The organism is Winogradskyella sp., from assembly GCF_028289625.1.
GTDB lineage: Bacteria > Bacteroidota > Bacteroidia > Flavobacteriales > Flavobacteriaceae > Winogradskyella.
This window is the reverse complement of sequence record NZ_JANQOM010000084.1, coordinates 1-57,671: the sequence shown is the minus strand read 5'-3', so window position 1 is coordinate 57,671 and position 57,671 is coordinate 1. Positions and strand designations below refer to the sequence as shown.

Sequence of the window (57,671 nt, the reverse complement as noted above, 5' to 3'; positions counted from 1 at the left end):
CATTTTTTGGCATTTTCGTGTTTAAATAAAACTGAAGCAGCTATAACATCATGTCCATCTACGATGACATGGGCATCAACATTAACAATTTCATTTACAATACGTTTTATGAAAAACTCGCCGCAGTTGATTTGAGGTTTCACTGCATCTATAACTACTCGCCTTTGGTTATGCATAGTTTTGGTTGATTGTTTTGTTATTTATGCCACGAAAGTACTATACATTATTGACATATAAAAGACATTATGAATAGAGTAAGCACTATAACGTTTGAATGTTGACTAATATAATTTATTAGGGTATACTAGCTTTTAAGACAATACATCTTTCACCTTTTCATTCTTTGTGATCTTAGAAAGATTGATTGCTGTTTCAATAAGTGCAAGGTGCGAATAGGCTTGTGGAAAATTACCTAATAATCGCTTCGTTTCAAAATCCAAATCTTCACTAAACAGCCCTAAATGGTTACTATATGATAAAAGCTTTTCAAAGTGCTGAACCGCGTTCTTTTCCTCTCCAATTTTGTACAAGCTATTGATATACCAAAACGTACATATAGTAAATGAAGATGAAGGCAATCCAAAATCATCTTTGTTTTTATAACGATATAACAACCCATTATGGGACAAATCCCGCCCAATAGCTTTAACAGTGCTAACGTATTTAGGATGTTTGGCATCTATAAAGCCATAGGACTCCATTAAAAGAACAGAAGCATCTAAATCATCTGAGTCATAGGCTTGTGTAAAAGCTTTAGCCTTATCACTCCAAGCATTTACCATAATATCCTCCCTTATGGCTTCTTCTAATAATTGCCAACGTGCTAACTTTGAAGTTTTCCCTAACAACTTAGCGACTTTAATGGCCTTATCTACAGCTGTCCAGCATAATACTTTTGAGAAGGTAAAGTGTTGATCTTCCGACCTAAATTCCCAAATCCCTTTATCAGGTTCTTGCCAGTGTTTATTCACTACCCAAACTATACCCTTTGTAATGTTCCATAAGGCCTCTCCATCTTCAATGTCATTACTAAAATTCAATAGCAATTGATAAATCATGTCCATTAAGATACCGTAAATATCATTCTGTTTTTGTTTATAGGCCGCATTTCCTATCCTTACAGGACTTGAATTTTCATAACCTGATAAATGCTCCAAGAATTTTTCAGTTAATTTTTTTTCACCATTGATACCATACATAATTTGAAGTTTCTCATCCTTGTCTGGCATTAAATTGATAATAAACTTCAAATAACGCTTTGCTATATTTTTATGCCCTAAAGATGACATAACTTTAATCACCATTGAAGCATCACGAATCCAGCAAAAGCGGTAATCCCAATTTCTCACTTCACGTATGGTTTCTGGTAAGGACGTAGTCGCAGCCGCTAGGATAGCTCCCGTTTTGTCATAACTGAGCAGCTTTAAGGTCATAGCACTTCGGGCTATGTATGAGCTGTACTGTTTATAGGATGTTGTACGTTCCATCCAATTCAACCAATAAACTTTAGTACGTTCATATTCTAAAAATGCCATTTTTAGCGTAGGCACAAATAACTTTTCATGATAGCCTACCAAAAAGAAATAATCTGATGTAATCTCAAGTTCTTCGCTATTAATGAGCTTTTCTTTATTAACATCTGTGTATAGGAATAAGGTATCATAAGCTTCATTGTCGGTTAAGCTTACCACGAAGTCTTGTTTAATATAGGTTTTGGTCTCACCCTTGGCATATTCTAACTTGGGATTGTAATTAACTTTTAGCGTAGGTTTTCCAGACAAGTGTTTTACGTATCGTATAAACTCTGGCGGAGAATGATATGTGCCATTTTCCTTGTAATATCTCGGCATGAAATCCCTAATTTCAAAAGCATCCAGTCCATTACTAAATCTGGTCACCAAGACAACTGTATTCTCAATGTAGTGTTGATCAATACGGTAACTATCATCTACCTCAAAACCAAAAGACCCACCGATATTGCTGTCTAATAGCTTTCCAAAAACCGATGGCGAATCAAACTGCGGTAAACAGCACCAATCCACAGACCCTGTTTTGGAAACCAGAGCCGCGCTTCTGCAGTTGCCAATAATGCCATAATCTAAATTTTGCATATATCACTTTCTTTTTAGAGCAAAAAGCTTTTATTTTCTTAAATTAACGAAATACTATCATTTGGCGCAAATTATCTTTATGAATAAAACTATTATTGTTTCAAATCGTTTACCACTTCAAGTTGCTATAGATGAGAATTCATTGACTATCACTCCTAGTGTTGGTGGCTTGGCAACAGGAATGAAATCTGTACATGCAGAAGGAAATGGTATTTGGGTGGGTTGGTCTGGCATACCAGAAGATGAGATTGATTCAGCACTTTCCATAGAGGTAGATACTAAGATTAGAAATGCAAAATGCGTTTCTGTTCCCCTCAGTAGTGAAGATATTGAAGATTACTACGAAGGGTTTAGCAATAGAGCGCTTTGGCCGTTGTTCCATTACTTTATGGAATATACCTATTTTGAGCAACATGAATGGGAAGCCTATAAACGCGCCAACGAAAAGTTTGCTGAAGTCGTTATTGATAACTTGGAGGATGGTGATACAGTTTGGGTTCATGACTATCAACTATTACTGCTACCACAACTTATCAAAGATAAAAAACCGAATACAACCATAGGTTTCTTTTTACACATTCCCTTCCCTTCATATGAAATCTTTAGAACCTTTCCGTGGCGTGCCGAAATTTTAACAGGTATGCTAGGTGCAGACCTATTGGGTTTTCACACCTATGATTATGAACGCCATTTTTTGAGTTCCGTAAAACGTATCCTTCGATTAGATGTTAATTTCAATGAAATAAATTATCATGATCGAATTATAAAGGTTGACTCTTTCCCTATGGGCATTGACTATGATAAGTTTTACAATACGGCTCTAAAACATCATAGTGAAACTATTAAAAAGTCTGACCTTCGAAAACGTTTAGAAGAACATCTTACTGAAGATAAAAAATTGATTCTGTCTATCGACCGCATGGACTATACCAAGGGGATTCCCAATAGAATAAAGGCTTTTGAATATTTTCTCGACACATATCCTGAGTATAAAGAAAAAGTTCGATTGGTTATGTTGGCTGTACCATCACGTTCTAATGTTCCACAGTATCAAAAATTAAAACGTGAAACTGACGAGTTGGTAGGTAGGATAAACGGTAAGTTTGCCACAGTCAGTTGGACACCTATTTGGTATTATTACAGGTCATTACCTTTTGAAGACTTGATTGACCTCTATATCTCTTCGGATATTGCTTTGATTACTCCCATAAGAGATGGGATGAATTTAGTAGCCAAGGAATATGTGGCAACAAGAATCAAAGGCGATGGTGTCTTAATCTTAAGTGAAATGGCCGGCGCCTCCAAGGAAATGAACGAAGCATTACTAATTAACCCTAATAATTTTCAGAATTTTGCATGGAATCTTAAACGCGCATTAACCATGCCATTAGAAGAACAAAAAACCCGTATTAAGTTTTTACAAAAACGCTTAAAACGTTATGATGTAGAGAAATGGGCTAAAGAGTTTCTCAAATCTTTAGAAGCGACAAAACAAATAAAGAATGCTATAATTACAAAAAAACTATCAGGTGACTATGAGAATCATCTAATTGAAGACTTTAAAAATAAGAAGAAAAAACTTGTACTCTTGGATTATGACGGTACTTTGGTTGGTTTTAAGGATAATCCACAAGATGCGCAACCAGACGAAGCTTTGTTTAAACTACTAGACCAATTACAAGAACAGTCGACATTAGTTTTAATTAGTGGGCGCGATAAAGACACCTTTCAACGTTGGTTTGGTCATAAGCCGTATAATCTAGTAACAGATCACGGTGTGTGGCTATATGAGAAGAAAGAATGGGTTCAATTAGAACGCTTAAAAACTGACTGGATGCAAAGCATACGACCTATATTGGAAACCTTTAGGGATAGCACACCAAGCACATTTATCGAAACCAAAAACTACTCACTCGCTTGGCATTATCGGACTGCAGATCCTGAACTTGCTAAAATCCGGACCATGGAACTCAATACCGTACTTACAAGTATGGTTGCCAACAATGGCTTATCAATTCTGCAAGGAAATAAGGTCATTGAAATTAAGAGTAGTAACGTTAATAAAGGCAGGGTTGTAAGTCGTTTACTTACGCAAAATGACTATGATTTTATCATGGTTTTGGGCGATGATTGGACCGATGAATACATGTTTGAAGAAGCACCAGAATCCGCCTATACTATCAAAGTAGGTTTTACAAAAACCAAGGCAAAGTATCAAATAAAAGACCCAAATCAGGTACGACAATTACTTCAAAAATTGATTTGAAACAATATAAAAGTAAGTATGACCTTAATTAGGTCAAAAACACTAGCCGTGTCAGTTGAAACTCCTTTTACGGTAATAAATAAAAACTATCAAATAATTGTGCCTGGCAATATTACAGCGTCTTTCTTAACGACCACAATGCCATCCTTAATGACATATTTGTCGGTTTCAGTATCTTCGAGATGCGGTCCACCATTAATCTTCACATCATCCCCAATTCGGCAATTTTTATCTATTATGGTATTTTTAATAAAACAGCGCTCTCCTATTCCTATTAATACATCTATTTTTTTATTTTCAATATCCTCTAAAGATTCATAGGTGTCACTACCCATCATATACGTATTGATAACTATAGACTCCTTACCTATTCTAGAACGAATACCAATTACGGATTTTTCAATAGTAGCAGCATGTATTAGACACCCTTCCGCGATAACAGCTTTATTTAGTGTGGTACCCGAAATCTTTGACGTAGGTAAAATTCGAGCATTGGTGTAAATACGATTATCCAAATCGTAAAGATTGAATTTTGGAATTTCGTCAGTCAGCCCGAGGTTAGCCTCAAAGAATGAGTCTATGTTTCCAATATCAGTCCAATAACCTTCAAACGGAAAGCTCATAACCTTATGTTTATCGATATTTTGAGGAATAATCTCCTTCCCAAAATCAACGGTACTTTCATCATTCATTAATTCAATTAACAAATCCTTATTGAATACGTATATACCCGTAGAGCCCAAATACTCCCGTCCTTGTTGTCGCATCTCATCACTTACATCAGATTTCCAATCGACTATGGCGTCGATTGAAGGCTTCTCAACAAACGATGTGATTTGGTTGTTTTCATCGGTTTTTAAAATACCAAAAGCGGTTCCGTCCTTTGCAGTCACTGGATAGGTGCCCACAGAAATATCTGCCCCAGATGCAATATGTGCATCAATCATATCATTATAATCCATTTGATAAAGCTGGTCACCAGATAATATAAGCGCGTATTCAAAGTCGTGTTGTAGAAAATGATGCATCCCTTGCCTCACAGCATCCGCCGTACCTTGAAACCACTTATCACTTTTAATAGTTTGTTCGGCAGCAAGTACATCTACAAATGCCGAGCTAAAAAAGCTAAAATGATACGTGTTTTTTATATGTCTATTCAGTGATGCAGAATTAAATTGCGTTAAGACATACATACGTTTAATACTGGAGTTTATACAATTAGAGATCGGAATGTCTACCAATCGGTATTTACCCGCAATAGGAACAGCAGGTTTTGATCTTTGTTCCGTCAATGGGTATAAGCGAGACCCCTGGCCACCTCCTAATATTATGGATAAGACTTTATCGTTTATCATCGGTTTTTTATTAATGATTTGTAAATTGATTCTGTTTGTTTTGCTATGGCTTTCCAATCGAAAAAATCCTCTACTCGTTTTCTTCCATTCTTTGCCATTTTTATTCTTAATTCATTATCAGCGGTAAGTGTATTAATTCCACTTGCTAAATCTTTTGAGAACTGGTCTGGATTTACTGGTTCAAAAGGAGCAGCGTCTTGTTGCTCTAGATCAATCAATAAGCCTGTTTCACCTTCAACCACAACTTCTTTAATACCACCAACTGCACTTGCAACTACTGCAGTTTCACAAGCCATAGCCTCTATGTTAATAATACCAAAAGGCTCATAAATGGATGGGCAACAAAATACGTCGGCATGAGAATACAACTGAATGACATCCTTCTTATCTAGCATCTTATCAATCCAAAAGATATTGTCTCTGTTTTTAGAGGCTTCGGCTACAGCATCTTCCATTTCCCTAGCAATTTCATTGGTATCTGGTGCACCAGCACATAAGACAATTTGCGTGTCGGCATCAATATACTTTATGGCATTAACGAGATGGATAATCCCTTTCTGCCGTGTTATTCGTCCAACGAAGAGTACATAAGGTTTAGATTTATCTATACCATAAGCATCAAGGACGTCGGATTCTTCAACAACTACGTATTGGTCTAAATCTATACCATTATAGACAACTTGAACTTTATTTTCATCAACATCAAAATGTTTTAAGACATCATCTTTAGTCTCTTCAGAAACAGCAATCAAACAATCTGCCATTTCGATAGCTGTTTTTTCTATCCAGGATGAAGCATCATAACCTCTACCAAGCTGCTCGCGTTTCCAAGGTCTTAAAGGTTCTAACGAATGTGTCGTTACCACCAAAGGTAAACCATAGCAGAGTTTAGCCATAATACCTGCAAAATGCGAATACCAAGTATGGCAATGCACAATATCTGCATCAATAATATCAGCATTCATATGCAACCCTGTACCTAAGGTCTTGAAAACGGCTTTTAGTTTCTCATCACTATTAGCGAATAAGCCATCCTTAAATGGATATCCCTTTACACTTAAGCTATTGCCACTTATATCTTGGTCACCAAAAGCTCTGACTTCGACCTCAATAAGATCTGCTAATTCCTTAGCTAAGTACTCGACATGCACACCAGCACCTCCATAAACATAAGGTGGAAATTCTCTTGTAAGAAACAATGCTTTCATCAGTTTTTATAGAGTAGTAAATTACTTAAACAAATTATAATGTAAAATAACGAAATAATGTCATTCTACCTATCCTTCAAGTAAATTACTTAACAAAAACATAAACTTTAACCAATTAGTAATTTTGAACTATTGTTTTCGACAAAACTTACAATCAAAATTTTGTAATTTTATATCATGAAAAAGATTTTATTATTCGCTTTTGCCGGACTTCTTTTTAGCTGTAATAGTTCTGCCCAAAAGAAAGAAACCCAAGAAAAAGAAACCTTTCCAATTACCAAAACTGAAGCCGAATGGAAAGAACAACTTACTGAAAAACAGTATTACGTTTTACGCAAGGCTGGTACCGAACGACCTTTTTCAAGTCCTTTAAATAAAAATTATGAGAAAGGTGTGTATCATTGTGCGGCTTGCGATACGCCGTTATTTAAAAGTGAGCACAAATTTGATTCCGGTACTGGTTGGCCTAGCTTTGATAGAGAAATCGAAGGTAACATAGCGTTTTCTACAGATTACAACATTGGTTATGCGCGTACTGAAGAGCACTGCGCCACCTGCGGTGGACATCTTGGTCATGTGTTTAATGATGGGCCAAGGGAAACCACTGGTAAGCGTCATTGTATTAATGGTGTAGCATTAAAATTTGTCCCTGAAGACACTTCAGAAAAGAATGACTAGCTATCTCGAGAGCACCATAAAGCAGTTTAAATATTATAGGAGTCTGGGAGACAAAACTATATCTCAATTATCGTTTGAAGACTTAAAAAAGGAATTTGCTGAAGACTCCAATTCCGTTTCTATAATTGTTAAACACATGGTAGGAAATATGCTCAGCCGATGGACCAACTTTTTAACCGAGGATGGTGAAAAAGAATGGAGACACCGTGACGATGAATTTATAGATACTTATAATTCAAAAGATGATATCATTAACGCTTGGAATAAGGGATGGAATTGTTTGTTCCACGCCATTGAGCCGCTTTCTGAAAATGACTTAAAGAGAATTATATACATCAGAAACCAAGGCCATACAGTTACTGAAGCTATTAACAGACAAATGATGCACTATGCCTATCATACAGGACAAATTGTGTTTTTGGGTAAGCTCATAAAAGGAAAAAACTGGCAATCGTTATCAATAGCTAAGGGGAAATCAAAAGACTATAACTCGGAAAAGTTTTCTAAAGATAAAGGCAAAAGGCATTTTACAGATGACCTGTAGCGCAAGTTTTATGAAAACTTTATCTAAATAGGTACTTCTCCTATGTTTAGATTTCAATAGCGCCTTTTAAAATTCTGTTCGGAATTTGTTACTTTTGTATTCTCAAAATTTCAACTAAAAAATTACTCATGAGTAAATACGATATTATAGTATTGGGAAGCGGTCCTGGTGGTTATGTTACTGCGATTAGAGCCTCTCAATTAGGATTCAAAACTGCTATTGTAGAAAAAGAAAGCCTCGGTGGCGTTTGTTTAAATTGGGGCTGTATTCCAACAAAAGCGCTTTTAAAATCCGCTCAAGTTTTTGAATATCTCAAGCATGCAGAAGATTATGGCCTAAAAGTTAAAGACGCCGAACATGATTTTGATGCCGTTGTAAAACGAAGTCGTGGAGTTGCCGACGGTATGAGTAATGGTGTGAAGTTCTTAATGAAGAAGAATAAAATTGACGTTATTGAGGGCCATGGAAAGGTAAAGCCAGGAAAGAAAGTTGATGTCGACGGTAAGGAATATACTGCAGACCATATTATAATTGCTACTGGAGCGCGTTCTCGCGAATTGCCAAGTTTACCACAAGATGGTAAAAAAGTGATTGGTTACAGACAAGCGATGACCTTAAACAAACAACCTAAAAAAATGATTGTTGTTGGTTCAGGTGCCATAGGTGTTGAGTTTGCTTATTTCTATAATTCAATGGGAACTGAAGTTACTATTGTTGAATTTATGCCAAAAATTGTTCCAGTGGAAGATGATGAAGTGTCCAAGCAATTAGAGCGTAGCTTTAAAAAATCTGGTATAAAAATTATGACCTCTTCTGAGGTGACCTCTGTTGATACTTCTGGAAAAGGTGTTAAGGCCACCGTAAAAACCAAAAAAGGCGAAGAAGTCTTAGAAGCTGATATTTTATTATCTGCTGTAGGCATAAAATCTAACACAGAGAATATAGGTCTTGAGGATGTAGGTATTGCTGTAGACAGAGATAAAATCTTGGTCAACGATTATTACCAAACCAATATCCCGGGTTACTATGCCATAGGTGATGTTACTCCTGGTCAGGCATTGGCACATGTCGCTTCAGCAGAAGGGATTTTATGTGTTGAAAAAATCGCAGGCCACCATGTTGAGGCTTTAGATTATGGCAATATTCCTGGATGTACTTATTGTTCACCTGAAGTAGCCAGTGTTGGACTAACTGAAGCTCAAGCTAAAGAACAAGGTTACGATATTAAGGTTGGTAAATTTCCGTTTTCAGCTTCTGGTAAAGCAAGTGCTGGTGGAAATAAAGAAGGTTTTGTAAAAGTTATTTTTGACGCCAAATATGGCGAATGGTTAGGTTGCCACATGATTGGTGCTGGAGTGACCGACATGATTGCTGAAGCTGTTTTAGGAAGAAAATTAGAAACCACAGGACATGAAGTTTTAAAAGCTGTTCATCCGCATCCAACAATGAGCGAAGCCGTTATGGAAGCTGTTGCTGATGCTTATGATGAGGTGATTCACCTATAGGTAGTTGGCAGAAAAACAATAAATCCCAGATTTTTCAGTAAGAATTTGGGATTTATTAGATAGTTTAAAAGATAGTTAGATTTTAGAATTAGTATTATTACAACTTATATCCAATAGAAAGAAGATAAACACTTGAGTTTACAAATCTATCCTCGTTTTCTTTATTTTCTTTTAAAACATTATTAATGCTTCCATTAATACGAAGTGAAATAAACCAGCGGTTATATTCTCGCATTAGTCCAAACGTAATTCCGGTTTCAACAGAATTGTAAATATCAGATGCATCTTGCAAATCTCCCAAAGATTCTTCTTTTCTAGCGAGCGCAAAACTGACATATGGGCCAGCTTCAAGATACCATCCATAGTCAAGATAATATTTTGCTACTAAAGGAATATTCAAATAATTTAGTTTGACTTTAACATCATTTCTTGTGTCGGTTAATATAGTTCCTTGTTCAGAATAAATTATTTCTGGCTGAATACTAAAATCTTCAAAAAGTTCAATTTGCATAAAAGCGCCTATATGAAATGAATTTCTAAACTCGTTATCTTCGATATCACGTCCAAATGTTGCTAAATTAAGTCCACCTTTTATTCCAAAATCAGTTTGTGAAACTAACAATGAGGTGAAACTAATAGCAATAAAAAGAGCCCATATTTTCTTCATATTATACTTTAACAACTAAAGATTTCTTTCTCTATAATCTATAACCCAATCCAAGAAAGAGCACATTGGGTGACAGTTCTTCAAAGCCAATAGTATACTTCATGTGGATATCGAGCTTGGGAGAAAAATTATAAGCTAAACTAAGATCCACCCTTACCTTGAATTTATTTGAAAAAAAATCAAAAAAATAATTAAGACTGGGACCCACTAGAATATGAAAGTCTTTATTGATATCGTACTCCAAATAAATAGGAGCATTTAAAAATTGAAAATCCCTGATGTGAATATAAAGTAATTCTGGCTGAAGATGCAGCTTATCGTCTAACTCCATATTAAGAAAAATGCCGCCATAATAACCGATTTCTTCACTCGGATTAGTTCCAAAATCACCCTCAACCACTTTAAAAAAAGTAATATTAAGACCACCTTTTACTCCAAAATCAGTTTGCGCAACTAACATTGAGCTGAAACTAATGACTATAAAAAGAACAACTATTTTTTTCATACTAATCAATGAAGCTTTCTATAGCTAAATCATAACTCTTTAATCCAAAACCAAGAATGACTCCGTTTGCGTTTGGTGAAATAAAAGATTGATGTCTAAACTCCTCTCTGGAAAACGTATTAGAAATATGCACTTCTACAACGGATGTATCAATAGCTTTTACTGCATCACCAATACCTACTGAAGTATGCGTGTAAGCCGCTGCATTTAAAATAATCCCATCATAGGTAAAACCAACCTCTTGCAACTTATCTATAAGCTCACCTTCAACATTAGATTGATAGTAATCAATCTGTAAATCATTGTACTTTGATTTTAATTTTTGGAGATAATCTTCAAATGTTTCAGAACCATATATCGCAGGTTCACGCTTTCCTAACAAATTGAGATTCGGTCCATTTATAATGATTAAATGCTTCATAAAGTAAATATATAAAATATGCGTATAAAAAAACCGAAGCAATTGCTTCGGTTAAATATTTCAGGACGATTATTCTTTAAAATCTATAGCCCAGCCCTATTTGAAAATAATTAAATCGTGCTTTTACATCGAAATCTCCAATAACTGTGTCAAATTCACCTGCGCCTAAACCATTTAAAATCAACTCATCATCATTGATTCTGTTGGATAAAGCAAATGAGTACCTTGTATCTAAAATTATATTTTCAGTGATGTCATAAGATGCTCCTAAGGCGACACCTATTCCCAAACGATTTAAACCTATAGCATCCTCTTCATTTAATATATAGTCAAATTGTGGCCCAGCTTGCAAGTGAAACTTTTCATTAACTTTATATTCTGCTAAAACCGGCAAGATTAATACATCAGAATTTTCCCCGTCCTCACTGTAGCTAGCATAATGCAACTCTGGCTGAATTCCAAATTTATCAGAAATACCAAATTCTGAAAAGAACCCGACATAAAAACCAGAAACGTTTTCTGATGCAGAAGTCCCATCTAACGATACCCGGAGCGTAAGAGACGAGTAACCTGCCTTTATACCAAATTTTGGTTCTGTTGAAGTATTAGTATTTGAGTCATCTTGTGCAATTCCTTTTAGGGTAAAAAGCACCAGTGTAATAGCTAGTAAAAATGATTTTTTCATTTTAAATTATTGAATTTTTCAGTGTGCTAAAGTAAGTTTATAGTCACTTAAAATCTAATAAATAATGTTATTTTTTATTCTTTTTGAAAAACTTAGAATATAAAAAAAGAGGCTTTAAAGCCTCTTTTATAAATTTTAAACATTTTCTTTTCTTATAGGAAAAAATATCCTACAGATAAAGCTATTACTGAGTTCTTTGCGTCAACATCACTAATAACATCTGATAAACCTAAGCCGTAACGTGCTTGGAAAAATAATCCACTGTCCATTTTGTATTGAAGACCAGCTGCTAAACCAAAATCGACACCTTCAGCATCAAGATCACCAGCATCTTCTCCATCTACTTCAACACTGTCATTAATATTAAATGCCACTTGAGGACCAGCTTGAACGCTAAACCCCTCTGCTACTTCAAAACTAGCTAATATTGGTAAAGAGATATAATCTAATTTGCCAACAACATCTCCATCATTAGTTAGTCCTTGCGCAGAATAAAGTAATTCAGGTTGAACAGAAAATTTTTCTGAAATACCAATATTTGCTACAGCACCAAGGTGAAAACTTGTTCTCCCATCTGCATCTACATCATCTCCTGTAAGTGATGCGAAATTAACACCCGCTTTAGCACCAAAAGTAATGTCTTGTGCATTTACCGAAGCAAATGCGAATACTGCGAAAGCAGCTAAAAATAATTTTTTCATAATCTTTTAAGTTTTAAAATTGATTAGTACAAACTAAAGCCTTTTTTTTGACATAATAAAGTTTCTAGGCACAGTTATTAACAATTTTGTAAACATTTTTAATTAAAATTTTGATTTTCAGAATATTAAAAATATTGTTATTAACAATTATTTGTGAAAATACGATGAATTACGTAGTCTTATCAGTACATTTGGTACCAATACCGTCAGTTTAATTATGAATTGGTCTCAAGCAATAACGGATTACCAACATTATTTAAAAATCGAACGTGGATTGTCCAAAAACTCTATTGAGAACTACAGCTACGATATTAAAAAGCTTATCAATTATCTCGAAGAAAACAATATTAATTCTTCACCTGTTAGCATTAACAAAGAAGTTATTAAACAGTTTATATATTCCATTTCCAAAACCTTAAAACCTAGGTCCCAAGGACGCTTAATTTCTGGCTTGAGGAATTTCTTCGACTATCTTATCTTCGAGAATTACCGTGAAGCAAATCCCATGGATTTGATTGAATCACCTAAAATTGGTAGAAAACTTCCTGATACCTTATCCGTTAGTGATATTGATTTGTTAATACGTACCATAGATTTAAGCTATCAATATAATGGTGTAAACCTTGGAGAGCGTAATAGAGCTATTATAGAAACCTTATATAGTTGTGGATTGCGTGTCAGTGAACTGATAGAACTAAAATTGTCTGACTTGTTCTTTGACGAAGGTTTTATAAAAGTAACAGGAAAGGGTAACAAACAACGTTTTGTCCCTATTGGTGAAACCACGCAAAAGTTTATAAATATTTGGAGAGCTATAAGAAATCACATTGATGTAGCGCCTAGTTCAAAAGATGTCTTGTTCTTGAATTACAAAGGCGAAAAACTCACTAGAGCGATGATTTTCACCATTATAAAAAAACTTGTTGAAAAATCCGGTTTAAAAAAGACCGTTTCCCCTCACACATTTAGACATTCTTTTGCGACACATTTATTAGAAAATGGTGCAGATTTAAGAGCTATTCAAATGATGCTAGGTCATGAAAGTATTACTACTACAGAAGTTTATATGCATGTTGACCGATCTCATTTAAGCGATGTACTCAATAAATTCCACCCCAGAAAATAGATTAGTGATTAGTGATTAGTGATTAGTGATTAGTGAAGCTTAAACAAGCTCGTATACTGAAAAAACCTAAACTTATAGAATTATCAACAACCTAACACCTAACACCTAACACCTAACACCTAACACCTAACACCTAACACCTAACACCTAACAAAAATACTATTTAGCAATATTGACTGCTCTTGTTTCCCTAATTACAGTAACTTTTACTTGTCCTGGATAGGTCATATCTGTTTGGATTTTCTGCGAGATTTCGAAAGAAAGACTAGCCGCTTTGTCATCAGAAACTTTTTCACTTTCTACAATGACACGTAACTCTCTACCTGCTTGAATCGCGTAAGCCTTCTTTACACCATTAAATCCAAAGGCAACGTTCTCCAAGTCCTTCAATCGCTGTATGTAAGAATCCAGAACTTGACGCCTTGCTCCTGGTCGAGCACCGGATATGGCATCACAAACTTGTATAATTGGTGACAATAATGTCGTCATCTCTATCTCATCATGGTGTGCTCCTATTGCATTGCACACCTCAGGTTTTTCACCGTGCTTTTCTGCCCATTGCATTCCAAGAATTGCGTGTGGTGTTTCCACATCAGTTTCTGAAGATGGAACCTTACCTATATCATGCAATAATCCAGCACGTTTAGCTAGTTTTGGATTTAACCCAAGCTCTGCTGCCATCACGCCACAAAGCTTTGCTACCTCTCTAGAGTGTTGCAGTAGGTTTTGTCCATAAGATGAGCGGTATTTCATTCGCCCAACCATTTTAATCAATTCTGGATGTAAACCATGAATTCCCAAATCAATGACGGTACGCTTACCAACCTCAATAATCTCCTGTTCAATTTGTTTAGTAGTTTTTCTAACCACTTCCTCAATACGAGCAGGATGGATTCTTCCATCTGTGACTAATCTATGGAGTGACAAACGTGCTATTTCGCGTCTCACAGAATCAAAACAAGATAAAATAATAGCTTCTGGTGTATCATCAACAATAATTTCTACTCCCGTGGCAGCCTCAATGGCTCTGATATTCCGACCTTCCCTACCGATAATTCTTCCTTTAACATCATCGGATTCGATATTAAAAACCGACACACAATTATCAATGGCCTCTTCGGTTCCTATGCGCTGTATTGTATTTATTATGATTTTCTTGGCCTCTTGTTGAGCGGTTAATTTTGCTTCTTCTAACCGTTCTTGTACAAAAGCCATAGCATCAGTTTTCGCTTCTTCTTTAAGTGATTCTACCAATTGTTCCTTGGCTTCTTCTGCAGATAATTGGGATATTACCTCTAATTGTTTTATCTGACTTTTATGTGCTTTTTCTACTTCATCTTTTTTCTTTTCTAAAAATTCTAACCTGAAGTCATAATGTTTTACTTTGTCTTCTAAGGATTGATTTGCCTTTTTTGCTTTCGCAAGTTCATTGGAAACTTGAGATTCCTTATCTCTAATTCGTTTTTCGGCTTCAGCCATTTTCTTATCTCTCGATAAAATCACTTTTTCATGCTCAGCCTTAAGCTCAATAAACTTTTCCTTAGCTTGAAGAATTTTATCCTTTTTTAGTGATTCGGCATCTGTTTTTGCTTGTTTTAATATAGATTTCGACTCACTCTCAGCATTGGCAATAAGTTTGGATGCTTTTCCTTTCTCAAGAGATTTGGCAATAATATAACCTAATATTAATCCCAATACTAATCCGCCTATAATATATAAAATTGTATTAGTGTCCATTTTAGTTATTTAGTTTAGTATATAAAAAAAGCCTACATCAGTTTTGGATTCTGTATAAACTCCTTAAAAACAAGTTTAGGGCTAACAAACTGATCAAGGATCCATTCTAAGATGGCTTGCTTTTACAATTTCAACTCACCCTTTTTAAAGAATTAACGTTGAGTTTATCAAAAAATATAACTAATGTAGGCAGTAACCTTTTTGTATTTTAAAGAACGTACGAGTTAAATATGCTTGCTAAGAAGATCGTTCAAAGCTTCTAACTTCTGATGAACTTCTTCATTAACATATTGTTTATCTATTGACTTTTGCTCTACTTGAGCTGCAAACTGTAGGGCACACATCGCCAAAACATCTTGCTTATCCCTAACAGAATAATTTTGCTCAAATTGTCCAATCATATCCTCAATTTTCTTTGTGGCTTTACGCAATCCTTCTTCTTGCTTTGGGTTAATCGTCAAAGGATAAACCCTATTGGCAATGGAAAGCTTGATTTTTAATTGATTTGACATTTAGTCTAATTTACAACTTTATTCTGAGAGTTGACCTATACAGTGGTCAATATCTCTTATAAGTGCATTTATTTTGAGCTTAGTTTCTCGTTTATTTTCGTCACTACCAAGCATTGAATTTGCAATCTTGAGTGTTTCATATTTCTCGGCCCAAGAAGCAATTTCCTCCTGTTGCTCCAAAAGCTTTTTTTGTTGCTTTTCTAGTTGTTCGGAGAGCTTGGCATTGGTTTGCCTTAAGACCTCTTGCTTGTGTAAAACCTTACTGATTTTATTCTCTAGAGCATCAACAATGTCTTCTATTTTACTCATTAAAGTAATTCAATACTATCGAAACAAAGTTAATATACCAAATGAAAAAACACAATTCTTTTACAATTATTTTTGTTTAGCATAACATTAGAAGAATTAAAACGTTCAGAAAAATAATACAAATTTTAGGTTTGCAAATTTTAATCAAATTGATATTTTAGCTATCTAGTACTCAATATGAAAAAGTTCCTGATTCTTTTATTAATTACTTATTCTACATTTGCTCAATCTGAGTATCCGCAGGACTATTTTAAAAATCCATTAGATATTACTTTGGTACTATCCGGTACTTTTGGAGAACTACGTTCTTCACATTTTCATGCTGGTATAGACTTTAAAACGCAACAAAGACAAGGCCTTAAGGTATACGCATCAGCCGAAGGCTATATAAGCAGAATAAAGATATCCCATTATGGCTATGGAAAGGCTCTGTATATTACTCATCCTAATGGGTACACAACAGTGTATGGGCACCTTCAAAAATTTTCTGAACGATTAGAAAAGTACATTAAAGAATGCCAGTACGAAAAGGAAAGCTTCGAAGTAGAAGTTTTTCCTGGGTCGGAAGAACTTATGATTGCACCTAATGAGGTTATAGCCTATTCAGGAAATACAGGAAGTTCTGGTGGTCCACATTTACACTTTGAGATTAGAGATAATCAAGAGCGGCCTATGAATCCAATGATTTTTGGGATTAGAGCCAAAGACACTAAGCCACCCTTTGTGTCAGCAGTATATGCCTATCCTAAAGATAATGATGCTGTAATAAATGGTAAAAGTGAGAGAGTTCCGCTTCGATTAATTCCTCAAAAAAGTGGCAGTTATGAAGTTGAAAAAATTACAGCCTATGGTAATATAGGTTTCGGTATTACATCTTACGATAAGCAAGACTTGGCTCCAAATAACAATGGCGTAAGCAATATTCAAACATTTTTCAATGGAAATAAAAGTTTAGAAATAGACTTTAAAAGATTCAGTTTTGATGAATCCAAACATATTAAGCGATTAATCGATTATGGCTATTTCAAGGAAAATAAGTCCAGAATCCAAAAACTATTTATCGAAAAAAACAACCCTTTAAGTCTCTATAAAGATGCCTATGATAATGGTTACCTTAGAATAGAAGATAGTACATCATCAGTCTATAAAGTTAGAATACGCGACTACGAGGGCAATGAGACTTGGGTAAATATACCCATTACTGGAAAATACGAAAAGCTTAAAAAGGATATCGAAGACCATTCTGATAAGTCTGTTATCTACACTAATGAATCTTCAGAACTTAAGGCTGGAAATATAAAAGTGAATTTTTATGAAAATACCGTTTATGATGATGTATTAGTTGATTTTAAGGTTAACTCAGATACGCTTCATTTACATACGGACAATATTCCGCTTCAAAAAAATTTCTATATCAATTATGATTTAAGTAATTATAAGTCAGAGCACTTAGACAAGGTATTCATTGCCCGATTATATGGCTATTACAAAAAGCCAAGTTACGTCTCAACCAAACGTAAAGGACATATTCTAAGTGCGGGGAGCAAAACTCTTGGCACCTATACCCTAGCCATGGATACTATAGCGCCAACTATAAAACCTATTAATTTTCAGAACAAAAAATGGTTAAGTAAATACCGCTACTTAAAGGTAAAAATAGATGACGACCTCTCTGGAATTAGCAAATACAGGGCAACGGTAAATGGTAAATGGATTTTAATGGAGTACGATTATAAAACAAAAACACTTGTGCACGATTTTAATGATAATATCGTTAAAGACACAAAGAACGATTTAAAGATAATTGTTACCGATAATGTTGGAAATAGTTCTACATTTGAGGCAACATTTTTTAGAAAATAAAACTCAATTATTTGAAACGTTTATATTTTATGGTTCTGCTTTGCCTACTTCTAAGTGGGCTTTCCTTTTCACAATCTGCTAAAATCAGAGGTGTTATTTTAAATGAAAGCAATAACCCAATTGAAAATGTAAATATTAAAGCTAGTACTGGTGAAGGCACTGCAAGTAACGAGAATGGGTTTTACGAATTAAGAATTCCTTCCGATACTGAAGTCACCATAGAATTCACACATATTGGTCATATGCGTGTTGTAGTGAAATTTAATTTAAAGAATGGTCAGGAATTAGAATATAATCCGGTAATGCTCGTTGAAGTGGAGCAAATAGCCACCGTTGTTATTAACTCTAACACCAGACAATCAGTTGAGGGTGTAACATCTATTTCACCTCAAATGATTAGGACTATAAAAGGAGCACAACCAGGTGTGGAAAATATTCTTAAGACGCTACCAGGCGTAAATATCTCAAACGAATTGAGTACGCAATATTCGGTACGTGGAGGGAATTTTGATGAAAACTTGGTTTATGTTAACGAAATTGAAGTATACAGACCATTTTTAATACGTTCGGGAAATCAAGAAGGTTTAAGCTTCGTAAATACGGATTTGGTACAAAATGTTGATTTTTCGGCAGGTGGTTTTCAAGCAAAATTTGGAGATAAACTGTCATCGGTTTTAGACATCACCTACCGAAATCCTGTAAGCTTTGGCATTAGGACTGATCTAAGTTTATTAGGCGGAAGTATTGCTGCCGAAACAGTTTCAAAAAATGGAAAATTCTCTGGAATAGCTGGTGTGCGCTATAGAGACAACAGCTTAATATTAAATAACCTTGAAACTGAAGGTAATGTTGAACCGGTTTTTGCGGACGCACAGACTTATCTGACCTATCGCTTCTCAGATAAATTTCATTTAAATTTCCTTGGCAATATTTCATTAAACCAATATAACTTTCAACCAGAAAATCGACAGACCAATTTTGGCACACTTCAAGAGCCTGTTGCGCTTTTGGTATTTTATGAAGGGAATGAAGAAGATGAATATACCACCTATTTTGGAGCGTTTAAAGCCAACTACTTTGTTAACGATAATTTGACACTTAAGGTTATTGGCTCTGCCTATCACACCACCGAACAAGAATACTTCGATATTTTTGCCCAATACCGTTTGGGTGAAGTCAATACCAACATAGGAGATGAGAACTTGGGAGAGGTTGAATTTAGTGAAGGTATAGGTTCTCAGCTACTACATGCCAGAAATGATTTAGACGCCCTTATCGTTAATGCTGAACATCGTGGAGACTATAAAATTGATAAAGAGTCCACTGTAGAATGGTCGGTAAAGTACACCCACGAAGACATTAGGGACCGATTGGTAGAATACGAAATCATTGATTCCGCAGGATTCTCTATCCGTCCACCAAATTTCAGTCTTCCAAACGAACAACCTTACGAACCGTTTGAAGGTCCGCTTACAGCATTTCAAAATATTAGGGCACTTAATAAAGTAAAAATCGATCGCTTCCAAGCTTTTGCTCAATACAGTAAACGAACCGAATGGGGAAATAATGAAGTGTTTTATAATATTGGTGTTAGAGCACATAACTGGACCATTAGTGGTGAAACTATAGAAAGTAATACGCAAACGGTATTTAGTCCCAGAGCCCAGTTTGCCATTAAACCTGATTGGGACAAAGACATGCTCTTTAGAGTTGCTGGTGGACTTTACTATCAACCACCATTTTACAGAGAGCTTAGGGATTCATCTGGTGTGGTACAACCCAATGTTAAAGCACAGAAGTCATTCCATATTGTTCTGGGTAACGAATACAGTTTCGAAATTTGGGACAGACCTTTTAAATTAGTTACCGAAGCTTATTACAAAGGATTAACAGACGTTAATCCATATACCATTGAAAATGTAAGGATTCGCTACAGAGCCAGAAATAATGCCGAAGCTTATGCCTATGGATTGGATATGCGACTCAATGGCGAGTTTGTACCTGGCACAGAATCCTGGTTTAGTTTTGGGTATCTTAAGACCGAAGAGAATATTGATAACCGTGGTTATATTTCAAGACCAACAGATCAGCGTTTAAAGTTTGGTGCATTATTTCAGGATTATGTGCCCAATATGCCAGACTTAAAGATGTATCTCAACCTTGTTTACAATACAGGTGTCCCTGGTGGGTCGCCAAGTTATGCCGATCCTTATGATTTTCAGATACGGTTAAGGGATTACAGACGTGCTGACTTAGGGATTTCCTTAGAGCTTGTAAACCCAAATAAGACCTATAAATCGAAATGGAAGAAAGCTTTTGAGGAACTATCCATTGGCTTTGAGATTTACAACATGTTCAATAACCAAAATACAATTACCAACACCTGGGTAAGAGATGTGTATACGCAACGTCAGTTTGCTATACCAAACTTTTTAACGCCACGTGTTTTTAATGTAAGGTTATCTGCTAAATTTTAGTTTTTACCGAACACTATAAAAAAGTGAGTTTTTAGTGTAACAACCTAAATCCTCGTTGTATGACCTTTTAGCATTCAATAAAATTTCTAAATTTGTAATTGTCTAATTCACTTTAGGTTACCCCGCTTAAGCTATAGTTATAAATTTATAAAGCATGAAATACTCCCTCATCACATGCCTATTGCTATCTTTCAGTCTAGCTTTCGCACAATCTGATTTATTTGTAAGTAGTGGTAGTTATATTTATGTTGACGGTACGGGTTTTACACCAGGACCAAATGTGGCACCACTATTTGTTACAGATGATATTAACCTAGACACCAATAGCCATATTTATTTACGTAATGAAGCGCAATTATTACAAGGTTCTGGTACTACAGGAAATTCGGGAGAAGGTCGGTTAAGTATATATCAAACAGGCAATGTAAATCAGTGGAGTTATAATTATTGGTGTTCGCCAGTAGGAAACAATTCGGCTACTAATGGTAATGAGGATAGTAGAGTTGAATTATTGAATGACGTGACAGATCCTATAACCTCAGTTCCAGCATTATTTACAAGTGCTTTCGATGGAATTGCGAGTCCTTTAACAATATCCGATCGTTGGTTATGGACATATCAAACCTCTTCTTCTTATGCAGATTGGGTTTATGTTGGATCTACTGGTGCAATTTCCCCAGGTTTAGGATTTACTATGAAAGGTAATGGTACAGGTACCACTGGTAGTCAGTTATACGACTTTAGAGGTAAACCAAACAATGGCACCATTACCAACCCAGTATCCGATGGAGATTTTACACTGATTGGCAACCCTTATCCAAGTGCTTTGGATGCACGGGATTTCATTCATGACCCTCTAAATATTAACGAAATAGACGGAACGCTTTTTTATTGGGAGCAAAATGGAACAGTGGCGTCTCATGTATTACAAGATTACATCGGTGGTTATGCAACTTACACAATAGATGCCGCTGGCACTATGGAGACTTTCAACTTTGCATTGTTTTTTACTTATGACGAACAAGACAATTCGACTCCAGTTTTTACACCTCCACCAATGTCCGCTCAAGCTGAAGGCACAAAAATAGCTGGACGATACGTTCCGGTTGGTCAAGGATTTATGGTAGAGGGAATTGCCGGACCTAACGGTATTGTCACTGTTAAAAATTCCCACAGAGACTATATTAAAGAAGGTACTGATAGCTTTTTCTTTAGAACTACATTGACTAACAATGGTATGCAAATGGATTCTAATACTGACCAAATCCAATATCAAGACAATGGTCTATCCATAGTTCCAGACGATTATAAAAGATTCAGGGTTAATGTTGATTTTACAGTTGGTAATAGTCAATATACTAGGCAATTGGTTCTTAACTTTCATGATACTGCTACATTGGGTTATGATAGAGGCTTAGAATTAAAACGTGCTCAGGGTTATGCCTCTGATGCCTATTTTAATTTAGAAAATAAAGATTATTGTGGTCAAGCTTATCCTTTTGAAGAAGCTTTAACAATACCTTTAGTCATAGACATCGAAGAACAGCAACCTTTACGCTTTAGAATTTTTGACATTCAGAATTTTGAGGATTCTCAAGGCATCTATATTCATGATATTGAAAATGCACTCTATGTTAATTTAAGAAACCAAGATTACGAATTGAATATCGAACCTGGTAATTATACAAATCGTTTTGAAATTGTATTTGCTGAAAGTGAAGTGCTAAGTATTGACGATTTAGACGTTAATGACCTAAGCATCCGCCAAAACAATGACAGTCAACAATTACATATTATCAACCCAAAGGGATTAGACGTTAAATCCATTGAAGTCTTTGATGTGGCCGGTAAGCAAATTCTCGATGGTCTTTATGACTCAATCTTAAATCGCTATTCGTTATCAACAGCAGACTTAAGTGAAGGTGTGTATATTGTAAATGTAAGCTCAAACGCTAATACCATAAAATCCGAAAAGATTATTGTTAAACACTAACAAAGTCTTTAAGCACATCCACCACATAATCTATTTCTTCTCTTGTGTTAAAAATACTGAATGAGAAGCGTACAGAAGGTTGCTTTAATTTTTCATAATCCAATATGGCGGAAAGTACGTGCGATTGTTGACTGCTTCCACTTTGGCATGCACTTCCTCTAGAACAGGCTATCCCTTTTAAATCGAGTTGAAATTGTAACATAGGCGCTTTCTCTGGTGCAATTGGCAGGCCTACATTCACTAAAGTGTAAGTGCTTTTAATTGAATCGTCACATCCACCATTAAAGCTAACATTAGATATATTCTCCTTTAGCTTTTTAATGAAGTAAGCCTTAATTTTTGAGATATGCTCCCGCTCTTCATCTAGATTTTCATAAGCTACTTTTAAGGCTTCATCCATACCTACAATATTATGGATGGCTTCTGTTCCAGCTCTATAACCTCGCTCTTGCTCACCACCAAAAATTAAGGGCTTTAATCCCGATTCTTTTCTAACATAACAAAATCCGACACCTTTTGGTCCATGGAACTTATGGGCACTTGCCGCTAAAAAATGTAATGGTATTTCTTTTAAATCCAATTCAAAGTGTCCAACGGACTGAACACAATCTGAATGAAATAACGCATCGTATGTATCACAAAGGTTAGCTACGCGTTTAATATCTAGAATATTTCCTATCTCGTTATTAATATGCATTAAGCTTACGATAGGTTTATCGGCATCATTTAATAGGAACTCTAAATGATCATAGTCAACCATGCCGCAGTCATCTAGATTTACAAAACTGAGTTTTATCCCATACTCGTTCTGTAGTTGTTCTGCGGTATGCAAAACGGCATGATGCTCAATTTTAGAAGTGATTATCTCATTACATCCTAAATCCCTTACCGCACTTCGCAATGCTAAGTTATCAGCCTCAGTACCTCCAGACGTAAATACAATTTCTGAAGCAGATACATTCAAATAATTAGCTATATTTTTTCGACACTGTTCTAACAATGCTTTGGAAGTACGCCCAAAACTATGTGTAGAAGATGCATTCCCAAAGTGGTACTTTAAAACCTCAGTCATTCGATCAATAACTTCAGGTCGCAAGGCTGTCGTAGCCGCATTATCTAAATAAACTTGCTTCATCCTGCAAAAATATTGCAAATAAAATTATTTGGATAATGCTTCGTTATAATTTTACAAATCATTTATTTTTGCTAAAACTGTATGCCCATGCTTCGTCGATTTTACGTATTATTCCTACTATTACTTTTAACTTCTTGTGATGATGGTGATATCATTAACATTACTCTAGATTTTGACAAAGATCTAAACAGATGTGATAATTTTGAAGATGTATACCTTATATACGATACCAGAGATGATCCCAATGAAGCACTTATACTTACCTTACCAAAACCAGAGTTTGATTATGTTTTTGGTGAATTAAGCGAAGAAGACGAAGACACCTTAGAGATAGGAACAACAACTGGTATTCGATTCAATTATAGGACTTATAGCAATACGCTTCCCGATGGTGTTTTGTGTAATGAGTTAACAGATCCTAATTTAAGGCTGATAGAAGATTATGAAACCAATAGTGGACAAGTAATAATTGACGTTACTATTGTTGATGATGATAATGATGGGATACCAAGTGCTGATGAAGATATAAATGGAAATGGAAATTTAGAGGATGATGATACTGATAACGATGGCATTCCCAACTATTTAGATCAGGATGATGACAATGATAATGTTTTAACTAGTGAGGAACTAGATACTGAAAATACAGATGGTGATGACAACCCAATTACCAATCCGTTGGATACAGATAATGATGGTATGCCAGACTATTTAGACGACGATGATGATGGTGATGGCATCTTAACACGATTAGAAGATGTTGATGGTGATAAAAACCCAAGAGGAATTGACGATGAGGTAGTTGATGAAAATGGTATGGGTGTTTTTAGGTATTTATATAACCACCCTACAGCTATGGAGGCTTTTCCGGATTCTGGTTTCATCGATAATAGTTATATACGATCTATCAGTACTAGTTTTAGATTAGAAAATATTGGGTTAGATATTATAGATGCGACTGTAATAGACTTTGGCACTTTTGCAAGTCCAAATCAAACCATAACAACCTCCAATGATGATTAAGGTTCTATATTCTGAAAGATTCTAACCTCAGTGGCACCAAGACCATAGGTTTTATAATCGGCATCATAAAATATAATATTATTATACCTTCCTAGTAAGGTTTCCAGTTCTTGTCTTAAGACTCCTTCACCTACTCCGTGGATAAACACCATTTTTGGAATGCGCTTTCTAATAGCAAATTCCAGTTGCTGTCTTGCGGTATTAAGTTGTAAGTTGAGCATATCAAAACTAGTCATTCCTTTGGTAGAGTCGGTTAGCTGATGGATATGTAAATCCACTTCAAACTTTGGTGTATGGCGTTCCTTGTGTTTTATTGTTAATGAAGGTTTTCGTTTTGTAGTTTCTTTCTCTCTTCTCACAGATTCAATATCCACATCATAAATTGCATCTTCTAAAGTATTTTTAGACGTTGCAAGCATAAGTTCATTTTTATCAAACTGAAATTCAAATCCATCTGAAGTCTCAAGTGTAATTGAGTCTTTTGATATTTTTCTCACTACACCAGTTATAGCATCATCAATAGTCTCTACAATATCACCTACCTTAATCTTCATCTAACTCTTCATTTTCAGAAAATGTTTCCTCCTCTTGCTTATCATACTTGCTTGGAATATTCCGCGATGTTCTATATACGCCAAGCATAAGTAGTACGATGCCACCAATTAATAAATAGGTGTTCTGTCGGGCCTCAGCTTGTGCATAAATGGCTATCATCCCTCCTACAACGATACAAACAAAGTTAATGGTTCTAGAAATACTCATAGTGTTGGTATTTTATACAAAAATAAGATTTACAGTAATTATAAAAGTGTTTGTATGCATCTAATCCTTAAATTAGCATTATGTACTTACCAGCAGAAGGAATAGAAGAATATATGCTACCATGTTTGATAAAAAAAACTATTGGTGTAGATTGCTTGGGCTGTGGTATGCAACGATCAATTGTACTAATCTTAAAAGGTGAGTTTGTAGCCGCTTTTTATATGTATCCTGCTATATATCCTGTGATATTTCTTTTTGTTTTTCTTATTTTTGACAACTATTTTAAAGTAAAGCACAGTGAAAGAATAAAGTTTGGTTTAGCAGCCTTGACATTGATCACTATCGTTACTAATTATATTTTAAAATTTTAATTCATGCAAAAACTCAACACCACACCAGTATACATTTTATCCATCATGGGAATATTATGTTGTTGCGTCTATGGTCTAGGTACTGTTACTGCGATTATAGCTATTGTAATTGCTAGTAAAGAACTGAAGAAATACAATGCTAATCCTGAAGACTACAGCAACGGTTCAGCCATGAAAAGAGCAAGGACGTTTGCAATTATATCATTATTTATATCATTCATTGGACTAGCATTTATTATTTGGACTATAATTGATCCGTGTGCCTTCTTTGATTGGTACATAGGAATGTTTGAAGACAACCCTAACGTTCCTGAAGAATCTATGCAACAAATTTATGAAGCTGCTGAAAAAGCGGGCTGTAGATAACCAAAATAATTAATATTTAAGTTTAACTAACCAACAAAAATTATGGAAGCAAAACCAACGAGACCACCCAATTATTTAGCACTAGCTATTATTTCTACAATTCTATGCTGTCTCCCAGCTGGTATTGTAAGTATTGTTTACTCTACACAAGTGAATAGTGCCTACGATATGGGAGATTACGACAAAGCCGAGCGAGCTTCAAAGAATGCTAAGACCTGGGGCATTGTTTCGGTTGTAGCTGCTGCCGTTGTATGGATTGTTTATGTCGCATTTTTTGGCTTAGCTTTTCTAGGAGCAGCATCTGGTGGGTTCTAAAACAAAAATTCTTTTAATCTCAACTATAGTGATAGCATTAAGTTTAATGCTATCACTATATTTTTTTTATGATCCTACCAAAGTTGAATCACCTTTCCCCAAATGCCCCTTTCATCAATTAACAGGTATGCATTGTCCTGGTTGTGGAAGTCAACGTGCCATTAATAAAATATTAAACGGTAGTATTGTAGAAGGCATTAGGCATAATTATTTAATCCTGCTTGCCAGCTTTGTTATAATCTATCAGTTAATATATTATCTCTTAACGAATTTCACTTCCAAAACCATGAAGAATCTATTTCACAATACTTTGGTGACCAAAATCATACTTATTCTGGTCTTATTGTTTTGGTTTCTGAGAAACGTACCACTTTATCCTTTTACGGAACTGGCACCTTAAATTTCGAATTCCTTTAAAGTTCTGGTAATTATAGATACACAATCCAATAACTGATCTTCAGTCATTACCAAAGGTGGCGCAAAACGAATCATATTACCATGGGTTGGTTTTGCCAAAAGACCATTATCCCTAAGCTTTAGACAAATATTCCATGCGGTATCACTATCTTCATCATCGTTAATAACAATGGCGTTTAATAAACCTTTACCTCTCACAGAACTAACAATCGTACTGTTCTTAATGTATTTATTCATTTCCGCTCTAAAGACTTTACCTAGGTAATCAGCATTTTTAGCTAGTTTTTCATCTTTTACAACTTCTAATGCTGCAATGGCCACAGCTGCTGCTACTGGATTACCACCAAAGGTACTACCATGATTTCCTGGTTGAATAACATTCATGATTTCGTTACTTGCCATTACTGCGGATACAGGATACAACCCACCACTCAAGGCTTTTCCCAAGACTAAAATATCTGGTTTAACATCTGGTGTTCCAGAACAATCTTTATTGGGACATGTGCAATTGCCACAAGTCGCCAAAAGTCTACCTGTACGTGCAATACCTGTTTGTACTTCATCTGCTATAAACAAAACATTGTATTTCTCACAAAGTGCTTTGGCTTCTTTTAGATAATTTTCGCTCGGCACATAAACTCCGGCTTCCCCTTGAATAGGTTCTACCAAAAATCCTGCAATATTTGGATTAGTACTTAACACCGCTTCCAATTCTTGCAAATTATCATATTCAACCTTTATAAAGCCTTCAGTATATGGGCCAAAGTGTTTTCGAGCCAAAGGGTCATTAGAAAATGATATGATTGTGGTAGTTCTTCCATGGAAATTATTCTTACAAACAATGATTTCAGCTTTATTTAAGTCAATCCCTTTAACTTCATATGCCCATTTACGACAAAGCTTCAAAGCTGTTTCCACAGCTTCTGCGCCTGAGTTCATTGGCAACATTTTGTCAAACTTAAAGTACTCGGTTGCATACTTTTCGTAACGCCCTAGCATATCATTATAAAAGGCTCTTGAGGTCAAGGTTAATCGCTGTGCTTGTTCTGTCATAGCATTGATAATCTTAGGGTGGCAATGTCCCTGATTCAAAGAAGAATAAGCCGATAAAAAATCATAGTACTTTTTACCTTCAACATCCCAAACATAAACCCCTTTTCCTTTACTCAATACTACTGGTAAGGGATGGTAATTTTGCGCTCCATACTTGTTTTCTAGTGCCATCGCTTCTTGCGATGAAATGTGATCTAAAACAGCCATTTTAATAAAATTTTAATGATAACAAAAACAACTATTTCTGCTCTACCTTTATTCCTTCGAAGGCTTAGCGTACCATTTTTGAAGTCATGGTGAAGCCTTGAAAAAGCAGCGTGGGAGAGAAATCATCCCTAGATGGATGCAAATTACAAAATATTCTTTTCGAATTAAAATCCTATTCTGAGATTTTTCCGGATAGCGATGAAACTTGTAGCTCCAAGCGTTTAATTTCTCTAATGATGGCTTTCTTATCCATTTGCATCCACGAAAATAACTTAAGCATACTCGAGGCCATTAAAGCTAGAGTTCCAAATACGCCCCATTTTATGAGATCATTTGTGGCTTCTACTTCAAAAAATTGAATCGCACAATAAATAAATAGTCCAAAGAAAACAACCTGTACAATACTCATTACGTAAACGACCCAACTATTCTTACCTTTAAATATACCAAAGACCATTTGCCAAAGGTTTTGCTCATCTAGGTCATCGTAAAACTTAGCTTCTTCTTGGGTTAATGTCTCTTTAATTAATTTGTCTATGTCTTCCATATTAGTTTTCATAATTATTGTTTTTTAAAATTGTTTTTAATTTTTCTCTTGCATGGAACAGTCTGGATTTCGCTGTTCCAACTGATATTTCAAGTAAGTCACTTATTTGTTTTAGACTATAGGATTGTAAATAGAAAAGTCTAATGACCATACTTTGGTGTTTTGGTAGCTCATCCACCGTTTTCAAAAGCAAACGCTTAAGTCCTTCTTTTTCTGAATAATTACCATCATCACTCTTAATTTCAAGTTCATAATCAAGGGGAGAATTTCTTTTTTTTACCTGTAATCGTAACCAATCCGTTGATTTATTACACACAATCCTTAAGGCCCAATATTTAAATCGTTTGGGGTCATTGAGCGTATCTATTTTATGAATTATAGTTGTCCAACTATCTTGTGCAATGTCCTTAGCCGCATCTTTATCATTTACCATCCAATACGCTTTACTGCAGAATTGTTTGTGCCAACGTTTCACTAAAGTTGCCAATGCTTTTTTATCACCAGTTCTAAAGGCTTCAACTAAAGCTTTATCTATATGTTCGTCTGTTTTCAATCACGCAAGTTTTGTTCTAAAAGACTTTCTCTTATAGACTTCCCTCAAAAGTTTAACCCAGCTACTATGCTCAGTGGCTTTTTGACCATTCGTAAAATAGTTTTCAACTTTATCAAAAGCATCTTCAATTAACGCGTCATGAAGCCAACGAATTACAAGAACCCATAAAATCGTAGCTTTAAACGATGTTTTAGCTCTAATTTCATGAATTATTTCAGTATTTAAACTATCAACAGCGTTGACTTTCAATTCATGTATGCCAGTAAAGCCCTTTGGTTTAGAAAATTGAAATTTCATGTATTCTCCTTCAATAAGTTGAATAACAGTATAACGAATACGTCCATGTCCGCCTTTACTGCCAATCTGTATACCATTATTAAATTTTATGGCAGGCCAATTTTCGTAAGGCCATATCTGGTCGTCCTTTGTAGCTAGTGTGTTAAATAATTGGGACACCTTTTCTTTTGGTTGATGAATTTTACGTTTATGGATATTTACGACTCTCATATTATAAAGACGGAAAAGAACTGAAAAGGTTCAATTTTATTTTAAACTATTTAAAGATAGTTCAAAATGCCCTTAAATTTTTGCTGTAAGATGAAGCTTTGGTCTGACTCAAATATCAAATTTAATCTTACTTCAGTAAACATTTTGTTAGTGCATGGATTTTTTTTATTTGATTCCTAGTAAATTTTCAAACTAAAAAATTCATGTACTTTTGCACTCAAATTTTAAACAGCAGTGCCCAGACGAGAGCGAAATAAGTTTGTTAAACGTGGAGAGATCATTGACATCTTAATAGAAGATTATGCCTTTGGTGGAAAAGGTATTGGTCGCATTAGAAATGAATATGGTGAGTTTGTGGTGTTTGTGCCCAACACCCTACCTGGTCAACTTGTTAAGGCTCAGGTAAAAAAATCGAGCAAAACATATGCCGAATGTAAATTATTGGATGTGCTAAAACCATCCGATGATGAAATTGAAATGCCTTATCAAGATATCCCAGGTGCACCATACATTAAGCTTCCTATCAAAATACAGCATAATTATAAAAAGGAAAGTACAATAGAGCTTTTTAAACGTATTGGGAAAGTATTAGATATAGAAACTAAATTTGATGGATTTGTGACTTCGCCAAATACGTTTCATTATCGCAATAAAATGGAATATGGGTTTTCTGCTATTGGTTATGATAGGGAACAAAAGAAAGATGTCGATGAATTTACACTCGGTTTTAAACGACGAGGTCTATGGTGGTGTGGTGAAAATCTAAATAAGGATTCGGGATTATTTGATGCGGAAGTGGAAAACAATCTTAAAAAGATCAGGACCTATTGTGAAAATTCAAATTTAGCACCATGGCATGCGCCCAAAAAACAAGGGTTTTTCCGCTACTTCGTAGTTCGAAAATCTTATAAAACCAATCAGCTTTTATTCAATTTAGTAACCACATCCTACGATTTACCAAAGTTTGATTTAGACAAATTTGTAAGCTTTCTGGTAAAACTCTTCGGTAATCGAGTCGCTGGTGTATTACATACCATCAATGACGATATTGGTGATAGAACCATTGCTACAACAGGAAGTATCAATTTAGTTTACGGCGAAGATAAAATCGTAGAAGCGCTTCTTGGTTTGGATTTTGAAATCAGTATGAAAAGCTTTTTCCAAACCAATCCTAAATGTGCAGAAAAATTATATGGTAAAGTTGTAGAATACGCCTTAGAAAATAAAGAGGCTATTGATAATTCTGTGGTCTTGGACTTATTTTGTGGCACTGGCACCATTGGACAGATTATTGCCAGCAGAGCAGATAACACAAAAATCATTGGTGTTGACATTGTGGCTTCGGCTATTAAAGATGCCAAAGAAAATGCAAAGCGCAACAATATTCAAGGCTTGGAATTCTACACTGCCGATGTCGGTAAGTTTTTAAATGAGCATTCAGAATACGTTAATAAGATTCGAACTTTAATACTAGATCCTGCTCGTGCAGGTATTGCTCCTAAAACCCTAAAAAAAATAATAAACCTCAACGCGGAACGTTTGGTTTATGTATCTTGTAATCCTGCTACCCAAGCAAGAGATGCCGAGCAATTGATGCTTGCAGGATATCAAATAAAAAAGTTTAGTTTGGTGGATCAATTTCCACATACAGCGCATATTGAAACTGTAGTTTTGTTCGAAAAAGAAAACAATTCATGAAGTACCTAAAATTATTGTTGATACTATTACTCATTTATAGTTGTCAGTCTGACAGTTCCCAAAATGAGAATGACAGTAAAAAAACAAAGACTATTGTTGTTGGTAAGATTAGAAATTATAATCCCACCAAAATGGAAAAAACTGTGACAATGTATTATTATAATAATATATTGCAACAACAGTCTTTAAAGCTAGAAATAGATAGCTTAGGTAATTTTAAAAAAGAATTTAAACTACCCTATCAGCAAGATGTAAATTTCTATTTTAAAAATTGGACAACGCTTATATTAAATCAAGGAGATTCTATTTCATTTTCTATTGATGCCAACCATAACACCAGTAGTGAGCTTTATGCCTCCATAATCTTGGGCGGTGATGGGACTGCCCTAAATAAAGACTTACATAGATTCAGAAAAAACGATACCATCTTAAATGGATATTATGATAATTATCAAAATCTAACGTATGATAACTTCTTAACTTATCACGATAGCGTCTTTAAGCTAAGAAACGATTACATAAAAAGTTTTAAAAAGAAAAATCCTGATTTGAATAGTTCTTTATTGAAGTGGTTAAATGTTGAGCAACATTTAGTACCAACTCAAAAAGTATTAGAGTTTCCTATGTATTTTAGAATGTATAATAGAGAAAAAGCAAGTAATATTACCTATGCCGATAATTTCTTTAGCATCATTGAAAATTTACCAAAGTTAAATTCAGATATTTTTATTAATGGTCAAATTTCAACCTTAGGTAATCAATTATTGTTTCACTATTACGACAAAGTAAACCCAAGAAAAGAAAAGATGACCCGTAATACAATTGATTCACTTACATTACGGCAATTAAAAAGCGATTTCTTAAATAACCCTGTTCTGAGTCAATTGGCAATAACTGATCGTATAAAATCGGACTTGGATGGCATGGATATAAGTTTTATTGAAAGGGAAGAAAAAGAGCTTCGATCAGTGTATGGAGATTCAGAGCTGGGCAAATCAGTATTTGAAACATATTACACGATAAAAGCATCCTTAGAAAATGCAGAAATCACAGATGGCATTGAGCTTTTGACCTTCAACTCAGAAAATCCAAAAGACTACTTAGACGAAATAATAGCTAATGCAAATGGTAAGGTGATTTACATAGACCACTGGGCTACTTGGTGTGCTCCATGTCGTAGTGAATTTAAATATGGTCTACCTAGCTTTAAAAAAAAATATGGCGATCAGTTAGAATACATCTATTTATGCTATCAGTCTAAAGAGGAACAATGGAAGCCACTTATAAATAAATATAACCTTATAGGAAAACATTACTTCATTAATGATACCGCAGCCCTTACTTTAGCCCCTCAAATGAAAGCTTTTGGTTTTCCTACATATACTATAATTGACCAGAAAGGAAATATGGTACAATCTGATTTTGCCTACAGGCCTAGTGAACCTATCACTTCAGAAATTATTGATAAATTGCTAAATAACGAGAATGAATAGCAAGACCATTACAAAGTGTACGTTTTTGATTATAGTTTTTTCTGCAATTATTATCACTTTATTTGCTTGTGAGCGCGATGATATATGTGCTGAAACTACGCCAACTACACCCAGACTTTTTATTGAATTTTATGATGCAACAAGTCCAGAGGATTTAAGAAGTGTTCCACGTTTAACAGCATACGGAGAAGGCTTAATTACTGATTCTGATGGCAATCCTATTGAACCTACAGAAGTCACTGACGGCATACTCGAATTGTCTGATGGAACTTTTATTTTTGATATTAATCGCAATGCTATAGATTTACCTTTGCGCATCGATGATGGTTTAAATGAAGAACGGGTTAGAACAAGATTTATACTAGAAAGAAATACCAATTTACGCCTAGATGAATCAGGAACTTCTAATGTTGATATAATAGAAATCTCCTATGTTCCACAATTTGAATATGTATCAAGGGCATGTGGTTATAAAAGTATCTTTAACGCTATAGACGTTACTGTAGATAATGATGGCGACAATTGGATAAGCAGTATAGAAATAGATGTACAAAACTTAGAAAATGAAAATACAACACATGTTCGCATCTTTCATTAAGAGCATTTCAGTACTACTTTTATTTTCTGCAATAGCTTTTGCCCAAGAAGAAAAGAAGACTGTAAAAGACACTCTAGTTTACAAGCAAAAGTATGGCCTACGTTTAGGTGCCGATATGAGTAAACTAGTACGTACATTTATTGATGACAATTATACTGGTTTTGAACTTATGGGCGATTATCGGTTAACGAAACGGATTTACTTGGCAGGTGAAATTGGCAACGAAGAGCGTACCATAGATGACGAGGTATTAAACAATACTACTAAAGGCAGTTATTTTAAAGGTGGTATAGATTTAAATTTCTACAAAAACTGGCTCGATATGGAAAATATGATTTATATTGGGTTTAGAGGTGGAGCCAGTACCTTTAGTCAAACACTTAACAGTTTTAATGTTTATAATGTCAATAATCAATACTGGAATGAGCAGTTTGTAGTTGAAGAAGGTACCGAGTTCAGTGGTCTAACAGCATTTTGGATAGAAATAATTATTGGGCTTAAAGCAGAACTTTTTAATAATTTCTTCGCTGGGATTAATGTACAGCTAAAAGGTCTAATTACTGAGACTGTTCCCGATAATTTTGAAAACCTTTATATCCCTGGGTTTAATCGCACCTATGATAGTGGTCGTTTTGGAGCAGGGTTTGGATTTAACTTATCGTATTTAGTCCCTATCTTTAAAAAAGACAAAGTCGTTATCCAAGAGAAAGAAGCGGATGAATAAATAGCTTCAAGAATTTAAAAATAACTCATATGAAAAGAAATGAATTCCTAAAATTATGTGGATTGTTAGGTATTTCATTTCCGCTACAGTCGGTAATATCTTCATGTAGCAGTTCTAATACCAATTCTAATAATAATCCACCTGAATCTGTCATTATTATTGGTGCAGGACCAGCTGGTATGGCTGCTGGTTACTTACTAGCTCAGCAAGGCATTAATTTCCAAATCATTGAAGCAAATTCATCTTATGGTGGGCGGATAAAGCACAATACAGCGTTTTCCAATTTCCCTATTTCTATGGGTGGTGAATGGATTCATGTTGCTAGTTCAATTTTACCAGAAATTGTAAATGATGCCTCTGTTACTATCACAACTGAGACACAAGGCTATAATAATTCTGATCTGGTTCAAGAATGGGATGGTAATACAATAACAGAAACAACACTTGGTAATATCGGTGGATCCCAAGACTTAAAGTTTGTTGGTTCTAGTTGGTTAGGCTTTTTTGAAACCTATGTTTTACCGAGTATTCAAAATAACATTATCTACAACACGCCAATTACAGGTATCGATTATAGTTCAAATGACGTTATTGTAACCTCTTCTAATGGGCAAACATTTACTGCTGAAAAAGTCATTGTAGCTGTTCCAGTTAAAATTTTACAAAACGCTGTTATTAACTTTACACCTGAACTACCAAATAACAAGCAACAAGCTATTAATAATGTGGAGGTTTGGGGAGGTTTTAAGGCCTTTTTCAAATTTACATCTAAATTTTATGGTGCATATCTAGGACTACCAGATAGTGAAACAGACCAAGGCCAGCGGATTTATTATGATGCAGCATATGCGCAAAACACATCCGATAATATATTGGGATTATTTTCAGTAGGTCAACAGGCAGAACAATATCAAAACTTGTCTGGTAATGCACAACGCGATTACATATTAAATGAATTAGATACAATTTTTGGCAACAACATAGCTAGTAATGGTTATTTAGACCATATTGTACAAAATTGGAATGCCGAGCCTTATGCCCAAGCTGCCTATATAAGGGACCAAGAAAACTGGCAATTGTTGAGAACACTAGGGCAATCTGTTAATAACAAACTTTATTTTGCAGGAGATGCGTACACAAACGGCGAAGATTGGAGTAGTGTGCATACAGCTGTAAGGTCTGCAAAACGTGCTGTCGAGGAAATGGTAAGTTAATTTCTAAAAAATTCCTATCTTTTCTTTATCAAAATTACGTCTATGGATAAAGAAGCCATCGCCGATTTAATTGACGAAAAACATACGAAGCTTATTAATTGGTTAAAACAACAACCTGACGAATCTTGGACAACAGGTCCTAAAGGCAAATGGACTACAGGTCAACATGCGCTACATTTATTGCAAAGTATAAAGCCTCTAAATAATGCCTTAAGCATGCCAAAGTTTTTATTACGCTACAAATTTGGAACGGCTAATCGAGCTGTAAGGAATTATGATGCCATAACCCAACGCTACCAAGAACGTCTTGAACAGGCAAAAGGAAAAACCTACAAGGGCTCCCAAAACATGAAAATCCCACCATTAAGTGACAAGAGCTACATACTCAATAGGCTACAAACCGAAAGTAAAAAGCTGCAATACAAAACCAAAAAGATGAGTGATAAGCATCTGGATAATTTAATCTTGCCACATCCTTTAATGGGCAAAATGCCAGTTCGCGAAATTATTATGTGGACGGCACATCATGTGGCGCATCATAATGAGACTTTGAGAATGAAATATCAGCTATGAAAAAAAATAGCATCTTAATAATAATGTTCATTATAAGCTTTCACTTATCAGCTCAAAAAGCCACTAAAGTTGATTCAAGTATACTTGAATTTTCCGATAAAAAATACGGAATAGAAAATCTAAAGTTATTGATATATCCGAGTATTGAAAAAATTGTAGATACAGTCTCTAGGCAAACAATTTCAGATAAATGTAAAATTTACTTCAAATTAAAAATCAATAAAAATTTAAAATCTATTATAAAAGATACTGTCGCTTCAACTTGCAAATTCAACAAGCAATCAGTGCTTGAAAAACAACTTAAAAGATTGGCTAATTTTTATATAGTCGAATCAGACTTGGATGAAATTGTGACTGTACTTACTATTCCTATTTTAATCAACAAATAGAACATTAAACACGTCTAAAATAATCTAAAACATTAGCTTCTATTCGACTTTGAATATTTGTGACATCCGCTTTTATAAAGGTCTCACCAGTAATGTTTTCGTAAAGTTCGATATAACGATCGCTAACCGTTTCAATATAGTCGTCGCTCATAAAAGGTACGGTTTGCCCTTCTAAGCCTTGAAAGCCATTACTAATCAACCACTGACGCACAAATTCCTTAGAGAGCTGTTTCTGCGCTTCTCCTCTATCCTGGCGTTCTTGATAACCGTCAGCATAGAAATAGCGCGAAGAATCTGGTGTGTGGATTTCGTCGATTAAGACAATTTTTCCTTCTTTAGTTTTACCAAATTCGTACTTGGTATCTACTAAAATCAATCCGCGTTTGGTAGCAATCTCAGTACCACGTTGAAACAATTTTCTGGTATAATATTCAAGAATCAGATAATCCGATTCAGAAACGATGCCTCGTTTCAATATCTCTTCTCTTGAGATATCTTCATCATGATTACCTTGTTCTGCCTTAGTTGCAGGAGTGATTATAGGTTCTGGAAACTTGTCGTTCTCTTTCATGCCTTCTGCCATTGGTACTCCGCAGAGCATTCGCTTTCCTGCTTTGTATTCTCGCGCTGCATGACCAGACATGTAGCCTCTAATGACCATTTCAACTTTAAAGGGCTCGCACAAATGTCCAATGGCAACATTAGGATCTGGAGTCGCTACTAACCAATTGGGCACCAAATCCTCAGTCTCTTTCATCATTTTGGTAGCAATCTGATTCAGGATTTGTCCTTTGTATGGAATGCCCTTTGGCATCACTACATCGAAGGCGCTAAGTCTATCCGTTGCAATCATTACTAATTGCTCATCATTTATGCTGTAAACTTCCCTGACCTTTCCTTTGTATACACTTTTTTGATTAGGGAAATTAAAATTAGTATCTATTATAGTATTGCTCATTTAAATCTCTAATTAATCTAACTCACAAGTGCCTCATCAAACATTCTTCTTAAATACTCTGATATCTCCTCACATTCTGGGACATAAATCTTTGAAATAAAATGTTCATTCTCCTTTCTGTAAACACCATACATTCTTGACCCTTTATTTTTAGAATGGGTAACATTTGCTATTCTGTCACAAAATTTAATGAACGAGGCGTTCTTAGTTTCTCTTATTCCTTTATAATACTTATCATTAGCTCTTTCTGCTCTGGTGCGACCCTTTTCATTAGTTAGGGCGTAAGCAAGTTCTGCTATTGTTTCATTGGTTTCTTTTCTTACATCATTATAAGTCTCTCTTGCATCCTCTATTATATCATGAACCCAACATGCTGCTAAGACATTCTCTTGTTCATCAAATTCAACTAAGTGAATAAATTTTTGAGCTGTTTTGAAAACCATATTTAAATGGAAATCATAATCAAAACCATCATATTTTTGATTTACTTCTTTATGCTTTTTAACTGCATATTCTTTTGTTCTGTCCAATATACCCATAACATTCATAGACAATTTAGATAGAGACGGAGATTCAACTAATCCCTATTCTCTATACTCTTATATGCTGCGATGACTTTCTTTACCAGCTTATGACGGATGACATCTTTATCATCGAGATAGACCATACCTATGCCTTCAACATTCTTCAAAACGAGTAATGCTTCTTTCAATCCTGAAATCGTTCTACGTGGTAAATCGACCTGACCTGGATCTCCAGTTAATAAAAACTTAGCATTCATGCCCATACGCGTTAAAAACATTTTCATCTGTGCGTGTGTTGTATTTTGGCCTTCATCTAAAATGACAAAAGCATTGTCTAATGTGCGACCACGCATAAAGGCTAAAGGTGCTATTTGTATGACACCTTTTTCAATATAGTTATCTAACTTCTCGTGTGGAATCATATCGCGCAATGCATCGTATAACGGTTGCATATAAGGGTCTAGCTTCTCTTTTAAATCACCAGGTAAAAACCCAAGATTTTCACCAGCTTCAACCGCTGGACGAGTTAGTATGATACGTTTTACCTCCTTATTTTTAAGTGCTTGTACTGCCAATGCCACGCCTGTATAGGTTTTACCAGTACCTGCTGGACCAATCGCAAACACCATATCATTCTTGCGAATACTCTCAACCAATTTGCGTTGATTAACCGTTTGTGCTTTTATAAGCTTGCCTCCTACACCATGCACAATGACTTCACCACTTTTGGCAGAGGTAGAATAATCTTCACTACTGTTACTGGTTAATATGCGCTCAATAACATTTTCATCAAGTTTATTATACTTACCAAAATGCTTCATGAGCATCATCATTCGTGTATCAAATTCCTCTAATAAATCTTCATCGCCATAGGCCTTGATTTTATTGCCGCGAGCAACGATTTTTAATTTTGGATAGTATTTTTTGAGAAGTTCAATATTGGCATTTTGGGCACCGAAGAATTCTTTGGGAGTTATTTCTTCGAGTTCTAGAATAAGTTCATTCAAAAGGCTACTGAATTTAGTGTTAATCTGTTTTCTTTTCTTAGTTTTGCGTAACGCTAGCGTACAAACAAATCTAACAATTTTACATCCTCAATTCTAAAAAAAATATCAACAATTAATCTATGGCCATTATCACTTTAACCACGGATTTTGGAGAAAAAGATCACTTTGCTGGAGCGATTAAGGGTGCCATTTATAGTGAATTGTCAGATATTAAAATTGTCGATGTATCGCACTCTGTGTCACCTTTTAATATTTCCGAAGCGGCTTACATTATCTTGAATGCTTATAGTAGTTTTCCTAAAGGCACCATTCACATCATAGGAATTGATTCTGAGTTAAACCCTGAAAATAAGCATATTGCGGTTAAGTTAGATGATCATTACTTTATATGTGCTAATAATGGTATTATGAGTATGATCTGTGCGGAAATAGTACCCGAAAAAATTGTTGAGATTAATATTCATGACAAAATAGAATCCAATTTTCCGGTTTTGGATGTGTTTGTAAAAGTAGCTTGCCATATTGCAAGAGGTGGAACTTTGGAAGTCATCGGAAAAGTTATTAACACTATTAAACCCATCAAAAATTTAATTCCGTTTGTTAACGACGAAAAAAATCAAATTATAGGTAGTGTTATTTACATAGATAATTATGGCAATGTTGTTACCAATATTAAAAAGAAATTTTTTGAAGAGGTTCAGAAAACACGCGATTATGAAATCTCGGCACGAAACCATAAGTTTAGAAAAATCTACAATAGATATAGTGATATTGTAAATTTTGATATCGAAGAATCTAAACGTAATGACGAAGGCAAAGGTCTTGTGGTTTTTAACTCCTCTGGCTATTTAGAAATTGCTGTTTACAAAAGCAATTGTAGTACAGTAGGTAGTGCCTCTACATTGATGGGATTAAAGACTATGGACACCGTAACCGTTAACTTTTTAAAATCGTAACATTGTTAGTAAGAATTGTAAAAATGAGTTTTGAACCATCAAGAATTGACGAATTCTTGTCTAATTTTGAGGCCAATAAAAACAAAATTCGAAATTTCGAAGGCTGTGATTTTTTGGAATTGTATCGCGATCAGAACAATACAAATATTTTTTTTACGTATAGTTATTGGAATTCTGAGGCGAGTTTAGAAAACTATAGACATTCCGATTTATTTAAATCTGTTTGGGCAAAGACCAAAATATTATTCAATGCTAAACCTGAAGCCTGGAGTGTAAATAAGCTCGCTTCGCTGGAGTAAAACAGTTAACAGTCATAGTAAACAAAAGTACTGAGACTGAAAACTGAGACCAAAAACTGAAGAATATGCTAGCCATCTTAAAAAAAGAAATAAATACCTTCTTTGCGTCACCAATCGGCTATTTGGTTATTGGTGTATTTTTATTATTAAATGGGTTGTTTCTTTGGGTTTTTAAAAGTGAATTCAACATTTTTAATAATGGTATTGCCAGTTTATCATCTTTCTTTTTATTGGCACCTTGGATCCTCATATTCCTTGTTCCAGCAGTTACTATGCGTAGTTTTAGTGACGAAAAAAAGCAAGGGACCTTAGAGTTATTGGTGACTAAACCGATTTCACATTTTCAAATTGTATTGGGTAAATATCTTGGAGCTATTGTACTTATCACTCTAGCTTTAATCCCAACACTGCTATATGCATACAGCGTATCAGAATTAGGAAGTTCAGAACGCACTCTCGATATGGGGAGCACCACAGGTTCGTATTTTGGATTGTTGTTTCTGATAGCCTCTTACACCGCTATTGGTGTGTTTGCTTCTACCCTTTCAGACAATCAGATCGTAACCTTTATTATTGCTGTGTTTATATGTTTCTTTATGTATTTTGGCTTCGAAGGACTTTCTAGCTACAATGTCTTTGGAAATCTAATTTATATAGAGAACCTAGGTATGTCTTCGCATTACAATAGTATGAGTAGAGGTGTGATCGATACGCGAGATTTAGTTTATTTTATGAGTATAGCCATCACATTTTTATTATTCACAACACTCAGAATTCAAAAACGATGATAATTACCCCTTTTTTAGTGATTTCAATGATTATAGTCTTTGCGCTATTATTCTTGTTTTTGAATACTGTTGATAAACGCAAGTGGTTAACCGCCATAATCAGTTTAATCCTAACCCCTTTTGTGTACTTCTACATGTTTTATCCTTTTATAAATATTGTTAGTAATTACCATCACCAGAAGTATTTTAACAGCGAGGCTTGGATTGAGAAACCAGCTCTGCGCTACGAAATGATTGATGAAACCATTGCTTCCGATACTTTAATTGGTCTTTCGAAGAATACTGTTTCTAAACTCATGGGTAATTACGAATGGTTAACGTGGGATGATGACCTAAAAGCTCATGACAAGAATAAATGGAATTATGCGCTTGGTATAGAACCTGGTGCTTTTAATGACCAAAAGGAATGTGTAGAAATTACGTTTGAAAAGGATAAAGTTATCGCTTTAAATCATTATCAAGAAGAAATTACCTTCGAAAAGAAAGCTGAGGAAAATGAAAAGCAATAAGACCATCATCTACATATTGGCAGTAATTGTAGGCTTAATTGTTATTAATGCAATTTCTAGCCAAATTTATGGTCGTTATGACTTGACTAAGGATAAACGTTACACGCTTTCAAATACTACTAAAAGTTTAGTTCAAGAGATTGATGCGCCGCTTATCATTGATGTGTTTTTAGAAGGCGACTTTCCTTCAGAGTTTAGATTGTTACGCACTGAAGTACGGCAAATTATCGAAGAGCTTCAGCTACAAACCAATAAAATAAAGGTCAATTATATAGATCCTTTAGAAGATGAAACCAAACGCCAACGGAATATTGAAGAATTAACCAAATCAGGATTAGAACCCTATATCAATACCGATAATAGCACTGGCAAAGTCACCCAAGAGCTTATTTTTCCATGGGCTTTTGCGAGCTATAATAATCAAACAGTAAAAATTCCATTGTTAAAGCGAAGCATCACCGAAGGCCTCCAAGAGCAAATCAACAATTCGGTGCAAGGCTTAGAGTATGCTTTTGCAGATGGCTTTAGTAAGTTGATTAAAGGAAAAACAAAAACAATTGCCTTTCTTAAAGGTAACGGCCAACTCGATGATTTAAATTCAGACGGAAGAATTACGACCAAATACCTCAATGATTTCTTAAAAACGTTACAGCCCTACTATAATATTGGGTTTTTTACTTTGGATAGTGTAGCCGTGACTCCAGTGAAGGCTTTGAATCAATTAAAGCAATTTGATTTAATCATTTCTGCAAAGCCTACTGAAGCATTTACCGAAAGCGAAAAATTAGTTTTAGATCAGTACACTATGAACGGTGGAAAAAGTCTATGGCTTACCGAATCTGTTGTGATGGACAAAGACAGTCTCTATAACGAAACCGGAAGTTCTGTTTCTACTATAAGAGAGCTTAACTTAACAAATTTCTTCTTCAAATATGGTGTTCGAATCAATCCGAGCCTAGTTAAGGACTTGTACTCCGCACCAATACTATTATCTATTGGCGAAGGCAATCCGCTTCAACCATTGCAATGGCAGTATTCCCCTTTGGCCATATCAAATTCTAGTCACCCGATTACTAAACATCTCGACATCATTAAATATGATTTTGCAAGCCCAATAGACACCTTAAAAAATGAAGTAACCAAAACCATTTTATTGCAAAGCTCGCCAAAATCAAAACTAGAAGGGACACCGACCATAATTTCGCTATCCGAAGTCACCAAAGCACCGGAGGAAGCAAGTTTTAATTCAGGTTCACAAAATTTAGCGGTTTTACTCGAAGGTGAGTTTACATCTGTTTATGACCAAATGGTATTGCCTTTTAAATTGAAGGACTTCAAACCCAAGAGCAAACCTACCAAAATGGTAGTCATCTCTGATGGTGATATTATAAAAAACAGCGTTCGTAGAAATCGACCTATTAAATTAGGGTTAGACGAAGTTTCAGGACGTGTTTATGGAAATACAGAATTCTTATTAAATACAGTGAATTATCTCTTGGATGATACAGGACTTATAAACATAAGAGCCAAAGAAATTAATATTGCCTATTTAGATTCAGATAAGATTAAAAACAATAAAGTAAAATGGCAACTGATTACTATTGCTTTACCTCTGATAATACTAGGATGTTTTGGATTTGCTTTTAACTATTTTAGAAAGAAAAAATATACCTAAAATCATTCTTTTTCTACATTAAAAGATTTCCTGCTTTCACTTCAACAAGCTCAGTGTGGCACGCAAGAATAAATGTTAATAAGTTTGTTTTATAAAACCCTTCTATTGGGATATATTTGTAGGATAAACCTAAACTTTAAAAATTACATATTCAGCGCATGAAATTTATTGTTTCAAGTACATATTTATTAAAGCAACTCCAAGTCTTAGGTGGTGTTATTAACAATAGCAATACACTTCCAATCTTAGATAACTTTTTATTTGAGCTAAGTCAATCGAAATTAACGGTTTCTGCAAGCGATTTAGAAACGACAATGTCTTCTACGATTAATGTGGAAAGTGATTCTGAAGGCAGTATTGCTTTGCCTGCGCGATTATTATTGGATACCTTAAAAACCTTCCCAGAACAGCCATTGACCTTTGTTGCTGAAGAGAACAATACGGTTGAAATCAGTTCTAATCATGGAAAATACGCTCTAGCCTATGCTGATGGCGCTGAGTTCCCTAATGCTGTTACGGTTGAAGATGCCAGCAAAACAAACATTATGGGAGATATCTTGGCTACTGCTATAAGCAAAACAATTTTTGCTGCTGGTAATGATGATTTAAGACCTGTGATGAGTGGTGTTTTCTTTCAGTTTTCTCAAGACGATTTAACTTTTGTAGCTACAGATGCTCATAAATTAGTAAAGTATACGCGTAAGGATGTGAGTGCCACCGAATCTGCAGAGTTCATAATGCCCAAGAAACCTTTGAATCTTTTAAAAGGCATTTTAGCAGGCAGTGATGAGGATGTATTGGTAGAATATAACGAATCTAATGCTCGGTTTACATTTGACAACTCTGTATTAATTTGCCGTTTAATTGATGGCAAGTATCCAAACTATGAAGCGGTTATCCCAAGAGAAAATCCAAATAAATTGGTTATTGGCCGAACACAGTTTTTAAATTCCGTGCGCCGCGTTAGTATCTTCTCCAATAAAACTACGCATCAAATTCGTTTAAAAATAGCTGGGGCTGAACTAAACATTTCTGCAGAAGATATCGATTACAGTAATAAGGCCGAAGAACGTCTAAGCTGCGATTATCAGGGAGATGATATGCAAATAGGATTTAACTCGCGTTTTTTAACCGAAATGATCAATAACTTAAATTCTGATGATGTACAGTTAGAAATGAGTTTACCAAACAGAGCGGGTATCTTAACACCTATTGATGGCCTTGATGAAGGCGAACATATTACCATGCTTGTAATGCCAGTAATGCTCAATAACTAAAAGAGATATAAATACATTTCAAAAAAGGCTCATCGAATTCGATGAGCCTTTTCTATTATCTCTTGAACAACTGAAATCATTCAGCATGAAATAACTAACTAACAAAATTAAGAGATAATGGATAGCTAGGTAATTCGCCATTACTAGCTTTTATAGCGTTAACGATTGGCATTACAAATGCCAAAATGCCTAATAGTATTAATGTGAGAATGCCTAATCCGAATACTAGAATTAAAGGGATACTCAAAATACAGTATACGATGATACTCAACTGAAAGTTTAAGATAGCTTTCCCATGGACATCCATACCTTCTACTCTATCTTTTTGTGTTGCCCATATCACAAGTGGAACTATTAATCCACCAAAACCTGTAATATAAGTCAATAACTGGGTTAAGTGCGTAATGACTAATAATTGATTGTCTGTTCGTTTAAGTGTATGATAATTTGATTCCATGATTTATTTTAAATTAACAACTATGTGACGCCAATAATTTAAAAATGTTACAAAAAAAAGAGCACAAAATAGGTGCTCTTTAAAAACGAATGAATAAAATAGCTAGTTGTCCTGAATGTCTTCTTTGTCTTTCTTACCTGTCATAAAATTAACAAGCACACCAATCAAAATAATACAAACCAATACAAAGACTCCAATCATAACGACACCCATGGACCAATCATAAACTAGCGGTATTATACTATTAATCATGTTATTCATATTTTAATTTAAACATTATAAAAATACATGAAGTTAGGTTTAAGAAATATGATATTTGTCACATCTTCTTTTTTGATGAAAATCATTTAAAAATACGTAATTCATCGTATTGACTGTATCATATGGTTTTTAGAAGTTTGTTTTAAATACATTTCGTCATGAAAACCCTATTGCTTTTTTTCTTTTCAGTACTATGCTTTCAAAATACTCAAGCTCAAAAAGTAGATGTCGTAAATGCGCCTAGAAACCCTATTGGTTTTAAGCATAAGAAAGCGCATTTTTTATTGCGAGGTGATATCTATGCTTCTGCTGGCAAAATTTTTGACAAAGCTGGAAACCTACAATATAATTTTGGTACACGATATTATTATGATAATTCAGGTAAAATTATTGGTAATAATTATGGAGACATTTTTGAATATGACTCCCAAGGAAATATTACTAAATTTCAATATCAATCTGGAAGTACAAGTTTATATAAATTTAATTCTGAAAATTTATTGATTTATGAAAAATCCTCCTATGGTGATGAAAAAACCTACACCTACGATACCCAAGGGAGGCTGATAAAAACATCTATTAAAAAAAATGGTAAGCTAAGTCAGGAACAGAACTTTTCGTATGGTAAAAAAAGAGATTCTTTAATTGTTAACATAGAATATACTTATACTAATGGCCGGCGTAGATTTTTAGCTGAATCATACTACCGTAATGGATTTCTTGTTAAGGAAATTGTATCATCCGGAACATATCGTTATAAGGTTAAAATAGATTCAAAAGGAAATAAAATCGATTTTTATAATATCGATGATCCTAATGCAAAGCACTTTGAAACTGTTAATCGCTATTATAGCGATGCTAAAAAAAACTTAAACATCGAATATGGTTATCATAAATTAAGTAGTAGCAAGTCAGCTAAAAAATCTGCAACCATTTATGTAGATGGTAAACGTTGTACAGATATTGCAATAAGCAAAGGGATAAAACCAAATGAAAAAGTTGTTTATGACGGACTAACACAAACGTACTACTCCGTACCCAACATAATTCCCGAAAATCACACACTAGATACACGTATTCCAATATCTACAAAACTATCTGTTGGAAATCCCTATATGAGCTATGCTTATGATGGAAAGTTTATCAATTATATTGATGGATATAATAAAGTGAAGTCTAGAGATTTTGCATTTTTAGGTCCACATATGATAGATTATCGCATCGATAAATACAGCGGTAGAACATACATTATAAGGAATTATAAAAACACTAAAGAGAAACCTGTTAAACCAATAGAACTATTAACTACAGATACAACATCTATTTTATACGCACGCCAGTTAAAGGATGATAACTTTTTTATCGTAGTTAAAGGTAAACATATCGACTATAAAAAAGCAAGGTTTGAATATCTTACTAACGGAGATCCGGTAATATTTATCGATAATACTCCTAAATACGTTTTAACTGGTTTTCGATTGGCTCAAGAAAATGAAGTTTTGTTCGGTAGGTTTTATAACGATGAACTTAAGAATTCTAAAATATCCTCTTCAATCGATTCATCAAATGATTTAGAGTGTTTAGAAGGAGATTGCAAAGAGGGATGGGGAAAAATAAAAGTAGGAGATATCATAACCCAAGCTACATTCAACAATGGTGCAATAGATGGTCTAGCTTACATTAACTACCCAGAAAATTCTTTTTTTCACGGAGAATACAAAAACAACCTAAGGGAAGGGGTAGGTTATTACAAATGGAGTAATGGCAATAGTTACATCGGACATTGGCAAAATGGTAAGCAGCATGGTCTTGGTATTAGATTCGACAAAAATGATAACGTAATCGAAGCTGGTCGTTTTGAAAATGGCACTCTAGTAGAAAATCAATCAGAATCCTATAAAAACAATATAAAAAATGGCAATTGTTTAGGGAATTGTAGTAACGGTTTTGGTAAATACACCTATTCTAACGGTGATTCTTATCTCGGCTTTTTTAAAAACAATCAACGTTTTAGTATTGGAAGTTATTCCTGGGTAAATAATAGTTCTTATATGGGCACTTACACTAGTGATGGGAAACGAAACGGCTATGGTATTTATACCTACGTAGACACCTCAGTATTTAGAGGCATCTTTTTTGATGATAAAATTGCTGGGCTTGGTATTATGAAATACGCCAAATCTGGGAATAGCATTAAGGGAGTTTTCAATAATAAAGGTGCGAGAATAAGAGACTTTTAAACGACTAATATTTAGATTATTTTTCGATACAAGAAGTAAAATTAATTATTAACAAAAGTAAAGAGCATTAACAGTACAAATTTGATATATTAAAATAAAAATGGCATGTATTACCACAAGCACACTAACTATCCTACTAAAGCATCCATTATACCTTATATGCTATAGACTATGAATTAGTAGTGTTGCTCTATAATATAGCCTAGGTGTTGGAGCTTGATTCTAATTTCTGTTCATGCGTTTTTTTCCTTAATGTCTCACATCAATATTAAAGCCCACACCCATACTACTATGTTTTTTGAATTTGGATTGACTTGATTTTTTATATAGTGTACCACTATTTAAAATACCAAGTGAGAAAAAGATAGCCTCACCTTTATTATTTTCTCCTTTAGACTCAACCCATTCCAGAGTGACAATTATATCGTCCTTCAAAACAATATCATAAGGTTTTAAGTCAATGGTTACATTACCTGTTTGTTTTGGTTCAATAGTAACCAGAATATTGTCTTTTAATAAATTAATATCTGGTTTTCTATTCTTTACACTATAAAAGTTGAGCCTGAAAATTGATTTTGCGCTTAGTCTATTATAAGAAATATTAAAGTTAAATGCATCTACAAGTGTCGGGTTTTTACGAATATTAATTTTCACACCCATTTCTGCACCAAGTTGGTCATAACTAAACCCTGTACTAACAAACTTAGATTTTGACTTATTTCCAAGTGTTCTTTTTTTGAAACTTTTTGCAGTAATAACCATTTCATCTAGCTCACTAACAGCTTCTTCCAACTTATATGTAACTGATTTTTCTTTTTGGATTATATTCCTTATTAATACTTCAACTGGCTTAAAACCAATTGATGAAATTCTAATAGTATCATTTTTAAATTCTTCTCTAATTTGTAATGAGAATTTCCCGTTCAAATCCGAAACTGTACCTATATCTTGATTGAGAACACCAATATTTACATAAGGTAAAGGCTGATTTGTTTGTCTATCAAGAATTGACCCAGAAAAGTCTATTGTTAACTCGGATGTTTCTGCGATTTCAAAGGGTTGAATTTTTGTATAATCTAAAGAAGAAATGTCTTTCCAAAGTATATCAAAATTATTCTGCTGATTGAGTGATTTGTTTAAGAATGCTAAAGTCAAAGATTGAATTTCATTATGAATTTTAACAGCACTTTTTGTGAATTTAAGTATTGAGGGAATACTTGTAAAATCTGCATGTTGACTATTTGCAAAGCGTAAGTAGTAATTTTTGGTTTCTAACTGTTTATAATAATGAAACTCTTTTTCTGGCGTAAATTCATCGAGTTTATCACCACTTTCCAAGTAGAGATAGTCTAAATTTTGTTTAGTCGGTAGTAAAAGATTAGTATCATAAATTTCTTGAAGATAACCATCATCTTCCTCATTTTCACCAAAATAATGGGTTTCAGTGCCATCGAGAGAAACAAATCCTTTGACTTGAGAATTTCTTTTTGCAAAGACTGCTGCACTCATGCCTCCCCAACTACATCCTATCAAGCCTAAATTTTTAAAATCAGTATTTACTAATTTATTATTAGTTAAGTAGTTAATAGCAAATTCAGCATCATAAACCTGCTCCATCATGTCTTCCATTTTATTAGTCATATTACCAGGATAACGTCCAACACTCCAAATTGAGACTACCAGGTATCCATTTTGTGCTAACGTTTCAAGGATTTTATAATTTTCAAAACCCATCCCATTGAAACCAGCCATATAAATAACTACAGGATGCTTAACATCAATTGGTTTAGGATTTAGATATGTACTTGTCTTGACATCCAACAATTTTTTTCCATCTGTTCCTGCACCAAGTTCTGCAACATAAAACTGAGCCAATTCTTCTGTCATTCCCGAAAAATCATCGTTATCTTGGTAAGTAACTGCACGCTTCTCAAATAGACTAAACAAATCCTTAAATATTAATGGCTTCTCATTTTTTTCTTTTGATGGATACCAAATATCTAAATCTACAGGTCTATAATGTAAACTGTCAGTTACTTTGGTATTTGGCTTGTAAATTCGTGTGCTATCTTTAAGTTGTAAGCTCTTAAATCCAGCATTATAATTTTGACTAAATGCTAATTGTATTAGAAATAAAATTGATGCTATTAACGATGTTTTTTTCAAAATAATAAGTTTTAAAATGTATTAAATACTTTAAAGCTACTAACAGAGGAACTTTGCACTAAGTTCTAGCCCGAAATATATTATGATGTCATATACTTTTTAACTTCAAGAAGTGTTTTTTTAAAATCAGTGGACGTATCAAAGTATTCTATACCTGTTGACTCACAAGATTTTTTTATGTGTTTGCTGTGTGGTAACATATTTTGAATATGGTCTGTAATGTATTCATCTGATTTATCACTAATCCAATCTCTATTGGATTGTGCATATTCCTTCACCTGCTTAACTTTTTCTATTAAACCTATTTTGGTATAGCCTAAAAAGCAGATTTTTATATCATTGGGATATTTTTCCACAAGTTCAATTACCAATTCTGGCAATACAGCTTCACCATCAATAATGCAGTTCTCTCCAATTAAGAAATTGCTAAAACCCTCTTTTAGGAATAAAGTCAACTACCAATCTTCAAGGGGTGATTTATTATCTCTCCAGGACCATTCAACATCTTCCATAAACCAATGAAAAGCTTCAATGTCAGTTACATTCCAATTCCTAAATCCTCGGACGTTTTCGAACAGCCTACTAGCATTCTCAACTGTTGGTTGGTTTAAAACCTGATTCATTTCTTTGATCAGGTTCTTGGGTTTGGCATTGCATCTAGACAAGTACTCATAAAACCACTTGTGATATGGAAAAAATACGCGATTGTAGGTAAGAATCAACCTCCCTGTAAACAGAACAAGCTGAGATGCTGCGCGGCTTTTTGTGTAAATGTTGCCATGTCGCTCTGCTTCACCCATTAGCCAATTCTGAATAAAGGCCATTGAATAGAATTTTCGTATTTTTTGATCCCGGTCTGCTTCAGGGTATTGTTGGATAGAATGGATGATGCTAGCCAGGTCATCTACTTTTGAAAATGCTATTATTGCTCCATCAAATGCTGCTCTAGTGGGTTCATTTCCTTTATCTACAACTTGCCTAAGGTATTGCATGTCGATGACTTTTCCATCCACAAAACCACCGGAATAATCTGTCAAGTCGGTTCGGTTGATAAAAAAATCCCCTGCTTTTTGCCGGTTTTTATATTCTTCATCTGTAGCAACCATCATAAAATCAATGTCTGAATCCACCTTGGCACATCCTTTGGCAACAGATCCACCGATGATTAAAGCCTCAAACCGCTTATCGTTTTGATATTCTTTTATAAGGTTATTGATTGCACGCTGATGATGAGGTAAGATACTAGTTTTCATAACTTTTTAATATAAAATTTTTCGATTTTCTCTTTTTTGCAATGAATGCCAACTATGGATAAGCGTGGTACCTTAAGTTCTTCTGACAATGCTTTTAAAACTGAGGTTTTTCCTTGTCTGGATGTACCACTTATTAGGTATATCATACTTACTGTCTGTTTTGAATTCCTGTACGCAACCAGTTCTCATACGAGACTGCATCTGCATATTGAATTGCGGAGTTTAATACTTTTAAATCTGGACTGATTAAAACATAATACGGTTGTGAGGCTGTTTTAAAATTTAGTGCCTGAAATGTCGCCCATTTAGCACCAATAGTTTCAATATCTTTTAAAGTACCATTACTTCTTTTGAATTGAAATTTTTTATCTTCCTTAAGCCTCTTTCTATCATCTACATAAAGGGAAATGAGAATAAAATTCTCTTTTAAGAGCTTGTGAATGGATGGTTTTGTCCAAACATTCTCTTCCATTTTACGACAGTTTACACAGGCCCATCCCGTAAAGTCTAATAATATTGGTTTGTTTGATTCTCTTGCTTTGATAATCCCTTCGTCAAAATCTTTGTAACAATCTAAACCTAAAGGGCAATCACTACCCTGTTCGTACAAACTATAAAACTGGGGCGGTGGAAAACCGCTTAATAGGTTTAAGTTCCAGGTTGGATTTTTGAGAGTTCCCGGAATGAGATAAATAATAAAACTTACTACTAATATTCCTAAAGTTATTCGAGAAAATGAGACAGCTTTGTCTTTATCATCATGAGGGAATTTAATTTTTTTAAATAGGTATAGTGCCAACAGAATAAAAATGACTATCCATATACCAATAAATACTTCTCGTTTTAAAATGCCCCAATGCTGAACTAAATCTGCATTTGAAAGGAATTTAAACGCAAATGCTAACTCCAAAAATCCTAAAACGACTTTTGTTGAATTTAACCATCCACCGGATTTAGGTAATGAATTAAGCCAATTTGGGAACAAGGCAAAAAGTGCAAAAGGTAATGCCAATGCTAAACCAAAACCAAGCATCCCAATGGTTAATTGTGTTGCACCACTTTCTGATGTTAACGAGCCTGCAAGTAACGAACCCAAAATTGGACCTGTACATGAAAAGGATACGATAGCCAATGTTAACGACATAAAAAATATACCTATGACTCCACCAACATTTGATACTGAATCCATTTTATTACTCCATGAACTCGGTAAAGTAATTTCATAAAAACCAAAAAATGAAAAAGCAAAAACTACAAGAATAACGAAGAAGAAAATATTCAACCAAACATTTGTTGATATCTCATTTAATATTTCAGGGTCTAAGGTATCCAATGTGTGAAATGGTAAACTTAAAAGAAGATATATGAGTACAATAAACAAGCCATAAAGCATAGCATTAATGATTCCTTTTTTCTTAATCCTAGCAGACTTTGTAAAGAATGAAACCGTTAATGGAATCATTGGAAATACACATGGTGTTAATAAGGCCAATAACCCACCAAAAAAGCCCAGAAAAAAAATAGAACTCAAATTGTTATCTGATTGTTTTGACACTACCTCGGATGTAAGCATGTCCTTATTCTTAAGGTCTAGTAAAAGTTTGTTAGATAATACTATACTCCTTTCATCTTGTTCAGATTCTAAAACTTGAGAATCCATAGTTTTAATCTGAAATACAAAATCCTCATCTATATTAATACAGACCTTTTTACACACTTGAGCAAATAAATTGACTTTTATAATCTTTAAGTTCTTATCAACTAGCTTTACCCTTTGAGTAATTGTAGCACTATCTTTGAAAAAAATCTCTTCTTTTTCCCATACCTCTGAATATTCTTTAAACGTTTTGCTCTCTTTTGCCTTACCAGTTATTTGTATTTTGGTTATGTCTTTAGAAGTAATTTCTAAAGGCAAAGACGCTCCATCTGGATTGTATTGAGAATATAAGTGCCAATCTTTAGCAATTTTTGCCTTGATAATTAAATCATATTCTAAATCAGAGATTTTATTAAAGCTTGATTGCAATTGAATTGGTTTTTTCCCTGTTTGTGAGTATACCATACTACAAATAAGAAAAAGTACGAGCCGAATAATTTTTTTCTTCATTTTATTCTTTTAAGTACCCTAATTGCTCAAAGAGACCTGTTGACTGTTTTAAATACCTGTCTTTTGATACTTCCTTAATCCACGCTTTGGCTATTATATCATTGTTGTATAATCTTGCATCTTTCCAATCTTCAATACCGTCAATATCCAATCGTTGCCAATCCTCATTAATAAATGCAATGGCCTTGATATTCTTTTCATAGCAAAATGAAAAGAAGTCAACAAACCATTCGTCCCAAACATTGGTGTCTTTTTTTGAGATGCCCAAAACTGGATTTGCTTCGGCAATCATTACTGGTTTTTTATGGCTTTTTGCAAAGTTTAAAACATCATTGGTTTCTCTATGATTAAAGATGTCTTCATAAGGCTGAAAAAAGACTGAGATTGCCACCCAATCTACATAGTCGTCACCTGGATACCAATCCTTCACAGGGTATTCTTTGTAAGGTTTAGATGCGTAGGAATGCCATACATAAGCTACATTCGTTACACCTTCCTTTCTCATAATGTTAACAACATGCTTGTATGCTTTTACATAGTCAATCGGCTCTAGAAGATTATGGGGTCCATCAAATTCATAACCAATTCTTAAATATACTGGTCTATTTACTGTTTTTACCCAATCGCAATATTCTTTAATTACACCGTCATACATTCCGCTGTAGGTGTTTTTAGCGACATCCCATTTTCCTACCAACCACATAGCACTATGCAATGCCATGTTATCAAAATGTTCCACTAAAAACTGATGATCTTGGGTACTTCTAGTGATATTTACGAATGGTTCTTTAATTCCTGTAGATTGTGTTACTGCCCAATAAGCAGACCAAGCCCCAGGATATTCTTTGTACTGAAAATAATCGCGATATTCATTGATACCTTCTTTAGTTTGTCCTTGAATTAATAAGGTCTTACCATTTGGTGGAACAAACTTTGTTTTTTTATAATCATATACAAAACTATTATCAATTGAGGTGCTAATCTTTCCTACCATACTTGTAACCACAACATCACTATTTTGTTCAATTAGGTTTTTAGATGGACTACAGGTCATTATACAAATTATAAAACTAAAGAAACAGATTGCAATTTTTACGCCTGTAAAAATTCCTTTCTGTTTAAGTTTTAGACTAAATATTTTAATTTTTCTCATATTTTTTAATTTGTCATAGTAATATCTAAAAGATTCTATTCAATCTTGTATAAGTCATTTAACAAAAAGATTGCTTCATTGTGAAGCTTTTTTGCAATTGTCTCTTGACCATTTAAATTGAAAAATCTTATCTGTAATTGTCTTAATGTCTGGTTAAGCTGAGAAATGTCGTGTGCCTCCTTTCTGTAATAGTATTCTGTTATATTTGATATGGATAGAGCCATATAGCCTTGAAATGCATAAACCGATGTTAATTTTTGTGTGGTCTTAAAATCAAATTCTGTTATAATACCAGTAGCTTTAGCTGATTCCCAAGCAGTCTTATACAATGTAGCATCAATAATAGATTTATTATTGGTGATGATACTTAAATTTAGAAAATTATATTTGGATAATTCTTTAACTAAACTGTCGCTCTTGCCAGATACCATCTTGGTAATTCTATCCGTAATTTGCTTATGATCCTTTTCCCACCTCTCAAGAGTTGAAATGTTTTGTTTTAATTCTTTGTAGATACTATCAATAGCTAAAGCTTTTTGTTTTTCAGTTTCATAATCGTTGAATAGCTTGTCTATAAACAAAGCAAAAAGTACACTGAAAACTATTAGTAAGCCCTCTGATATATTTTTTTTTATGTTTTTCGTAAATAATTTCTTGGCTTTCATGTTACTAGAAATATAACCATTTAACGTTTTTTGGTCTCCTTTTGGTAATGGATTTGATTATAACATTTTCAATCAACACATTTGTGTTGGATATAACTCTTCCTGTTTCTATATCTATGATACTTACGTTTGATATCCAATATGTATTTTGAGCATACGATAATTGGATTATAAAAAAACTACTATTGCTATTAATCTATATTTATTCATCCTTTAAGACGATTTGCTGTGAACCATCCTTAAAATTGTATTTAACCACTTTGTTATTAAACATTGAATCTTGAATGACAGAAAACCTTCCTTGACCTGGTGTATCTATATTTAAGAATTTATCGCCATTGGTATTTGCCCCTAAATAAAACAATTGACCGCCTTTTTGAGGGTCGTTGATTAGGATGCCTACTTTTTGCCCATTTAAATCTTCTTTTGGAACAAACATGACGATACCTTCACCACTAACACCGTCTAATCCCAAAGCGGATAGTCCTTTATCAGAATAATATCCCATACCGCCTTTTTCAACGCCGTTTTCGTCATTGAATACTATACCATAAGGACCTTTAGATGCCCTTTTTATAATGCTATTCTGATTTGTTTTAATAAATGGTGATGCCCCTAGTACAACTCTGTCATTCCCATCCTCATCTAAAATCAGAACACCGCTTAGCGAATCCTTTCGTATTCTTGATTGAGACTTAGTGATATCTGAGGAAATTAAAATTCTATCCCTACCTTGTTGGTCCTTTACGGTTATTTGGTTAGTTGTAATTTTTTTATAAAAAACCTTATCGTTTATCCAAAACTTATAGGTAATCAAAAACACTAAAAGCAAAATGACAATAAGATTGAAAACATAGAGTTTTTGAAGCTTTTTAACTTTAGTTTCTAAGTATTTGTTTGTTTTATGTAAATCTTCTTTTGACACTTAGTTTTCATTTGGTTTTCTCACAAAGGATTTCCTTAATAGTCTTTAACCAAGACTATAAGTCCTCTTTAAAAAGTTCTTCCATTTTTTGCTCTAACTTACCCTCTCTTAAATCGGCATCCATAGCTATGATTTTGCCTTCTTGGTCTATTAAAATAGGCTTAGGAAGCGTTACTAATTGAAATCGCTTTGCCAAATCAGATTTGAACTCACCTTCAGAATACAAACTGTATTCCCAAGGAAAAGGGTTTTTGTTTAGGAAATTGAATAGTGATTTTTTATCCTTATCGACTGAAATGCTCACAACATTAAATCCTTTATTCTTATAGGTACTATAAGCTTTTTTAATTTTTGGAAATTCTTCCATACACGGTTTACACCAAGTTGCCCAGAAATCAATTAAAGTAATTTTACCTTTCAAATCTTTATTAGTTATGAACTGACTTTCATTTTGTGCAAAAGGCAATTTAAACTCAGGGATTGGCTTGCCAATACCAAGGCTTACCCAAGATTCATCAAGTGTAAAATAGTCTTCTGCGAAAGTTGGGTTGATTTCAATACTTGAATATGTAATTTCTAGTTTATATCCAGCAGCAGGAATGTTAACCTCTTCTTTAAAGGGAAGTATATAGTCATCAACCTCTCTATAATCTGAATACGTCATTGTTGATTCACCATAACGGTTGTCAGAGATATAGGCAATCAGGTACTTTGATTCTTTGTCAAAAACGTAGTCTTCGTTAGGGTTATTTTTGGTCAGCTTATATACGGGTTTGTCATTCCATATTGTGTCTTTAAATGTATAATCACTTGCCTTTTCCATTAGCTCAAGAACAGGTGCTATTCTAACCGATTCCTTTGGCATTGTGTTGATGCCAAAAAACTCACCTTTTTCAAACTTTACTTTTGAACTACTTCCACTATTAGTAATTATAATTTCTGTTACTGTATCATTAGTTTTTGTTACGGTTTTTTGAAGCGAGGTCATTTTAATCGAAATTGTTTTTTCTACATCACTCACTACATTATCACCTATAAAAGTTTTTAAATTAAATGTGGTTTTTTTGGATGTGAAAGCATTCCAACTTTTTTCACTGGATGTAGCCCGTAAACTAGCTTCTACTAACTCTTGTGAATTTGTAATTTGCTTATCACAAGAATTGAAAGAAGCTAAAACTATTACCAGCAAAGTATATTTTATGGGCATTATAAATGATTTAAAAAAGGCTACCATGATTATTTATTTTTTATAATTGTTTACAGAGACAATTCATAGGCTTTCACTAAATATTGTTTTGCCAAATCGCTAAAATCATCCTTGGATTCTATTCTAATGCGATGCGAAACCATACTATTAAAACTACCTGCAGGCTCGATGGGTATAATAATATCCTTGGGGAAATTCAATCCAATATCAATTCTTGATTTGGTAGATGGTTGAATGATGGCAAACTGCTTTTTAGCCCTGACACTCACATAAACCTTTTTAGGTACTAATTCAACTCCCTCTAAGGTATTTAGAAAAGCCGCTATATATTCGTAAATCAAGAATAAATACTCTTTATCTCTATATTGATTAGCTACTAAATCTACAGGTATATTCTCTTTACTTTTTAATACCAATAAATTGGCAAAGCCGTGAGATAACCCATATTTCTCTTTTACAAAAGCAATTTTTTGATTGTGTTTTTCTAAATTTTGAGATTTGATGTCTTGAATTATTGTCTCTGGTTCTAAACCCGTTTTTTCTTCTATGCTTTGTAGCATTTTTTGTTGTCTTGCTTCGGTTGCTGACATCTTATTATACTTTTTTAGCTTTAATTTTCACGCGTGTTTGTATTGT

61 protein-coding genes and 1 other RNA gene (1 of these 62 running past the window's edge) are annotated in these 57,671 nt (G+C 34.3%); 27 read left to right on the top strand and 35 right to left on the bottom strand.

Features of this window, described 5'->3' with window-relative positions:
- Both Q0992_RS15820 and Q0992_RS15815 read right to left on the bottom strand, forming a co-directional pair.
- A protein-coding gene (locus Q0992_RS15820) for an alpha-1,4-glucan--maltose-1-phosphate maltosyltransferase (protein WP_299526686.1) crosses the window boundary here: on the bottom strand, positions 1 to 176 show its 5' portion. 1,765 nt of this gene lie to the left of the window's left edge; 176 of the gene's 1,941 nt are visible here — the first part of the coding sequence; the start codon lies at positions 174 to 176; the stop codon falls past the left edge of the window.
- A 135-nt stretch (positions 177 to 311) separates the two neighbouring features.
- A complete protein-coding gene (locus Q0992_RS15815) occupies positions 312 to 2,111 on the bottom strand; it encodes a glycoside hydrolase family 15 protein (RefSeq protein ID WP_299526684.1) in 1,800 nt (599 codons plus the stop codon).
- 79 nt (positions 2,112 to 2,190) lie between these two features.
- Between Q0992_RS15815 and Q0992_RS15810 the strand changes: the two genes are divergently transcribed.
- Positions 2,191 to 4,377 (top strand): bifunctional alpha,alpha-trehalose-phosphate synthase (UDP-forming)/trehalose-phosphatase, encoded by a 2,187-nt coding sequence (locus Q0992_RS15810; protein ID WP_299526682.1) that lies wholly within the window; start codon positions 2,191 to 2,193, stop codon positions 4,375 to 4,377.
- Positions 4,378 to 4,466: 89 nt separating this feature from the next.
- On the opposite strand, the gene Q0992_RS15805 is transcribed toward Q0992_RS15810, so the two are convergent.
- Together Q0992_RS15805 and glgA are read right to left on the bottom strand one after the other, a co-directional pair.
- Positions 4,467 to 5,732, bottom strand: a complete 1,266-nt coding sequence (locus Q0992_RS15805; RefSeq protein ID WP_299526680.1) for a glucose-1-phosphate adenylyltransferase — start codon at positions 5,730 to 5,732, stop codon at positions 4,467 to 4,469.
- Complete coding sequence (glgA, locus tag Q0992_RS15800; RefSeq protein WP_299526678.1) at positions 5,729 to 6,940, bottom strand: glycogen synthase; 1,212 nt, start codon at positions 6,938 to 6,940, stop codon at positions 5,729 to 5,731. Before glgA ends, Q0992_RS15805 begins: the two co-directional genes overlap by 4 nt.
- Before the next feature lie 177 nt (positions 6,941 to 7,117).
- Between glgA and msrB the strand changes: the two genes are divergently transcribed.
- From msrB to lpdA, 3 genes are all read left to right on the top strand, one after another.
- Positions 7,118 to 7,618 carry a peptide-methionine (R)-S-oxide reductase MsrB gene (msrB, locus tag Q0992_RS15795; RefSeq protein ID WP_299526676.1) on the top strand — a complete coding sequence of 167 codons (501 nt, stop codon included), beginning with the start codon at positions 7,118 to 7,120 and terminating at the stop codon, positions 7,616 to 7,618.
- On the top strand, positions 7,611 to 8,162 hold the full coding sequence (locus Q0992_RS15790; protein WP_299526675.1) for a DinB family protein: 552 nt from the start codon (positions 7,611 to 7,613) through the stop codon (positions 8,160 to 8,162). Before msrB ends, Q0992_RS15790 begins: the two co-directional genes overlap by 8 nt.
- Positions 8,163 to 8,290: 128 nt before the next feature.
- Entirely contained in the window at positions 8,291 to 9,667 is a 1,377-nt protein-coding gene (gene lpdA / locus Q0992_RS15785) for a dihydrolipoyl dehydrogenase (protein ID WP_299526673.1), read from the top strand.
- Between the two features lie 97 nt (positions 9,668 to 9,764).
- Here the strand turns inward: lpdA and Q0992_RS15780 are convergent, their stop codons facing one another.
- The 5 genes from Q0992_RS15780 to Q0992_RS15760 all read right to left on the bottom strand — a co-directional run bounded on the left by Q0992_RS15780 (position 9,765) and on the right by Q0992_RS15760 (position 12,646).
- Positions 9,765 to 10,334, bottom strand: coding sequence for a porin family protein (locus Q0992_RS15780; RefSeq protein ID WP_299526671.1), 570 nt, complete (start codon positions 10,332 to 10,334; stop codon positions 9,765 to 9,767).
- A 31-nt stretch (positions 10,335 to 10,365) separates the two neighbouring features.
- A complete protein-coding gene (locus Q0992_RS15775; protein WP_299526669.1) occupies positions 10,366 to 10,839 on the bottom strand; it encodes a hypothetical protein in 474 nt (157 codons plus the stop codon).
- A gap of 1 nt (position 10,840) precedes the next feature.
- Complete coding sequence (gene aroQ, locus Q0992_RS15770) at positions 10,841 to 11,260, bottom strand: type II 3-dehydroquinate dehydratase (RefSeq protein ID WP_299526667.1); 420 nt, start codon at positions 11,258 to 11,260, stop codon at positions 10,841 to 10,843.
- A 76-nt stretch (positions 11,261 to 11,336) separates the two neighbouring features.
- On the bottom strand, positions 11,337 to 11,945 hold the full coding sequence (locus Q0992_RS15765) for a porin family protein (RefSeq protein ID WP_299526665.1): 609 nt from the start codon (positions 11,943 to 11,945) through the stop codon (positions 11,337 to 11,339).
- Positions 11,946 to 12,097: 152 nt separating this feature from the next.
- Positions 12,098 to 12,646 (bottom strand): porin family protein, encoded by a 549-nt coding sequence (locus Q0992_RS15760; protein WP_299526663.1) that lies wholly within the window; start codon positions 12,644 to 12,646, stop codon positions 12,098 to 12,100.
- 217 nt (positions 12,647 to 12,863) lie between these two features.
- On the opposite strand from Q0992_RS15760, the gene xerA reads away from it, so the two are divergent.
- Positions 12,864 to 13,772 (top strand): site-specific tyrosine recombinase/integron integrase, encoded by a 909-nt coding sequence (gene xerA / locus Q0992_RS15755; protein WP_299526661.1) that lies wholly within the window; start codon positions 12,864 to 12,866, stop codon positions 13,770 to 13,772.
- A gap of 159 nt (positions 13,773 to 13,931) precedes the next feature.
- Here xerA and rny read toward each other — a convergent pair whose 3' ends face one another.
- The 4 genes from rny to Q0992_RS15735 form a co-directional block, all read right to left on the bottom strand.
- Entirely contained in the window at positions 13,932 to 15,509 is a 1,578-nt protein-coding gene (gene rny, locus Q0992_RS15750) for a ribonuclease Y (RefSeq protein ID WP_299526659.1), read from the bottom strand.
- Positions 15,510 to 15,565: 56 nt separating this feature from the next.
- Positions 15,566 to 15,673: non-coding RNA, 6S RNA (gene ssrS, locus Q0992_RS15745), on the bottom strand.
- Positions 15,674 to 15,733: 60 nt separating this feature from the next.
- Positions 15,734 to 16,021: a cell division protein ZapA gene (locus tag Q0992_RS15740; protein ID WP_299526657.1), complete on the bottom strand. Its 288-nt coding sequence runs from the start codon at positions 16,019 to 16,021 to the stop codon at positions 15,734 to 15,736.
- 18 nt (positions 16,022 to 16,039) lie between these two features.
- Positions 16,040 to 16,330 (bottom strand): hypothetical protein, encoded by a 291-nt coding sequence (locus Q0992_RS15735; RefSeq protein ID WP_299526655.1) that lies wholly within the window; start codon positions 16,328 to 16,330, stop codon positions 16,040 to 16,042.
- A gap of 177 nt (positions 16,331 to 16,507) precedes the next feature.
- Between Q0992_RS15735 and Q0992_RS15730 the strand changes: the two genes are divergently transcribed.
- From Q0992_RS15730 to Q0992_RS15720, 3 genes are all read left to right on the top strand, one after another.
- Positions 16,508 to 18,193 carry a M23 family metallopeptidase gene (locus Q0992_RS15730; RefSeq protein ID WP_299526653.1) on the top strand — a complete coding sequence of 562 codons (1,686 nt, stop codon included), beginning with the start codon at positions 16,508 to 16,510 and terminating at the stop codon, positions 18,191 to 18,193.
- Positions 18,194 to 18,222: 29 nt separating this feature from the next.
- Positions 18,223 to 20,670, top strand: coding sequence for a carboxypeptidase-like regulatory domain-containing protein (locus Q0992_RS15725; RefSeq protein WP_299526715.1), 2,448 nt, complete (start codon positions 18,223 to 18,225; stop codon positions 20,668 to 20,670).
- 154 nt (positions 20,671 to 20,824) lie between these two features.
- Entirely contained in the window at positions 20,825 to 22,663 is a 1,839-nt protein-coding gene (locus tag Q0992_RS15720; protein WP_299526651.1) for a T9SS type A sorting domain-containing protein, read from the top strand.
- On the opposite strand, the gene Q0992_RS15715 is transcribed toward Q0992_RS15720, so the two are convergent.
- Positions 22,653 to 23,798, bottom strand: coding sequence for a cysteine desulfurase family protein (locus Q0992_RS15715; protein ID WP_299526649.1), 1,146 nt, complete (start codon positions 23,796 to 23,798; stop codon positions 22,653 to 22,655). The two genes, Q0992_RS15720 and Q0992_RS15715, sit on opposite strands and share 11 nt — an antisense overlap.
- Positions 23,799 to 23,885: 87 nt before the next feature.
- On the opposite strand from Q0992_RS15715, the gene Q0992_RS15710 reads away from it, so the two are divergent.
- Positions 23,886 to 24,821 (top strand): hypothetical protein, encoded by a 936-nt coding sequence (locus Q0992_RS15710; protein WP_299526647.1) that lies wholly within the window; start codon positions 23,886 to 23,888, stop codon positions 24,819 to 24,821.
- Here Q0992_RS15710 and Q0992_RS15705 read toward each other — a convergent pair.
- Together Q0992_RS15705 and Q0992_RS15700 are read right to left on the bottom strand one after the other, a co-directional pair.
- The gene (locus Q0992_RS15705) at positions 24,818 to 25,375 is read right to left on the bottom strand and encodes a Smr/MutS family protein (RefSeq protein ID WP_299526646.1); all 558 of its coding nucleotides are present in this window, start codon (positions 25,373 to 25,375) and stop codon (positions 24,818 to 24,820) included. The genes Q0992_RS15710 and Q0992_RS15705 overlap by 4 nt on opposite strands.
- Complete coding sequence (locus tag Q0992_RS15700; RefSeq protein WP_299526644.1) at positions 25,365 to 25,583, bottom strand: hypothetical protein; 219 nt, start codon at positions 25,581 to 25,583, stop codon at positions 25,365 to 25,367. Before Q0992_RS15700 ends, Q0992_RS15705 begins: the two co-directional genes overlap by 11 nt.
- Before the next feature lie 80 nt (positions 25,584 to 25,663).
- On the opposite strand from Q0992_RS15700, the gene Q0992_RS15695 reads away from it, so the two are divergent.
- Genes Q0992_RS15695 through Q0992_RS15680 form a run of 4 tightly spaced genes read left to right on the top strand, consistent with a single transcriptional unit; the run spans position 25,664 to position 27,035 of the window.
- Positions 25,664 to 25,954, top strand: a complete 291-nt coding sequence (locus Q0992_RS15695; RefSeq protein WP_299526642.1) for a DUF2752 domain-containing protein — start codon at positions 25,664 to 25,666, stop codon at positions 25,952 to 25,954.
- 3 nt (positions 25,955 to 25,957) lie between these two features.
- Positions 25,958 to 26,320, top strand: coding sequence for a CCC motif membrane protein (locus Q0992_RS15690; RefSeq protein ID WP_299526640.1), 363 nt, complete (start codon positions 25,958 to 25,960; stop codon positions 26,318 to 26,320).
- 42 nt (positions 26,321 to 26,362) lie between these two features.
- A complete protein-coding gene (locus Q0992_RS15685) occupies positions 26,363 to 26,635 on the top strand; it encodes a CD225/dispanin family protein (RefSeq protein WP_299526638.1) in 273 nt (90 codons plus the stop codon).
- 46 nt (positions 26,636 to 26,681) lie between these two features.
- Complete coding sequence (locus tag Q0992_RS15680; protein ID WP_299526636.1) at positions 26,682 to 27,035, top strand: DUF2752 domain-containing protein; 354 nt, start codon at positions 26,682 to 26,684, stop codon at positions 27,033 to 27,035.
- On the opposite strand, the gene rocD is transcribed toward Q0992_RS15680, so the two are convergent.
- From rocD to Q0992_RS15660, 4 genes are all read right to left on the bottom strand, one after another.
- Entirely contained in the window at positions 27,032 to 28,312 is a 1,281-nt protein-coding gene (rocD, locus tag Q0992_RS15675; RefSeq protein WP_299526634.1) for an ornithine--oxo-acid transaminase, read from the bottom strand. The genes Q0992_RS15680 and rocD overlap by 4 nt on opposite strands.
- A 172-nt stretch (positions 28,313 to 28,484) precedes the next feature.
- A complete protein-coding gene (locus Q0992_RS15670) occupies positions 28,485 to 28,871 on the bottom strand; it encodes a DUF6768 family protein (RefSeq protein ID WP_299526632.1) in 387 nt (128 codons plus the stop codon).
- Positions 28,861 to 29,412 (bottom strand): RNA polymerase sigma factor, encoded by a 552-nt coding sequence (locus Q0992_RS15665; RefSeq protein WP_299526629.1) that lies wholly within the window; start codon positions 29,410 to 29,412, stop codon positions 28,861 to 28,863. The genes Q0992_RS15670 and Q0992_RS15665 overlap by 11 nt, the downstream gene beginning before the upstream one ends.
- The gene (locus Q0992_RS15660; protein WP_299526626.1) at positions 29,413 to 29,919 is read right to left on the bottom strand and encodes a hypothetical protein; all 507 of its coding nucleotides are present in this window, start codon (positions 29,917 to 29,919) and stop codon (positions 29,413 to 29,415) included.
- A 234-nt stretch (positions 29,920 to 30,153) separates the two neighbouring features.
- Between Q0992_RS15660 and rlmD the strand changes: the two genes are divergently transcribed.
- From rlmD to Q0992_RS15625, 7 genes are read left to right on the top strand one after another with little or no spacing between them, the layout of a single operon-like run.
- The gene (rlmD, locus tag Q0992_RS15655; RefSeq protein WP_299526623.1) at positions 30,154 to 31,617 is read left to right on the top strand and encodes a 23S rRNA (uracil(1939)-C(5))-methyltransferase RlmD; all 1,464 of its coding nucleotides are present in this window, start codon (positions 30,154 to 30,156) and stop codon (positions 31,615 to 31,617) included.
- Positions 31,614 to 33,110: a TlpA disulfide reductase family protein gene (locus Q0992_RS15650; protein WP_299526620.1), complete on the top strand. Its 1,497-nt coding sequence runs from the start codon at positions 31,614 to 31,616 to the stop codon at positions 33,108 to 33,110. Before rlmD ends, Q0992_RS15650 begins: the two co-directional genes overlap by 4 nt.
- Positions 33,103 to 33,708 carry a DUF6452 family protein gene (locus tag Q0992_RS15645; protein WP_299526617.1) on the top strand — a complete coding sequence of 202 codons (606 nt, stop codon included), beginning with the start codon at positions 33,103 to 33,105 and terminating at the stop codon, positions 33,706 to 33,708. The genes Q0992_RS15650 and Q0992_RS15645 overlap by 8 nt, the downstream gene beginning before the upstream one ends.
- Positions 33,674 to 34,432 carry a DUF6048 family protein gene (locus tag Q0992_RS15640; protein WP_299526614.1) on the top strand — a complete coding sequence of 253 codons (759 nt, stop codon included), beginning with the start codon at positions 33,674 to 33,676 and terminating at the stop codon, positions 34,430 to 34,432. Before Q0992_RS15645 ends, Q0992_RS15640 begins: the two co-directional genes overlap by 35 nt.
- A 29-nt stretch (positions 34,433 to 34,461) precedes the next feature.
- Positions 34,462 to 35,646 carry an FAD-dependent oxidoreductase gene (locus Q0992_RS15635; RefSeq protein ID WP_299526612.1) on the top strand — a complete coding sequence of 395 codons (1,185 nt, stop codon included), beginning with the start codon at positions 34,462 to 34,464 and terminating at the stop codon, positions 35,644 to 35,646.
- 42 nt (positions 35,647 to 35,688) lie between these two features.
- Positions 35,689 to 36,219, top strand: a complete 531-nt coding sequence (locus tag Q0992_RS15630) for a DinB family protein (RefSeq protein WP_299526610.1) — start codon at positions 35,689 to 35,691, stop codon at positions 36,217 to 36,219.
- Entirely contained in the window at positions 36,216 to 36,608 is a 393-nt protein-coding gene (locus Q0992_RS15625) for a hypothetical protein (protein ID WP_299526608.1), read from the top strand. Before Q0992_RS15630 ends, Q0992_RS15625 begins: the two co-directional genes overlap by 4 nt.
- A gap of 4 nt (positions 36,609 to 36,612) precedes the next feature.
- Here Q0992_RS15625 and Q0992_RS15620 read toward each other — a convergent pair whose 3' ends face one another.
- Genes Q0992_RS15620 through Q0992_RS15610 form a run of 3 tightly spaced genes read right to left on the bottom strand, consistent with a single transcriptional unit; the run spans position 36,613 to position 39,097 of the window.
- The gene (locus Q0992_RS15620) at positions 36,613 to 37,566 is read right to left on the bottom strand and encodes a phosphoribosylaminoimidazolesuccinocarboxamide synthase (RefSeq protein WP_299526605.1); all 954 of its coding nucleotides are present in this window, start codon (positions 37,564 to 37,566) and stop codon (positions 36,613 to 36,615) included.
- A 17-nt stretch (positions 37,567 to 37,583) separates the two neighbouring features.
- Entirely contained in the window at positions 37,584 to 38,105 is a 522-nt protein-coding gene (locus tag Q0992_RS15615) for a phosphohydrolase (protein WP_299526602.1), read from the bottom strand.
- 38 nt (positions 38,106 to 38,143) lie between these two features.
- On the bottom strand, positions 38,144 to 39,097 hold the full coding sequence (locus Q0992_RS15610; protein WP_299526599.1) for a PhoH family protein: 954 nt from the start codon (positions 39,095 to 39,097) through the stop codon (positions 38,144 to 38,146).
- Positions 39,098 to 39,216: 119 nt separating this feature from the next.
- Here Q0992_RS15610 and Q0992_RS15605 point away from each other — a divergent pair, with 119 nt between their 5' ends.
- From Q0992_RS15605 to dnaN, 6 genes are all read left to right on the top strand, one after another.
- Positions 39,217 to 40,053, top strand: coding sequence for an SAM-dependent chlorinase/fluorinase (locus tag Q0992_RS15605; protein WP_299526596.1), 837 nt, complete (start codon positions 39,217 to 39,219; stop codon positions 40,051 to 40,053).
- A 2-nt stretch (positions 40,054 to 40,055) separates the two neighbouring features.
- Positions 40,056 to 40,352 carry a putative quinol monooxygenase gene (locus Q0992_RS15600; RefSeq protein ID WP_299526594.1) on the top strand — a complete coding sequence of 99 codons (297 nt, stop codon included), beginning with the start codon at positions 40,056 to 40,058 and terminating at the stop codon, positions 40,350 to 40,352.
- A gap of 65 nt (positions 40,353 to 40,417) precedes the next feature.
- Positions 40,418 to 41,140, top strand: coding sequence for a gliding motility-associated ABC transporter permease subunit GldF (gene gldF, locus Q0992_RS15595; protein WP_299526591.1), 723 nt, complete (start codon positions 40,418 to 40,420; stop codon positions 41,138 to 41,140).
- On the top strand, positions 41,137 to 41,649 hold the full coding sequence (locus Q0992_RS15590; RefSeq protein ID WP_299526588.1) for a hypothetical protein: 513 nt from the start codon (positions 41,137 to 41,139) through the stop codon (positions 41,647 to 41,649). Before gldF ends, Q0992_RS15590 begins: the two co-directional genes overlap by 4 nt.
- Positions 41,636 to 43,324: a gliding motility-associated ABC transporter substrate-binding protein GldG gene (gldG, locus tag Q0992_RS15585; RefSeq protein WP_299526585.1), complete on the top strand. Its 1,689-nt coding sequence runs from the start codon at positions 41,636 to 41,638 to the stop codon at positions 43,322 to 43,324. The genes Q0992_RS15590 and gldG overlap by 14 nt, the downstream gene beginning before the upstream one ends.
- A 158-nt stretch (positions 43,325 to 43,482) precedes the next feature.
- Positions 43,483 to 44,601 carry a DNA polymerase III subunit beta gene (dnaN, locus tag Q0992_RS15580; RefSeq protein WP_299526582.1) on the top strand — a complete coding sequence of 373 codons (1,119 nt, stop codon included), beginning with the start codon at positions 43,483 to 43,485 and terminating at the stop codon, positions 44,599 to 44,601.
- 94 nt (positions 44,602 to 44,695) lie between these two features.
- Here the strand turns inward: dnaN and Q0992_RS15575 are convergent, their stop codons facing one another.
- Complete coding sequence (locus Q0992_RS15575) at positions 44,696 to 45,058, bottom strand: DUF4870 domain-containing protein (protein ID WP_299526579.1); 363 nt, start codon at positions 45,056 to 45,058, stop codon at positions 44,696 to 44,698.
- A gap of 102 nt (positions 45,059 to 45,160) precedes the next feature.
- Positions 45,161 to 45,310: a hypothetical protein gene (locus Q0992_RS15570; protein WP_299526576.1), complete on the bottom strand. Its 150-nt coding sequence runs from the start codon at positions 45,308 to 45,310 to the stop codon at positions 45,161 to 45,163.
- A gap of 167 nt (positions 45,311 to 45,477) precedes the next feature.
- On the opposite strand from Q0992_RS15570, the gene Q0992_RS15565 reads away from it, so the two are divergent.
- Positions 45,478 to 47,559, top strand: coding sequence for an MORN motif precursor (locus tag Q0992_RS15565; RefSeq protein ID WP_299526573.1), 2,082 nt, complete (start codon positions 45,478 to 45,480; stop codon positions 47,557 to 47,559).
- Between the two features lie 249 nt (positions 47,560 to 47,808).
- On the opposite strand, the gene Q0992_RS15560 is transcribed toward Q0992_RS15565, so the two are convergent.
- The 10 genes from Q0992_RS15560 to Q0992_RS15515 all read right to left on the bottom strand — a co-directional run bounded on the left by Q0992_RS15560 (position 47,809) and on the right by Q0992_RS15515 (position 57,625).
- Positions 47,809 to 49,725, bottom strand: coding sequence for a carboxypeptidase-like regulatory domain-containing protein (locus Q0992_RS15560; protein ID WP_299526569.1), 1,917 nt, complete (start codon positions 49,723 to 49,725; stop codon positions 47,809 to 47,811).
- 80 nt (positions 49,726 to 49,805) lie between these two features.
- Positions 49,806 to 50,180 carry a hypothetical protein gene (locus Q0992_RS15555; RefSeq protein WP_299526564.1) on the bottom strand — a complete coding sequence of 125 codons (375 nt, stop codon included), beginning with the start codon at positions 50,178 to 50,180 and terminating at the stop codon, positions 49,806 to 49,808.
- The gene (locus Q0992_RS15550; RefSeq protein ID WP_299526561.1) at positions 50,181 to 50,978 is read right to left on the bottom strand and encodes a nucleotidyltransferase domain-containing protein; all 798 of its coding nucleotides are present in this window, start codon (positions 50,976 to 50,978) and stop codon (positions 50,181 to 50,183) included. It abuts the gene before it with no gap.
- Complete coding sequence (locus Q0992_RS15545; RefSeq protein ID WP_299526557.1) at positions 50,975 to 51,124, bottom strand: hypothetical protein; 150 nt, start codon at positions 51,122 to 51,124, stop codon at positions 50,975 to 50,977. Before Q0992_RS15545 ends, Q0992_RS15550 begins: the two co-directional genes overlap by 4 nt.
- A 2-nt stretch (positions 51,125 to 51,126) precedes the next feature.
- The gene (locus tag Q0992_RS15540; protein ID WP_299526554.1) at positions 51,127 to 53,085 is read right to left on the bottom strand and encodes a cytochrome c biogenesis protein CcdA; all 1,959 of its coding nucleotides are present in this window, start codon (positions 53,083 to 53,085) and stop codon (positions 51,127 to 51,129) included.
- Position 53,086: 1 nt separating this feature from the next.
- Complete coding sequence (locus Q0992_RS15535; RefSeq protein ID WP_299526550.1) at positions 53,087 to 54,139, bottom strand: glycoside hydrolase family 26 protein; 1,053 nt, start codon at positions 54,137 to 54,139, stop codon at positions 53,087 to 53,089.
- A 134-nt stretch (positions 54,140 to 54,273) separates the two neighbouring features.
- Positions 54,274 to 54,903 (bottom strand): hypothetical protein, encoded by a 630-nt coding sequence (locus Q0992_RS15530; protein WP_299526545.1) that lies wholly within the window; start codon positions 54,901 to 54,903, stop codon positions 54,274 to 54,276.
- Positions 54,904 to 55,105: 202 nt separating this feature from the next.
- The gene (locus Q0992_RS15525; RefSeq protein ID WP_299526543.1) at positions 55,106 to 55,828 is read right to left on the bottom strand and encodes a hypothetical protein; all 723 of its coding nucleotides are present in this window, start codon (positions 55,826 to 55,828) and stop codon (positions 55,106 to 55,108) included.
- Positions 55,829 to 55,883: 55 nt separating this feature from the next.
- A complete protein-coding gene (locus Q0992_RS15520; RefSeq protein WP_299526540.1) occupies positions 55,884 to 57,035 on the bottom strand; it encodes a redoxin domain-containing protein in 1,152 nt (383 codons plus the stop codon).
- A gap of 50 nt (positions 57,036 to 57,085) precedes the next feature.
- Entirely contained in the window at positions 57,086 to 57,625 is a 540-nt protein-coding gene (locus tag Q0992_RS15515) for a DUF4287 domain-containing protein (RefSeq protein ID WP_299526537.1), read from the bottom strand.
- Between the last annotated feature and the right edge of the window lie 46 nt (positions 57,626 to 57,671).

Coding starts and splice junctions, on each gene's coding strand:
- Q0992_RS15815 (WP_299526684.1), bottom strand. CDS start 2,111: ATGCAAAATTTAGATTATGGCATTATTGGCAACTGCAGAAGCGCGGCT.
- Q0992_RS15810 (WP_299526682.1), top strand. CDS start 2,191: ATGAATAAAACTATTATTGTTTCAAATCGTTTACCACTTCAAGTTGCT.
- Q0992_RS15805 (WP_299526680.1), bottom strand. CDS start 5,732: ATGATAAACGATAAAGTCTTATCCATAATATTAGGAGGTGGCCAGGGG.
- glgA (WP_299526678.1), bottom strand. CDS start 6,940: ATGAAAGCATTGTTTCTTACAAGAGAATTTCCACCTTATGTTTATGGA.
- msrB (WP_299526676.1), top strand. CDS start 7,118: ATGAAAAAGATTTTATTATTCGCTTTTGCCGGACTTCTTTTTAGCTGT.
- Q0992_RS15790 (WP_299526675.1), top strand. CDS start 7,611: ATGACTAGCTATCTCGAGAGCACCATAAAGCAGTTTAAATATTATAGG.
- lpdA (WP_299526673.1), top strand. CDS start 8,291: ATGAGTAAATACGATATTATAGTATTGGGAAGCGGTCCTGGTGGTTAT.
- Q0992_RS15780 (WP_299526671.1), bottom strand. CDS start 10,334: ATGAAGAAAATATGGGCTCTTTTTATTGCTATTAGTTTCACCTCATTG.
- Q0992_RS15775 (WP_299526669.1), bottom strand. CDS start 10,839: ATGAAAAAAATAGTTGTTCTTTTTATAGTCATTAGTTTCAGCTCAATG.
- aroQ (WP_299526667.1), bottom strand. CDS start 11,260: ATGAAGCATTTAATCATTATAAATGGACCGAATCTCAATTTGTTAGGA.
- Q0992_RS15765 (WP_299526665.1), bottom strand. CDS start 11,945: ATGAAAAAATCATTTTTACTAGCTATTACACTGGTGCTTTTTACCCTA.
- Q0992_RS15760 (WP_299526663.1), bottom strand. CDS start 12,646: ATGAAAAAATTATTTTTAGCTGCTTTCGCAGTATTCGCATTTGCTTCG.
- xerA (WP_299526661.1), top strand. CDS start 12,864: ATGAATTGGTCTCAAGCAATAACGGATTACCAACATTATTTAAAAATC.
- rny (WP_299526659.1), bottom strand. CDS start 15,509: ATGGACACTAATACAATTTTATATATTATAGGCGGATTAGTATTGGGA.
- Q0992_RS15740 (WP_299526657.1), bottom strand. CDS start 16,021: ATGTCAAATCAATTAAAAATCAAGCTTTCCATTGCCAATAGGGTTTAT.
- Q0992_RS15735 (WP_299526655.1), bottom strand. CDS start 16,330: ATGAGTAAAATAGAAGACATTGTTGATGCTCTAGAGAATAAAATCAGT.
- Q0992_RS15730 (WP_299526653.1), top strand. CDS start 16,508: ATGAAAAAGTTCCTGATTCTTTTATTAATTACTTATTCTACATTTGCT.
- Q0992_RS15725 (WP_299526715.1), top strand. CDS start 18,223: ATGGTTCTGCTTTGCCTACTTCTAAGTGGGCTTTCCTTTTCACAATCT.
- Q0992_RS15720 (WP_299526651.1), top strand. CDS start 20,825: ATGAAATACTCCCTCATCACATGCCTATTGCTATCTTTCAGTCTAGCT.
- Q0992_RS15715 (WP_299526649.1), bottom strand. CDS start 23,798: ATGAAGCAAGTTTATTTAGATAATGCGGCTACGACAGCCTTGCGACCT.
- Q0992_RS15710 (WP_299526647.1), top strand. CDS start 23,886: ATGCTTCGTCGATTTTACGTATTATTCCTACTATTACTTTTAACTTCT.
- Q0992_RS15705 (WP_299526646.1), bottom strand. CDS start 25,375: ATGAAGATTAAGGTAGGTGATATTGTAGAGACTATTGATGATGCTATA.
- Q0992_RS15700 (WP_299526644.1), bottom strand. CDS start 25,583: ATGAGTATTTCTAGAACCATTAACTTTGTTTGTATCGTTGTAGGAGGG.
- Q0992_RS15695 (WP_299526642.1), top strand. CDS start 25,664: ATGTACTTACCAGCAGAAGGAATAGAAGAATATATGCTACCATGTTTG.
- Q0992_RS15690 (WP_299526640.1), top strand. CDS start 25,958: ATGCAAAAACTCAACACCACACCAGTATACATTTTATCCATCATGGGA.
- Q0992_RS15685 (WP_299526638.1), top strand. CDS start 26,363: ATGGAAGCAAAACCAACGAGACCACCCAATTATTTAGCACTAGCTATT.
- Q0992_RS15680 (WP_299526636.1), top strand. CDS start 26,682: ATGCTATCACTATATTTTTTTTATGATCCTACCAAAGTTGAATCACCT.
- rocD (WP_299526634.1), bottom strand. CDS start 28,312: ATGGCTGTTTTAGATCACATTTCATCGCAAGAAGCGATGGCACTAGAA.
- Q0992_RS15670 (WP_299526632.1), bottom strand. CDS start 28,871: ATGAAAACTAATATGGAAGACATAGACAAATTAATTAAAGAGACATTA.
- Q0992_RS15660 (WP_299526626.1), bottom strand. CDS start 29,919: ATGAGAGTCGTAAATATCCATAAACGTAAAATTCATCAACCAAAAGAA.
- Q0992_RS15650 (WP_299526620.1), top strand. CDS start 31,614: ATGAAGTACCTAAAATTATTGTTGATACTATTACTCATTTATAGTTGT.
- Q0992_RS15645 (WP_299526617.1), top strand. CDS start 33,103: ATGAATAGCAAGACCATTACAAAGTGTACGTTTTTGATTATAGTTTTT.
- Q0992_RS15640 (WP_299526614.1), top strand. CDS start 33,674: ATGAAAATACAACACATGTTCGCATCTTTCATTAAGAGCATTTCAGTA.
- Q0992_RS15635 (WP_299526612.1), top strand. CDS start 34,462: ATGAAAAGAAATGAATTCCTAAAATTATGTGGATTGTTAGGTATTTCA.
- Q0992_RS15630 (WP_299526610.1), top strand. CDS start 35,689: ATGGATAAAGAAGCCATCGCCGATTTAATTGACGAAAAACATACGAAG.
- Q0992_RS15625 (WP_299526608.1), top strand. CDS start 36,216: ATGAAAAAAAATAGCATCTTAATAATAATGTTCATTATAAGCTTTCAC.
- Q0992_RS15620 (WP_299526605.1), bottom strand. CDS start 37,566: ATGAGCAATACTATAATAGATACTAATTTTAATTTCCCTAATCAAAAA.
- Q0992_RS15615 (WP_299526602.1), bottom strand. CDS start 38,105: ATGGGTATATTGGACAGAACAAAAGAATATGCAGTTAAAAAGCATAAA.
- Q0992_RS15605 (WP_299526596.1), top strand. CDS start 39,217: ATGGCCATTATCACTTTAACCACGGATTTTGGAGAAAAAGATCACTTT.
- gldF (WP_299526591.1), top strand. CDS start 40,418: ATGCTAGCCATCTTAAAAAAAGAAATAAATACCTTCTTTGCGTCACCA.
- Q0992_RS15590 (WP_299526588.1), top strand. CDS start 41,137: ATGATAATTACCCCTTTTTTAGTGATTTCAATGATTATAGTCTTTGCG.
- gldG (WP_299526585.1), top strand. CDS start 41,636: ATGAAAAGCAATAAGACCATCATCTACATATTGGCAGTAATTGTAGGC.
- dnaN (WP_299526582.1), top strand. CDS start 43,483: ATGAAATTTATTGTTTCAAGTACATATTTATTAAAGCAACTCCAAGTC.
- Q0992_RS15575 (WP_299526579.1), bottom strand. CDS start 45,058: ATGGAATCAAATTATCATACACTTAAACGAACAGACAATCAATTATTA.
- Q0992_RS15570 (WP_299526576.1), bottom strand. CDS start 45,310: ATGATTAATAGTATAATACCGCTAGTTTATGATTGGTCCATGGGTGTC.
- Q0992_RS15565 (WP_299526573.1), top strand. CDS start 45,478: ATGAAAACCCTATTGCTTTTTTTCTTTTCAGTACTATGCTTTCAAAAT.
- Q0992_RS15550 (WP_299526561.1), bottom strand. CDS start 50,978: ATGAAAACTAGTATCTTACCTCATCATCAGCGTGCAATCAATAACCTT.
- Q0992_RS15545 (WP_299526557.1), bottom strand. CDS start 51,124: ATGATATACCTAATAAGTGGTACATCCAGACAAGGAAAAACCTCAGTT.
- Q0992_RS15540 (WP_299526554.1), bottom strand. CDS start 53,085: ATGAAGAAAAAAATTATTCGGCTCGTACTTTTTCTTATTTGTAGTATG.
- Q0992_RS15535 (WP_299526550.1), bottom strand. CDS start 54,139: ATGACCTGTAGTCCATCTAAAAACCTAATTGAACAAAATAGTGATGTT.
- Q0992_RS15530 (WP_299526545.1), bottom strand. CDS start 54,903: ATGAAAGCCAAGAAATTATTTACGAAAAACATAAAAAAAAATATATCA.
- Q0992_RS15520 (WP_299526540.1), bottom strand. CDS start 57,035: ATGCCCATAAAATATACTTTGCTGGTAATAGTTTTAGCTTCTTTCAAT.
- Q0992_RS15515 (WP_299526537.1), bottom strand. CDS start 57,625: ATGTCAGCAACCGAAGCAAGACAACAAAAAATGCTACAAAGCATAGAA.